The 57,671-nt window shown below is 68.1% G+C and carries 49 protein-coding genes and 11 pseudogenes (1 of these 60 running past the window's edge); 32 read left to right on the plus strand and 28 right to left on the minus strand.

Annotated features, from left to right (window positions below; translation table 11 throughout):
• Positions 1-9: 9 nt before the first annotated feature.
• Positions 10-516 (minus strand): annotated as a pseudogene (locus RM609_RS29025) (transposase); the annotation flags it as partial.
• Positions 517-633: 117 nt separating this feature from the next.
• Positions 634-1,044: a RidA family protein gene (locus RM609_RS29030; protein ID WP_311614686.1), complete on the minus strand. Its 411-nt coding sequence runs from the start codon at positions 1,042-1,044 to the stop codon at positions 634-636.
• Between the two features lie 112 nt (positions 1,045-1,156).
• On the opposite strand from RM609_RS29030, the gene RM609_RS29035 reads away from it, so the two are divergent.
• Positions 1,157-1,357 (plus strand): helix-turn-helix domain-containing protein, encoded by a 201-nt coding sequence (locus RM609_RS29035; protein ID WP_311614688.1) that lies wholly within the window; start codon positions 1,157-1,159, stop codon positions 1,355-1,357.
• A gap of 744 nt (positions 1,358-2,101) precedes the next feature.
• Here the strand turns inward: RM609_RS29035 and RM609_RS29040 are convergent.
• Complete coding sequence (locus tag RM609_RS29040; RefSeq protein WP_311614690.1) at positions 2,102-2,272, minus strand: hypothetical protein; 171 nt, start codon at positions 2,270-2,272, stop codon at positions 2,102-2,104.
• Positions 2,273-2,895: 623 nt separating this feature from the next.
• Here RM609_RS29040 and RM609_RS29045 point away from each other — a divergent pair.
• Complete coding sequence (locus RM609_RS29045; RefSeq protein ID WP_311614691.1) at positions 2,896-4,071, plus strand: metallophosphoesterase family protein; 1,176 nt, start codon at positions 2,896-2,898, stop codon at positions 4,069-4,071.
• 762 nt (positions 4,072-4,833) lie between these two features.
• On the opposite strand, the pseudogene RM609_RS29050 reads toward RM609_RS29045, so the two are convergent.
• The 5 genes and pseudogenes from RM609_RS29050 to RM609_RS29065 all read right to left on the minus strand — a co-directional run bounded on the left by RM609_RS29050 (position 4,834) and on the right by RM609_RS29065 (position 11,668).
• A pseudogene (locus tag RM609_RS29050) lies at positions 4,834-5,623 on the minus strand (IS5 family transposase).
• 314 nt (positions 5,624-5,937) lie between these two features.
• The gene (locus RM609_RS29055; protein ID WP_311614693.1) at positions 5,938-6,891 is read right to left on the minus strand and encodes an esterase/lipase family protein; all 954 of its coding nucleotides are present in this window, start codon (positions 6,889-6,891) and stop codon (positions 5,938-5,940) included.
• 401 nt (positions 6,892-7,292) lie between these two features.
• Positions 7,293-7,406: a SapB/AmfS family lanthipeptide gene (locus RM609_RS34560; RefSeq protein ID WP_369016251.1), complete on the minus strand. Its 114-nt coding sequence runs from the start codon at positions 7,404-7,406 to the stop codon at positions 7,293-7,295.
• 57 nt (positions 7,407-7,463) lie between these two features.
• Positions 7,464-10,127 carry a class III lanthionine synthetase LanKC gene (gene lanKC, locus RM609_RS29060; protein WP_311614695.1) on the minus strand — a complete coding sequence of 888 codons (2,664 nt, stop codon included), beginning with the start codon at positions 10,125-10,127 and terminating at the stop codon, positions 7,464-7,466.
• Positions 10,128-10,516: 389 nt separating this feature from the next.
• Positions 10,517-11,668, minus strand: a complete 1,152-nt coding sequence (locus RM609_RS29065) for a hypothetical protein (RefSeq protein ID WP_311614697.1) — start codon at positions 11,666-11,668, stop codon at positions 10,517-10,519.
• Positions 11,669-12,494: 826 nt separating this feature from the next.
• Here RM609_RS29065 and RM609_RS29070 point away from each other — a divergent pair.
• A complete protein-coding gene (locus RM609_RS29070) occupies positions 12,495-13,127 on the plus strand; it encodes a polysaccharide deacetylase family protein (protein WP_311614698.1) in 633 nt (210 codons plus the stop codon).
• A gap of 312 nt (positions 13,128-13,439) precedes the next feature.
• Here RM609_RS29070 and RM609_RS29075 read toward each other — a convergent pair whose 3' ends face one another.
• Positions 13,440-13,757 carry a cupin domain-containing protein gene (locus RM609_RS29075; RefSeq protein ID WP_311614701.1) on the minus strand — a complete coding sequence of 106 codons (318 nt, stop codon included), beginning with the start codon at positions 13,755-13,757 and terminating at the stop codon, positions 13,440-13,442.
• A gap of 180 nt (positions 13,758-13,937) precedes the next feature.
• On the opposite strand from RM609_RS29075, the pseudogene RM609_RS29080 reads away from it, so the two are divergent.
• Positions 13,938-14,875 (plus strand): annotated as a pseudogene (locus tag RM609_RS29080) (IS5 family transposase).
• Positions 14,876-15,750: 875 nt separating this feature from the next.
• The gene (locus RM609_RS29085; RefSeq protein ID WP_311614703.1) at positions 15,751-17,568 is read left to right on the plus strand and encodes a serine hydrolase; all 1,818 of its coding nucleotides are present in this window, start codon (positions 15,751-15,753) and stop codon (positions 17,566-17,568) included.
• A gap of 200 nt (positions 17,569-17,768) precedes the next feature.
• Here the strand turns inward: RM609_RS29085 and RM609_RS29090 are convergent.
• The 3 genes and pseudogenes from RM609_RS29090 to RM609_RS29100 all read right to left on the minus strand — a co-directional run.
• A pseudogene (locus RM609_RS29090) lies at positions 17,769-18,080 on the minus strand (ADP-ribosylglycohydrolase family protein); the annotation flags it as partial.
• 93 nt (positions 18,081-18,173) lie between these two features.
• Positions 18,174-18,467, minus strand: a complete 294-nt coding sequence (locus RM609_RS29095) for a hypothetical protein (RefSeq protein ID WP_311614705.1) — start codon at positions 18,465-18,467, stop codon at positions 18,174-18,176.
• 112 nt (positions 18,468-18,579) lie between these two features.
• Positions 18,580-19,107 (minus strand): annotated as a pseudogene (locus RM609_RS29100) (serine hydrolase domain-containing protein); the annotation flags it as partial.
• Between the two features lie 827 nt (positions 19,108-19,934).
• Here RM609_RS29100 and RM609_RS29105 point away from each other — a divergent pair.
• Positions 19,935-20,690: a hypothetical protein gene (locus tag RM609_RS29105; protein ID WP_311614707.1), complete on the plus strand. Its 756-nt coding sequence runs from the start codon at positions 19,935-19,937 to the stop codon at positions 20,688-20,690.
• A 27-nt stretch (positions 20,691-20,717) separates the two neighbouring features.
• On the plus strand, positions 20,718-21,338 hold the full coding sequence (locus RM609_RS29110) for a hypothetical protein (RefSeq protein ID WP_311614709.1): 621 nt from the start codon (positions 20,718-20,720) through the stop codon (positions 21,336-21,338).
• A 246-nt stretch (positions 21,339-21,584) separates the two neighbouring features.
• Here RM609_RS29110 and RM609_RS29115 read toward each other — a convergent pair whose 3' ends face one another.
• Positions 21,585-22,574 carry a LysR family transcriptional regulator gene (locus tag RM609_RS29115; protein ID WP_311614711.1) on the minus strand — a complete coding sequence of 330 codons (990 nt, stop codon included), beginning with the start codon at positions 22,572-22,574 and terminating at the stop codon, positions 21,585-21,587.
• 70 nt (positions 22,575-22,644) lie between these two features.
• Between RM609_RS29115 and RM609_RS29120 the strand changes: the two genes are divergently transcribed.
• The 4 genes and pseudogenes from RM609_RS29120 to RM609_RS29135 form a co-directional block, all read left to right on the plus strand.
• A complete protein-coding gene (locus RM609_RS29120) occupies positions 22,645-23,586 on the plus strand; it encodes an NAD-dependent epimerase/dehydratase family protein (RefSeq protein ID WP_311614712.1) in 942 nt (313 codons plus the stop codon).
• Between the two features lie 29 nt (positions 23,587-23,615).
• Positions 23,616-24,500 carry an aldo/keto reductase gene (locus RM609_RS29125; RefSeq protein ID WP_311614714.1) on the plus strand — a complete coding sequence of 295 codons (885 nt, stop codon included), beginning with the start codon at positions 23,616-23,618 and terminating at the stop codon, positions 24,498-24,500.
• Positions 24,501-25,090: 590 nt separating this feature from the next.
• Positions 25,091-25,681 carry a DinB family protein gene (locus RM609_RS29130; protein ID WP_311614716.1) on the plus strand — a complete coding sequence of 197 codons (591 nt, stop codon included), beginning with the start codon at positions 25,091-25,093 and terminating at the stop codon, positions 25,679-25,681.
• Positions 25,682-26,142: 461 nt separating this feature from the next.
• A pseudogene (locus RM609_RS29135) lies at positions 26,143-26,385 on the plus strand (SpoIIE family protein phosphatase); the annotation flags it as partial.
• Between the two features lie 209 nt (positions 26,386-26,594).
• Here RM609_RS29135 and RM609_RS29140 read toward each other — a convergent pair.
• The 5 genes and pseudogenes from RM609_RS29140 to RM609_RS29160 form a co-directional block, all read right to left on the minus strand.
• On the minus strand, positions 26,595-27,101 hold the full coding sequence (locus RM609_RS29140; protein ID WP_311614718.1) for a DUF1003 domain-containing protein: 507 nt from the start codon (positions 27,099-27,101) through the stop codon (positions 26,595-26,597).
• Between the two features lie 140 nt (positions 27,102-27,241).
• The gene (locus RM609_RS29145) at positions 27,242-28,450 is read right to left on the minus strand and encodes a cytochrome P450 (RefSeq protein ID WP_311614720.1); all 1,209 of its coding nucleotides are present in this window, start codon (positions 28,448-28,450) and stop codon (positions 27,242-27,244) included.
• Positions 28,451-28,489: 39 nt separating this feature from the next.
• Positions 28,490-29,884, minus strand: a complete 1,395-nt coding sequence (locus tag RM609_RS29150; protein WP_311614722.1) for an NAD(P)/FAD-dependent oxidoreductase — start codon at positions 29,882-29,884, stop codon at positions 28,490-28,492.
• On the minus strand, positions 29,868-30,101 hold the full coding sequence (locus RM609_RS29155; protein ID WP_311614724.1) for a ferredoxin: 234 nt from the start codon (positions 30,099-30,101) through the stop codon (positions 29,868-29,870). The genes RM609_RS29150 and RM609_RS29155 overlap by 17 nt, the downstream gene beginning before the upstream one ends.
• 669 nt (positions 30,102-30,770) lie before the next feature.
• Positions 30,771-31,239 (minus strand): annotated as a pseudogene (locus RM609_RS29160) (winged helix DNA-binding protein).
• Positions 31,240-31,444: 205 nt separating this feature from the next.
• Between RM609_RS29160 and RM609_RS29165 the strand changes: the two are divergent.
• The 3 genes and pseudogenes from RM609_RS29165 to RM609_RS29180 all read left to right on the plus strand — a co-directional run bounded on the left by RM609_RS29165 (position 31,445) and on the right by RM609_RS29180 (position 35,213).
• On the plus strand, positions 31,445-32,212 hold the full coding sequence (locus tag RM609_RS29165) for a transposase (protein ID WP_311614726.1): 768 nt from the start codon (positions 31,445-31,447) through the stop codon (positions 32,210-32,212).
• A gap of 658 nt (positions 32,213-32,870) precedes the next feature.
• Positions 32,871-34,025, plus strand: a complete 1,155-nt coding sequence (locus tag RM609_RS34655; protein ID WP_438828563.1) for a phage minor capsid protein — start codon at positions 32,871-32,873, stop codon at positions 34,023-34,025.
• 321 nt (positions 34,026-34,346) lie between these two features.
• A pseudogene (locus tag RM609_RS29180) lies at positions 34,347-35,213 on the plus strand (transposase).
• Between the two features lie 36 nt (positions 35,214-35,249).
• Here the strand turns inward: RM609_RS29180 and RM609_RS29185 are convergent.
• The 5 genes and pseudogenes from RM609_RS29185 to RM609_RS29205 all read right to left on the minus strand — a co-directional run bounded on the left by RM609_RS29185 (position 35,250) and on the right by RM609_RS29205 (position 38,748).
• The gene (locus RM609_RS29185) at positions 35,250-35,891 is read right to left on the minus strand and encodes a DUF6000 family protein (protein WP_311614729.1); all 642 of its coding nucleotides are present in this window, start codon (positions 35,889-35,891) and stop codon (positions 35,250-35,252) included.
• 497 nt (positions 35,892-36,388) lie between these two features.
• Positions 36,389-37,381, minus strand: coding sequence for a hypothetical protein (locus RM609_RS29190; protein WP_311614831.1), 993 nt, complete (start codon positions 37,379-37,381; stop codon positions 36,389-36,391).
• A gap of 327 nt (positions 37,382-37,708) precedes the next feature.
• A pseudogene (locus RM609_RS29195) lies at positions 37,709-37,858 on the minus strand (dCTP deaminase domain-containing protein); the annotation flags it as partial.
• A pseudogene (gene dcd, locus RM609_RS29200) lies at positions 37,855-38,401 on the minus strand (dCTP deaminase). The pseudogenes RM609_RS29195 and dcd, both read right to left, overlap by 4 nt.
• The gene (locus RM609_RS29205) at positions 38,398-38,748 is read right to left on the minus strand and encodes a hypothetical protein (protein ID WP_311614731.1); all 351 of its coding nucleotides are present in this window, start codon (positions 38,746-38,748) and stop codon (positions 38,398-38,400) included. Before RM609_RS29205 ends, dcd begins: the two are co-directional and overlap by 4 nt.
• Positions 38,749-39,311: 563 nt before the next feature.
• On the opposite strand from RM609_RS29205, the gene RM609_RS29210 reads away from it, so the two are divergent.
• The 13 genes from RM609_RS29210 (at position 39,312) to RM609_RS29270 (ending at position 49,805) form a co-directional block, all read left to right on the plus strand.
• The gene (locus RM609_RS29210) at positions 39,312-39,806 is read left to right on the plus strand and encodes an NUDIX hydrolase (protein WP_311614733.1); all 495 of its coding nucleotides are present in this window, start codon (positions 39,312-39,314) and stop codon (positions 39,804-39,806) included.
• A gap of 148 nt (positions 39,807-39,954) precedes the next feature.
• Positions 39,955-41,112 carry a protein-L-isoaspartate O-methyltransferase family protein gene (locus RM609_RS29215; RefSeq protein ID WP_438828564.1) on the plus strand — a complete coding sequence of 386 codons (1,158 nt, stop codon included), beginning with the start codon at positions 39,955-39,957 and terminating at the stop codon, positions 41,110-41,112.
• Positions 41,109-43,151, plus strand: coding sequence for an ABC transporter ATP-binding protein (locus RM609_RS29220; RefSeq protein ID WP_311614735.1), 2,043 nt, complete (start codon positions 41,109-41,111; stop codon positions 43,149-43,151). Before RM609_RS29215 ends, RM609_RS29220 begins: the two co-directional genes overlap by 4 nt.
• Positions 43,148-43,849, plus strand: a complete 702-nt coding sequence (locus RM609_RS29225; protein WP_311614736.1) for an MFS transporter — start codon at positions 43,148-43,150, stop codon at positions 43,847-43,849. Before RM609_RS29220 ends, RM609_RS29225 begins: the two co-directional genes overlap by 4 nt.
• Positions 43,850-43,852: 3 nt before the next feature.
• Positions 43,853-44,491, plus strand: coding sequence for an MFS transporter (locus RM609_RS29230; RefSeq protein WP_311614737.1), 639 nt, complete (start codon positions 43,853-43,855; stop codon positions 44,489-44,491).
• Complete coding sequence (hemC, locus tag RM609_RS29235; RefSeq protein ID WP_311614739.1) at positions 44,488-45,441, plus strand: hydroxymethylbilane synthase; 954 nt, start codon at positions 44,488-44,490, stop codon at positions 45,439-45,441. Before RM609_RS29230 ends, hemC begins: the two co-directional genes overlap by 4 nt.
• Before the next feature lie 51 nt (positions 45,442-45,492).
• Entirely contained in the window at positions 45,493-46,500 is a 1,008-nt protein-coding gene (locus RM609_RS29240; RefSeq protein ID WP_311614741.1) for an NUDIX hydrolase, read from the plus strand.
• 208 nt (positions 46,501-46,708) lie between these two features.
• Positions 46,709-47,047 (plus strand): MazG nucleotide pyrophosphohydrolase domain-containing protein, encoded by a 339-nt coding sequence (locus RM609_RS29245; RefSeq protein WP_311614743.1) that lies wholly within the window; start codon positions 46,709-46,711, stop codon positions 47,045-47,047.
• 55 nt (positions 47,048-47,102) lie between these two features.
• Entirely contained in the window at positions 47,103-47,591 is a 489-nt protein-coding gene (locus RM609_RS29250) for an NUDIX domain-containing protein (RefSeq protein ID WP_311614745.1), read from the plus strand.
• A gap of 28 nt (positions 47,592-47,619) precedes the next feature.
• Positions 47,620-48,111 carry an HIT family protein gene (locus RM609_RS29255; RefSeq protein ID WP_438828565.1) on the plus strand — a complete coding sequence of 164 codons (492 nt, stop codon included), beginning with the start codon at positions 47,620-47,622 and terminating at the stop codon, positions 48,109-48,111.
• A 133-nt stretch (positions 48,112-48,244) separates the two neighbouring features.
• Complete coding sequence (locus RM609_RS29260) at positions 48,245-48,898, plus strand: HAD family hydrolase (protein WP_311614747.1); 654 nt, start codon at positions 48,245-48,247, stop codon at positions 48,896-48,898.
• Positions 48,899-48,903: 5 nt separating this feature from the next.
• The gene (locus RM609_RS29265) at positions 48,904-49,470 is read left to right on the plus strand and encodes an AAA family ATPase (protein WP_311614749.1); all 567 of its coding nucleotides are present in this window, start codon (positions 48,904-48,906) and stop codon (positions 49,468-49,470) included.
• Positions 49,467-49,805 (plus strand): HIT family protein, encoded by a 339-nt coding sequence (locus tag RM609_RS29270; RefSeq protein ID WP_311614751.1) that lies wholly within the window; start codon positions 49,467-49,469, stop codon positions 49,803-49,805. The genes RM609_RS29265 and RM609_RS29270 overlap by 4 nt, the downstream gene beginning before the upstream one ends.
• Before the next feature lie 29 nt (positions 49,806-49,834).
• Here RM609_RS29270 and RM609_RS29275 read toward each other — a convergent pair whose 3' ends face one another.
• The 3 genes from RM609_RS29275 to RM609_RS29285 form a co-directional block, all read right to left on the minus strand.
• Entirely contained in the window at positions 49,835-50,887 is a 1,053-nt protein-coding gene (locus RM609_RS29275) for an NAD(P)H-dependent glycerol-3-phosphate dehydrogenase (RefSeq protein ID WP_311614753.1), read from the minus strand.
• Positions 50,888-50,897: 10 nt separating this feature from the next.
• Complete coding sequence (locus RM609_RS29280) at positions 50,898-51,617, minus strand: HAD family hydrolase (RefSeq protein WP_311614754.1); 720 nt, start codon at positions 51,615-51,617, stop codon at positions 50,898-50,900.
• A gap of 337 nt (positions 51,618-51,954) precedes the next feature.
• Positions 51,955-53,439: an MFS transporter gene (locus tag RM609_RS29285; protein WP_311614756.1), complete on the minus strand. Its 1,485-nt coding sequence runs from the start codon at positions 53,437-53,439 to the stop codon at positions 51,955-51,957.
• 94 nt (positions 53,440-53,533) lie between these two features.
• Between RM609_RS29285 and RM609_RS29290 the strand changes: the two genes are divergently transcribed.
• The 3 genes and pseudogenes from RM609_RS29290 (at position 53,534) to RM609_RS29300 (ending at position 55,964) form a co-directional block, all read left to right on the plus strand.
• On the plus strand, positions 53,534-54,523 hold the full coding sequence (locus RM609_RS29290; protein WP_311614758.1) for a helix-turn-helix transcriptional regulator: 990 nt from the start codon (positions 53,534-53,536) through the stop codon (positions 54,521-54,523).
• Positions 54,524-54,730: 207 nt separating this feature from the next.
• Positions 54,731-55,068 (plus strand): annotated as a pseudogene (locus RM609_RS29295) (transposase family protein); the annotation flags it as partial.
• A gap of 93 nt (positions 55,069-55,161) precedes the next feature.
• A protein-coding gene (locus RM609_RS29300) for an IS5 family transposase (RefSeq protein ID WP_438828566.1) occupies positions 55,162-55,964 on the plus strand; the annotation gives its coding sequence in 2 pieces (ribosomal slippage) (positions 55,162-55,510 and positions 55,510-55,964; 804 coding nt in all).
• Positions 55,965-55,973: 9 nt separating this feature from the next.
• Here the strand turns inward: RM609_RS29300 and RM609_RS29305 are convergent.
• Positions 55,974-56,324: a hypothetical protein gene (locus RM609_RS29305; RefSeq protein ID WP_311614760.1), complete on the minus strand. Its 351-nt coding sequence runs from the start codon at positions 56,322-56,324 to the stop codon at positions 55,974-55,976.
• A gap of 260 nt (positions 56,325-56,584) precedes the next feature.
• On the opposite strand from RM609_RS29305, the gene RM609_RS29310 reads away from it, so the two are divergent.
• Positions 56,585-56,854: a barstar family protein gene (locus RM609_RS29310; protein ID WP_311614839.1), complete on the plus strand. Its 270-nt coding sequence runs from the start codon at positions 56,585-56,587 to the stop codon at positions 56,852-56,854.
• 153 nt (positions 56,855-57,007) lie between these two features.
• Here RM609_RS29310 and RM609_RS29315 read toward each other — a convergent pair whose 3' ends face one another.
• Positions 57,008-57,247, minus strand: a complete 240-nt coding sequence (locus RM609_RS29315; protein WP_311614762.1) for a hypothetical protein — start codon at positions 57,245-57,247, stop codon at positions 57,008-57,010.
• Between the two features lie 240 nt (positions 57,248-57,487).
• Between RM609_RS29315 and RM609_RS29320 the strand changes: the two genes are divergently transcribed.
• Positions 57,488-57,671, plus strand: partial view of an HAD-IA family hydrolase gene (locus RM609_RS29320; protein WP_311614764.1) — the 5' end (the start) only. 455 nt of this gene lie beyond the right edge of the window; the window shows 184 of its 639 coding nt (coding positions 1-184); the start codon lies at positions 57,488-57,490; the stop codon falls past the right edge of the window.

Consider the following 57,671-nt stretch of genomic DNA (forward strand, 5'->3'; position numbering starts at 1 on the left):
TTAGCTCTGGTCGGGGCCCACCCGGCGGCGCTGGGAGACGGCGCCCAGGAGCCGGCACCAGGACGTCCGGCCCGATTCGAGGGCGGCGACGAACGAGTACGGCCAGCCGAGGATGAAGTGGTCCGAGGAGCGTCCGCTGCGGCCATAGACGTGGCAGAACAGGCGTTCCGCGCTGGTCGGCGCGTCAGGACGGAGCAAGTTGCTGACATCGACCGCGAGGACCAGGCGCCCGTCGGCGGCCCGTGGCACCGGCAGACCGGCCAGCACCTGCCGCATCCGGGGTACGTCCACGTTCCCGTGGTTCAACGCCTCGTACATCGCACCGTGCCCATGCCGGTGCTCGGCCACCAGCGTCAGATCCACCGGCGACGTCACCGGCCCGTCCGCGCACAGCAATACGTCCACGAGCTCGAACAGCTCGTCCCCGCGCACGGTCAGGCAGTCGAATAGGTCTTCCCGGAAGCGTGACGCCTGCGCGAACGCCTCCCCGGGACCGGCGTCAGGCAGCAGACTCATCTTCACGGCCTTCGCCTTGATCGGTGCACCTTGGTCGGAGCACATGATCAGACGAAGGCCGCCCCAACGTCCCGCGAATGCCCAGCTGGGCTACCCAGTTCGATGCGCCGTTCGAAGTCAGTGAGGCAGCGCCAGGGTGAGATCCACCTCGACGAGCTGTCCCGGAAAGCCCAGCTGGGCGACGCCCAAGAGCGTGCTGGCGGTGGTGAACGCCGGACCCAGGGCAGACTCGGTGAGCCGACGCCATGCTGCTCCGAGAATGTCCCTCTCATCGCTCCGCACGTAGATCACTGACCGCACCACATGTTCAGGCTGGGCACTCACCGCTGCCAGGGCAGCGAGCGCGTTCGCGACAACCTGGTCGACCTGCGTCGCGAGGGAACCGGAACCGACGAGGTCACCATTCCGATCAAGCGGGCACTGCCCCGCCAGATAGGCGGTACGGCCTGCCTCCACCACGGTGATGTGGTGGTAGCCGGGTGTCTCATGCAGCTGCTTGGGGTTGATGCGGGTGATTTTCTCAGTCATGTCAGCGAGTCTGACCAGCGCGGTGCCAGCACGCACCGCATTTTCTCCACCGGCAAGCATTCCGCAGTGGCATGAGGTTAAAGAACAAGCTGAGCGCCGAGGAAAACCAGTCGTGGACAAGGGCAAGCGGATCACCGGCGCTGCGCGGGAGGAGATCGCGGGCGTGATCAAAAACGAGTACGAAGGCGGCAAGACCATCCGGGCCGTCGCCGAAACACACGGCCGCAGTTACGGGTTCGTCCACAGCGTGCTCACCGCCTCCGGCGCCCACCTGCGCACCCGGAGTGGCTCCACCCGTCGCAAGAACAACTGATGTCACCCGCCCACGCTCCCACGCCGGGTGACGGCCGGACCGTCAGCTCCTACGAGCCTCAGCGGAGCAGGGCTGGCGGAGCGCTAGGGCCAGATGTCCCCCTACCGTGCGGCGCACGGTGGTGTGGCTGCCCATGCGGTAGGTGTGGGCGGCCCCGGTCTCCAGGCGCACCCGGCGGCCGGGACCGTGTCCTTCCACGCGAATCCACAGACCAGCGCCGGGAGGCGGAATCGAAGATCTGATCTCCGCGGCGGATCTCCTCCACCGCGACTAGCAGCAGACGGCGGGGACGGAGGGCGGGGCGAACGACACGCGCGGCAAGCGCACTCAAGCGGTACTCCGAAAAAAGGGCACTGGGCCGCCAGGACGATGGTAGAGCCGGACAATCAGCGCGAGGACCCCACCATCCCACCACCCGTCCGAGCTACCGCGCGCGCCCTGGGCACGGCCCGCGCCGACCGCAGCCGCGCACACGAACGCACCGGCGGCGCGCGGTAGCCTGGACATACGGCACATGTGTGGGGCAGATCTCGACCGCCGCGATCTCCACCCCGGCCGCACCCGAGAGGACCGGGCGCTCGACGGCGGCCGGGGCCTGCCCGTACCGGTATCGACGCCGCGACGTGCAGGTACGCGAGCGAGCCCGGTCGGCCGTGACGAGCTCACCGCCGCCGGGGTCCCCGTACCGCCAGGCGCGGAGCATGATGGAGACGTGACCGGCGCCGAGCTACCGCCTCAGCAGAGCTACCGCCTCAGCAGCTCGCCACCGACAAACTGCGCGCACTTGCTCAGCTCTCCGGCCGAGGCCCGCGCGAGGACGAATTCCGCCAAGAGGTCCTGCTCGAAGGCGGCGATCTCCTCGTTGGTCTCCAGCCGTAGCTCTGACCGCAGATCGCGGACGACAGCCAGTGCCATACCTTTCCTCCCCTTCAGCTATCCGGCCACTCCGCCATGACAGCCGAGGAGACTTCAGGATTCCCGAGAAACGAGCAGCAATTACCCGATCGTGTCAGAGAGGCTGGAATCCCCAGATCAGAAGGCCGTCGAGGCCAGAGGCAGGGACTGGAGGCTGCGGGAACCCACAGGAACATGGGCAGAAGGCGTGCAGCGCGGTCCACTTCGGGTTCTCCTCCCGCGACCGGCTACGGAAGATCACCTTGCGCACTGCCGGGGTGAGGTTGTCGTAGCGGACCTGCCCGGTCGGCACCCCGCCCGGCACGCTCAGAAGCAGCTTCTCGCCGTGGCGACCGCACCGCCGATGACCACCAGGACGGGGCTGCGGGTGAGCGGTCAGATTGCGGGCCGTCGTGGCGGGCGGGCCGGGTGCGGCGGCGCACGGGCTGAGGCTCGCACTACCTGGACTCCGGCGCGCCTGAAGGCCGGGCTGGCAGAGGCGTTGACGCATGCGATGCACCGCCCGGGGTTCCACCCAGCGCATGCGCGCGAATGCGGTGTGGTCCGGCGTGTTGCCACGGTGCACGGGCCGGGTTCGCCGTTAGCGTGCGATGCACAGCCGGAGCGGGTTGTAGGAGGCGGGCATGGCTGCAGGGATGGTCAAGGGTTCGGGTGGGCATATGTTCGCCCGGAAGCGGCCGAGCGCGGGGCTGCATATGGAGCCGCCGCGGGACACGCATTTCCGGCCGTTGCCGCCGCCGACGGGTGCCGCGCCGTTCCGGCTGGACCTGAAGGACGTGCTGGACGCTCGCACCTACGACGCCATCGCCAAGGCCGGGTCGTTGACATTTCACATGAACGGGGACATGGGCGGGATCGATTACGCAGTGCCACAGGAGCTGGTGGCCGCCGGGATGGAGGACGACCTAGCGGTCGGCACCGGCCCGGCCGGGAAGCCCGCGTTTCTTTACGTTGTGGGGGACTGCGTGTACTTCAACGGGGAAATCGCCAAGTACTACGCGCAATTTTACCAGCCGTACGAGTTTTACGGGGCGCCGATCTTCGCGGTGCCCGGTAATCACGATGGGGAGAACCTGCCCGGCGGATCGACGTTGGACGGGTTCGTGCGCAACTTCTGTGCCCCGGAGCCGGTGAAGATGCCGGAGGCGCAGGACTCGCATCGCAAGGCGATGGTGCAACCGAATGTGTACTGGACCTTGTTGACCCCGTGCGTGAACTTCATCGGCCTGTACTCGAATGTCCCCGCGGGCGGGGAGATCCAACCCGATCAGGCCGAGTGGCTGGCCGGGGAGCTGAAGGCTCTACCAGTGAGTGTGCCGATCATCTTGACGTTGCATCACCCGCCCTACTCCGCCGATGACCATCATTCGGGGTCGACGTACATGAAGACGGTGATCGAGGATGCCGCTGCGGCGGCGGGCCGGCACCCGGACATGATCGTGGCCGGGCACGTGCACGACTACCAGCGTCTGACGAAGACAACCACCGATGGGACCCAGTACCTGTACCTGGTCACCGGCGCGGGTGGCTACCATAACCTGCACGCGATCCGGAAGGTGGACGGGGAGAAGATGATCCCCCCAGTGACCTTCGCCGACACCGCCGGGGACCCGGTGACGTTGGACTCCTACTGCGACGACCAACACGGCTTTCTCCGTCTCAGTGTCGACCAGCAGAAGTTCACCGGCCGCTACTACCGGGTACCCCGGCCACAGGATCCTCGCTCTAAAGGCAGCCAACTCTTCGACTACTTCGAGTACGACTGGGTAAACCACAAGTTGCTGCCCAACCAGCAGTGACACGACTGGGTGCCCGGGGCATGCCCTGAGCCTTCGCCATCTTCGGGCGGCACCGATCTCGGCGGCCTCGGCTAAGCGGCCGACCGGTGCCGCCGGTCGCGTCAGCGGCCAGGACCGCCGGTGTCACCGATCAGGGGATAAGAAACAGGGGCTGGTGTCGTCCCCGGGCCCGGCCCGGACGACCTGACACCGGAGGTTGACACAGAACCTCGGGGGCGGAATGGACGCCGCAAGCGGCGCCGCTTCGCGGTCAAGTTCCTTTCCGCCCCCGGCTACCGCTGTGCGCCGCGCAAGCCCGGGTCCCTTCCGCCGCTCCGCAGGGGGCTGCCCCGGCGCAGGTGACTCGGCCGCGTAGAGGAGACTGGAGAGCCCCGGCGGTGCGCTGATGTCCGGCCGATGCTGCCCGCCGCCGGGGTTCTTCTCTCCTGCCGGGCACAGCCGACCGCGGCCGGCACAGGACTTCCGCGACGCGGTTTACATCTATCCAGGCCGCCGCGCCCGTGTGTAGTGCTGGCATAACCTCCGCCGCTCCCCCGGCGGTGACCCCTCGGTGCTCATGCCCCGCATCCCGAGCGCTGTCCTTATGCACGGCGTGTTCTCAACAGCATCCATACCCAGACCAGGGCTGCGGATGTGAGTGGGATGGCACCTGGCACATGGTCTGGGCACCCGAGACTGAGTCCGGCGCCGTACTGATCACCGCCTTGAGGCACCCGGCCGTATCGGCTACCGCCGCTGGCATCCTTAGAGCTCGTAACGAGATCATGATGCGGCGTTCTTGAGTCGCCGCAAGCAGATGAGGTTGCACCCCACCGAGATGAAGGCGTCGTGAAGTTCGAGGCGTCGTTCCCATCGGACAGCGAGGCGTTTGAACTGGTGGAGCAGGGCGAAGGTCTGCTCGACGACGTAGCGGAGCTTGCCCAGGCCCTTGATGTTCGGTGTGCCCTTGCGGGAGATCACCGGCATGATCCGGCGGCGCCGCAGTTCCAGGCGTACGGCCTTGGAGTCGTACGCCTTGTCGCCCAGGACGCAGTCGGGGCGCTGCCGCGGTCGGCCAGGCCGTCCCGCGATGGGCGCGATGCCGCCCACCAGGTTGAGGGTCTGGGTGATGTCGTTGATGTTGGCGGCGGTCGTGATGACGTGCAGTGGGGTGCCCTTGCCGTCGCAGAACAAGTGGTGCTTGCTGCCCGCCTTCCTCCGGTCGACCGGCGACGGACCGGTTGCGGCGCCCCCCTTTTCGCGTGGGCGTGGGAACCGTCCACGCACGCGCGGGACCAGTCGAGTTCGCCGGCCGCGTTCAGCCTGGCGAGCAGGATGCGATACGGCTTCTTGAAGACTCCGGCCTGCTGCCAGTGGTCCAGGCGCCGCCAGTACGTCTGTCCGGAGCCGAAGCCCAGCTCCAGAGGGAGGAGGTGCCATGCGATGCCGTTGTGGAGCACATACAAGATGCCCTGCGGGCACAGCCTGTCCGGCACCGGCTTGGCCCCGGCGACCGCTCCGGCCAGGGCGGCAGCAGCGGCTCGATCAGCAACCAGAAGTCATCGTCCACGATCCACGGGCGCGTCCTCACACCCCGCGAACGACCGGATCATCACACCGGCCCCGCCCGACCGGCACATCTCCACAAGATCGCGTGGCGAGCCCTTAACGACCAAGATCAAGTGCTTGGCGCCAACAGCTGTACCGCTGGTCTAACCAGGTGCGGTTGAGTTTCCTGGGGTGAACCAGGGCATTGAAGACCGTCCAGAACGGCGGCCGCCAGATCTTCACGGGACTGGAGGGCGGAGTCGGCCGCCTCGCCTTCCGGCAATCCTCCGGCGGCCGACCGACGATCGAGATCGGCCAAGGCGGACCTTCGGGCCGGAATCAGAAGGCGGGAGCCCTCGGCACACAAGGAGCAGCCGGCGCTGAGGGGTCCAGGGCCCGCTTGACCAATCCGATCGCACGTGGGCTGTACGACATGCTCAGATGGGCGGAGAAGTCGACGAAGCAGCCTTCCTGCAAGGTGATGTTCCGCACCGTTGCTCCGGGGCCCACTGTCATGAACGTGCTCTGCCAGGGGGTGGTGATCTCGTCGTACTTCGTGCCGATCACGGTGTACTCGATCCCGGGAACGGTGTCCCCGCCGGCGTTGAGCTCCTTGATGAAGTCGGATTTCTCGTACTGCTGAACGCCAGCCTTCCCGAGGGGCTTCGCCCCGGACTCCAGCATGTGGAGCTTGTCGGCGAGAGTCTCGATGCCGCTCATGGTGGTGCCGTGGTTGGTCGCGCCGAGCTGGACGACCTTCTTGACCTTGTTCTTCGAGGGGTCGGCCGGGTTCGCGCCTCCGTCGGCCTTGAGATACCAGCGGGACAGGGTCCCGCCCTGGGAGTGGCCGACAAGGTCCACCTGGCCGGATCCGCTGGCAGCGAGCACCTTGTCCACGAAGGCAGCCAGCTCCTTGGAGGACTGTCTGATGTCTCCGTAACCCTTGACGGTGGGAGCGAGAGCCACTCCGGCGTCGTCGGTGTCGCCGAAGTCGAGGGCGTAGACGCAGTAGCCCTGGGCCTTCAGCTCGGGTGACATCCCGGCCCAGTTGTTGTAGCGGTTCTCGTAGGTGCCGTGTACCAGGACGACCGGACGCGGGTGGGCGGCGCCGGGACGGCAGTTCCAGTCGTTGGCGCCCGGCGGATCGATGTCGAGGCGGAGAATGGAATAGACCATGGCGGGAAGGAAATTGCCCTGCGCCGGGCCGGTCTCCGCTGCCGCGGACGTGGAGGTGGCCAAGACCGTCGCCGCGGCGGCGGCACAGACGGCGGTGACGTATCTGGGTATGTGCAAGACGGCTCCTGAGTAGTGCGGAACTTCGGACCACGCACGATATTTCCCATGAGTGCCGCCCGAAGAGGATCCCGGACCGTCGGCCGCGTGTCCCCGGAGCGACCTCCGGTCCCTCGGTGTGCACATCGAGACGGGAGACTCTAAAGGGAGGGAAGCACAGGCGCGTACTCACACCCCACGAACAGCCGGATCATCACACCCAGCCATCGCATCTCTACAAGATCGTGTTACGAGCTCTTAACCCTGACCCACTGCAAGAGGACCGATATCGTCCTGGTCTTCGCCCGATCCGACGCTGCGTTTCTGCATGGTTCCTGCTTGACCTCGTTCGGCTGCCCAAGCCCATTGGGCCCGGGGTGGGCCAGCCGCATGGCGGCCGGCCCACCCCGTTGTTGCCTTTATCAGCATCCGCACAGGGAGCTGAGCCAGCTGTGGCACGAGTAGACACTGTAGTTGCTGTCAAAGCCCGTGGTTTCGATTTCGGAGTTCAGGTCCTGCAGGTCGAGGAGTGACATGGAGTTTTCCTTTCTCGATGTCTGCCTTGGGTGCAGAGGAACTTGTGGAGCGCAGCCTCACTGACGTGAGGCTGGTATTGAGGCGTCCCTGCTAGGCAGGAACGGGAGGTGCGCGGGGTGGTCCCCCAGCGCCGTGGCTAGGGCAAGCAGGCAGCCGGCGGTCCCAGTGGCCAGGTCCATCGACAACCGCATCATCTGGTGGCCCGGGAAGGCGATGTCGCCGCGATATGCCATGCGGTAGTAGCCGAGAGAAGCCGCCTGACGCCGGACCTCGTCCACAGGTACGCCCGGGGTGGTCGTGCGGTTGACGAACCACAGCAGCCCGGCACGCCCTTGGAACAACCCCGGCTGGGTATAGGAGCGGGACCGGGCGGCGAGCAGGATTCCCGTGCGGGCCTCGGCGAGTTCGGCGGCCTGCTCGGGCGCGTGGGCAAGGTAGTCGTCGAGGACTGCGCCGATGCCGACACTGCCGATGCCGAGGGACGGCGTGATGCGCCATCCCTCGTTCACTCCCAGTGCACCGCCGGTCATGGGTGCGCATTGCGCAAGATCCAGGTTCAAGGCGTCGCGAGCGAGGTCGAGTAGAGCAGATGTGCCGGTTCGTTCATGCAGCCGCAGGAAGAGCAGGGCGGGGCCAGTGGCGCCGTGCAGAAGTCCGGCACGCTGGTGTGCGGGACTGTGCTGTTCGCGGGCAGCCAGTCGGTCGGCGATGATCTGCGCGGCTTCGATGGCTCGCTCGTGGAAGGTTTGCTCGCCGGTGGCGTGGGCGAGGTGATCGAGGAGGAGGCCGATTCCGGCAAGGCCGCTGTTCAGGTCCGAAGGCAGGAGATGCCACTCATAGCCGATCAGGGACTCGGTGAGATCGAGGGCGACCTGGGTGTGGCCCAGGCGATTGAGGGTGAGGATGACGCCGGCCAGGCCGTTGTACAGGCCCACGGGCATGTTTGGCGGCAGCGGGTCGACGTGGTTGAGCAGCCATCGCTCCCCTTCCTCGTACCGCTCGGCACCGCTCTCGGCCAGCGCGTAGAGCACTCCCGCCGCACCGTGAGCCAGACCGAGCCCGCCGCCGTCGGAGAACTGGGCGATGTCACCAGGGAAGAGCCGGTCATCCCGGTCGGGAGTGGCAGAGGCCAGAATGGCGCGCACCATCGAGTCGCGACCGTGCGGCCAGTTCCCGGGTTCCGGCAAGTGCGGGGACCAGTGTTCAGAGCGCGAAACCAGACTCAGAGGGCTTGCTGAACGCGGTGCTGACCGGCTGCCGATGTCCGGTTCTGGGAGTGCTGAGGTGATCTCGGCGACGGCTTCCTGGAGAAACTCCCGCGGGACGTCGGGGAAGTGCTCGGTGACGATCTCAGCGAAATGGCTCGCCTTGATGCGATCGATGGCGAAGAGCGAGGTCAGAGGGATGAACAAAGCGAGCCGGAGACAGGCCAGGGCATACCGGTCCACCTCGGTGCCCGTGCGGCCGGGCGGTGCGATGAAGCCCGGATGGGCTGCGACCTGGCGGCCGGTCTCCGACGGCGGAGCAGATGCCTCGAAGTCGACGAGGGTAACGGACTGTTCGTCCGGTGACACCATGATGTTGGATGGATGCAGGTCGTTGAAGCACAAGCCCCTGCTGTGCATCGCCCACACCGCTTTTTCGACGGCCTGATAGATGCGCAGTGCCCACTCCGTGTACTCGGCGACGGCCTTGGGGTCAGGGTTGGCGGCCAGCAGGGGGTGCCGACGAGCGAAGAAGGAATTAAGGGCGCGGCCCTCGATGAAATCCATTACGAGGAAACGGTGGTCGCCGAGGTCGAACCAATCGCGCGCTGCCGGTGCGACCCCGAGACCGGCCAACATCTCCAAAGCGGCCTTCTCTCGCTCCAACCGTGTGATCGCATCGGAACCGTCGGTGGCGAGCCCGGCATGAGGGCGCCCTTCCTTGAGGATGACCGTCCGCCCATTGCGAGTGTCGGTGCCCCGATAGACGCCGCCACCGTTGGAGTAGTGCAAGGCGGCCTCGATCTGATATGGCAGCCCGGCGAGGGTCGTAGCGCTGCGAACGGCCAGGTGAGGTTCAAGGAAGGAGGGCATCTTCACCCACGTTGGGACATAGAACGCCGGCGCCCGATGGTCGGGGACGAGACGCCCCTGATCATCTTCCACTGCTGAGACGAACCTGCCTCGGTCGTCCACGCAGTCACGGCGGACGAAGGCGCCGTATCGCACATACAGCGGTCCCTCCGCCCAGCGCAGGTCGGTGAGGACGTAGGGCCCAGGGCGGCCACCGATGATCTCGTGCAACTCCTTGAGCACATTGTGCAGTTGTACGTCGTCGACCGGGTAGATGGTGATGAGCTTCCCGCTGCCATCGCGGGGCGCGTACTTGGCGTTCCGCAGTCGCCACAAGTGCGGTCCCCGCACGAATTTGAACGAGATCCCCTGCGGAACGCAGTAGTCCCAGACGTCGGCAGCGGTCTTTTCCGCGCCTTCCTCAGTGGCCGACACATGAATCTTCCACCCCTGTTTGGGGAACGCCGACTCATCTGCCAGTAACCAGTCCGGGAAGAGGTGCAGCCAGTCTCCGTGGTGGGCCGATCGCCATCCGTTGGGCAATGGGCGTCCAGCAGCCGTGAAGAGAGCGGCAGGCGCCGTATCGGTGCTGGTGGAGGCCAGATCTGACCGATCGTAGAAAGGTGTGCCCGGCACACAATGGGCCGCGTACTGGTGGTCCACCTCACGCTCCCTTCTTCGCACAGGACAGTGACCGGAGCCCCGGGCAGACGCCGCGTGCTCTGACACCTCCAGCGCACCACGGTCATCCCGTGTTGCCGTCCCGGTGCTGACCGTCACTCTGGCAGTGCCGAGTGAAATATCAGTGAAGTCGGGTGGAGGCGACGAGACCCTCCTGGGTGTCATATGTGCCGACTTGTCCACGACGCCCAGAGTGCAGAGATAGGCAGAGGTGCGGTTGGAGGCAGCGGAAGATCCATGCCTGACCCCACCAGCGGTGTGGCTCCTCGACGACCCGTGCGAGCGGTGCCCGGCCCTAGTCAGGGCTGGCCGCCCCCAGGTAAGCCGCCACAACAAAGAGCTTGCCCAGGGGTACCTTCGACTTGCCCTCGTCAGTCCCGCCGGCGGAACAGGCCGCGGCGAGGCTTGCCCGGCCCCTGGTCGCGGTCGTCCGGCTCCGGGGACACGGCAGCCTGGCGGCGGGCGGCTTCGGCGGCGGCCTTCTCGCGGGCGATGTCGTCGGCGCGGCAGCTCCCGCACACGGACAGGTCGCCGGCCTTCCACGCACCACCCCGCGCGGTGGTCTCCTCCCAGCGCTGTTCAGTGAACTTCGCCTCGCACCGTGAGCACACCGGCCGCCGCGCTTCCCTTTCAGCGAGCCGACGCCGCTCCTCCTCCACGTCGGCGCGGGCGACCTGGTGGCGGTAGAGGGCGTCACCGTCGGGGTTGTCGAGCGCGGCCGTAAGCGTCTGCTGGCCCGTCCGGCCCAGCCGCCGCCACACCGCCGCGCCCGCGCCGTGCTCCTGGAGCTGCTCCAGGGTGGTGACGAGGACGGGCACGGCCTGGCCGTAGTCCCGGGCGGTGATGCCCCGGTGGTAAGTGTCGTACCGGCGCGGCGCCCAGTAGCGGCGGCCGGACTCTTCCAGCACGGCGACGGTGTTAGCGGCCTTCGCGGCGGTGGTGTCCGCGAACACGAACGCGAGCGGCGGCAGGCCCTCCCGGCCGGTCGGCGGGTAGACCCGGCACCACAGCCGCTTGGTGTGGTCGACGCTCTCAATCGCGTCCGACCTGGACCGGGCCAGGCGCACCGTCTTCTCGTCCGCGTCCGACGGCAGCAGGCGGCCCCACTCCCAGTACCGGCGCAGCTTGTGCACGAGCTCGTGGGCGTCCTCGGTGGGGCGGTCGATCTCCAGCAGCATCACCGGCACCCCGAACGCCAGCGCCCGCACCACCAGGTCCGCCCGCTGCACGAAGCGGTTGCCCAGCCGGTGGGGGACCTCGGTGGCGAAGCCGAGGCGGTGCCCGATCCCGGCGCGGCGCATTTCGGCGGCCGTCGAGGTGACCGCCGCAGCGTGGTCGTCGTAGCCGGTCCCCAGGCGCTCCCCTGTGACCGGGTCGTACTCCTCCTTGCGCAGCGCGGAGACCCGTATGCCTTTCGGCTCCAGCAGCTTCTTCGCCTCGCGATGTCTTCGGGCAGTGAGCACCCACACCTGCCGCTGGTCGTCCCGGACCGACTCGATCCTCACCATCTGGTGGTCCTCCAAGTCCAGGAGGTTGTCCCGCGTCAGCCGGTCGTGCCGGTTCTCCGGACGGGTCAGCTTCCACAGCTGATCGGGCGTCGCCCTCTGAAAGATCCCCAGCGCTTGCAGCAGTTCCTTCCGTCGAGGCTCGGTCGAAGTCCTCCTGTGCTGAGGATGCCTTTGGACATGAGGGTTGTCGGACCTGCGACGACCCCCTGACCGCCGGGCCTGGCCTGCGGAAACGCCTTGTCCCGGGCGGTGGAGCGCGGAGGGGCCGATGGAGGGGGCTGCGGAGGGGGCAGGAACAGCGGCAGCGGGCGGCTCGTCAAGGTTGTCCGCGGCGGCCGGGCGGGGCTGCTCAGGCGGGGTGGTGGCGGTCATCAGATCCTCGAATTCCTCCGGCCGACGGCCGGATCGGTCAGCTGGACCGGCCCGCACGCCGTGGCGCACGGACCGGCGGCCACCGTGACGAGGCACCTCTTGACCAACGTCTGGTCCAACCCGCTAGCCCCACCCCAACACCGCCCCGCTACGCACCCTTTCACCCCTTGCACGGCTGGTTTGTCCGTGACCAGCAAGACAGCCCCACCGCAGGCCGACATCATCAGGCGGACCGGGCCCTGGGAGGGGAGAGCCCTCCCCTCCCAGGTGCGGCATCGGCCAGGCGAAACGCCTACCCAGGCAGTCGCCTGTGCACAATGAGTCTGTGCTGCCGACATATCGTCTGTTGTCCCGCCGTCGGCTCCTCACAGCCGGCGGCGCAGTGCTGCTCGGCCTGGGTACCCAGGCAGTGCCGACTGCTGCGAGTGAGTCCGTTCCCGTACCTGAGGACGTGGTCAACGCCGGCCCCATGGTCATGGCTCTCACCTTCGATGACGGGCCCAGCCCGCAGTACACCGTGCAGGTGCTGGACAGACTGCGGGACCATAGCGTGCGCGCGACGTTCTTCGTCTGCGGGGACAACGTCGTGCGTTACCCCGCCGTTGTCCGCCGGATCGTCAGGGAGGGACATGCGCTGGGCAACCACACATGGTCCCACCCCCGCCTCGACGGCCTGGACACCGCCAACGTCCGCGAACAGATCCAGCGCACCCAAACCGCCATCACACGCATCAGTGGCCACAGGCCCGTACTGTTCCGCGCCCCGTACGGCAGGTTCACCGACAGCTCCCTGGCCCTCTGCGACGAGCTCGGCCTACGCCCGATCTCCTGGTCAGTGGATCCCAAAGACTGGACCAACCCCGGCGCCGACGCCATCGCCGGGAGAGTCCTCGCCAGTGCGGCCAGCGGAGCCATCGTGCTGAACCACGACGGCGTCGAAGGCGGCGACGACAACCCTCAGCCCGGCAGCGGCGCCGACCGCTCCCAGACCGTGGCCGCCCTGAACACCTACCTGCCACGGCTGATCGCTGCCGGCTACCGCTTCACCACCCCCGACCGCCACCCACCAGCACAGAACCAGAAGGCCCCCTTCACAACCTGACCGCTCACCGGACAGCCACAGCAAAAACATCGCCAACGCGATCACCGCCTCGCCAAGCGGATACTCACCGAGGACCGAGAGAACGTCGTCGCCGATGTCCTGCGCCAGCTGAAGGCCATCGCCCTGGACCAGACCTCGAAGCACACCCCTCATCCGGTACGCACCCGGTGCGCATCACCGAGCCTCCGCCAACTTGAAGCATGGCTTCGGGCAGCGCAGGCCCCTGCCGAGAGCCTGGCAGGGGCCCGTGGTGCAGAGAGCCGAGAAGGGCCGGGACCTGTCCCTAGGGCCTGTCCGGGCGATCATGAGCGTTTAGTTCGGAGGGGCGTCTTCTCGGAGTTCCACGATCACGAGTGTGCCCCGGCTGCCAGGACGAACCGCGTGGGTTGTGCCTGCCGGAATCATGTAGAGCTCGCCCGCACCGACCAGGACAGGCTGACCGCTGACTTCAAGCTGGAGTTGCCCGTCGAGAACCAGAAGAGCCTCGGGGACATCGTGGCTCTCCGCCTCGACGGGCATCTCGTCCATCCTCAGCACCTTCACGCAGGCAGTGCCCACGTGCCCCAGCACCCGGGACCGCCACCCTTCCGGGAGGTCTACTGCGGTGTTCATCAGGTTGATCAAGCTCACGACGCACTTCTCCTACCGGCCCGGCGCAAAGCCCCGGGCCGCCGTCAACAGTGGATACCTGGACGCTATCTGACCTGCGCTGATGCTTGGTCGACCGAATGGCAAAGGGTGACAGTACGGAGCTGTGAATTCATGTGCCGCCCTAGTGTCGGCCCCGGCAGGGGGCTCGTTGTCCCGAGTATGAGGGGGCGGGCAGATCTCTCGGACGGGCAGTGGGAGCGGCTGGAGCCGTTGCTGCCGGTGAGTAACGGGCGGTGCGGGCGGTGGCGGGATCACCGGTAGGTGATCAATGGGATACTGCACCGGGGGCGGACCGGGGTGCCGTGGCGGGACCTGCCGGAACGATTCGGCCCCTGGAAGACCGCATATGAGCGCCATTGGTTGTGGTCGGCCGACGGCACCTGGGAGCGGCTGTTCCAGCAGGTGCAGGGTGCCGCCGACGCGGACGGCGCGATCGACTGGGACATCTCGGTGGACTCCACGGTGATGCGGGCTCACCAGCATGCTGCCGGGGCCCGTAGAACCCCGGCGCCGGCGTCAAGTTGTCCCAAGGGGGCCGACGTGGCAGAACGCCAGAGCGAAAGGCCCGGGTTGAGGCTGCCCGGCCGCCGGGTGGCGGCGGTGCGGCGGGCGAGGGTCTGGGCCGCTCCCGCGGCGGGTTCACCACCAAGGTCCACCTGAGCGCCGATGGCCGCTGCCGCCCGCTGTCCCTCGCAGTCACCCCCGGACAGCGGGCGGACTGCACTCAGTTCGAACCGGTCATGGACAAGATTCGCGTGTCCCGCGCCGGGCTCGGCCGCCCGCGCCGACGCCCGGACAGCCTCAGCGCGGACAAGGCGTACAGCAACCGCACCATCCGTGCCTACCTGCGACGATGCGGCATCTGCCACGTCATCCCGGAAAAGAAGGATCACAAGGTAGCCCGCCCGCGCCGGGGTTCGCATGGCGGCAGGCCGCCCGGCTTCAACAAGGAGCGGTACAAAAAGCGCAACACGGTCAAACGCGCCATCAATAAACTCAAGGCCCACCGGGCCGTCGCGACGCGCTATGACAAACGAGGCCATGTCTTCCTCGGCACCGTCACCGTTGCCGCGCTGGCCATCTGGCTCCGCTCATGATCGACCGGACAGGCCCTAGTCCTGCCCCGCTGCCTCGCCTCGAGACTGTATCAATCGTGTATCGGGGCCAGCCCGGCACAACGCGCCCACGACCAGCGAGCTCCGGCCACTCCTGACGGTGTACGACAAGGGGCTCTGCCGAGGCCATTGGTAGCGGCGATGCGTTCGCGCTGTGTCTGGCAGCGCGCTTCTCCAGTTGACCGAGCCCGCCGCTGTCCGGCCGGCCATCTGACGGCCGTCAACGAACCGTCTCCGGGCCGCGAGCCTCCACGAGCAGCGTGGTCCCTATGACGCGTAGGGGTGGCGGCCCCATGCAGCGTGCGATCGAGCACGGGTTTTCCTGACCGGGCTTGCTCTGTTCACCGTCGCCTCGGAGGCCTGCGGCATGGCGCCCTCCATCTGGGTGCTCGTCGGCCCCCGCATCTCTTACGAGGTGTGGATCTGTCTCTGGAACGCGTGCGCCAATACCACCGGGACGCCTTTCTTCTGCGCCCAGTCTGGCAAGGCCCCACTGGTGACCGTAGACGCCGGACCGCCGGTCATCGTGCACTAGCACTACATGTTGGTTCGGCCTCTCCGTCAAGCCTTAGCCTCGATCTTGCGTGAGGAGCCGTCAGCTGGTTAGTCGTCCCTTTGCGATTGGTTCACATGTTCTCATTTCGCCTAGAGAGATGAAGTTTTCCAGCCCACAGTCAGGCCGCTTGTCGTGCCTTTCGATGTATCGAACCGGTTATGTGCAAACTGAACGGACCGCATATTTTGCGGCGTACGTGGGCTGATTCCTTGGTTGATACGGGGACAGAGGTTCGCGGGTGGCTGTGCTCTCTGCGGCCCTCGCTCAGCACCCGAGGCGACCTGAGCGCTGGAGTTGACTGGTGATTGTGACCGACTGGCAAGCGCGTCACGGCCTCACTGCAGCGGATCATCAGGCCGAGTTCGATCGGCTCACCAGTAACGGCTATCGACTCCTCAAGATCGCTGGCTACGAATTCGGCGGCGCCCCGCGGTTCGCCAGTATCTGGGCGGTCCAAGGTGGCAGTGGCTGGCAAGCGCGTCACGGCATCTCGGCCGACGACTACCAAGCCGCAGTCACTGCGCTGAGTCGCGACGGGTTCCGGCCGGTCGACCTGTCAGTATTCCGTTCGGGTAACGACGTTCTGTTCAGCGCGATCTGGGAACAGGAAGAGGGCCTGGAGTGGACCGCCCACCACGCGCTGACCGGGGACGAGTACCAGGCCCTGTTCAACGATCTGTCGAGTCAGGGATTTCGTTTGCGCTGCGTGTCGCCCTATGAGGACCAGAACGGTGAGCGCTTCGCCTGTGTCTGGGACCGTTATGCCGGCCCGGCCTGGGAGGCCCGACACGGTCTGACGGCGCAGGAATACCAAGACGAGTTCGACGCGCAGAACCAGCACGGTTTCCGTCTCGTGCGGGTGGTCGGCTACTCGATCGGCGGCCAGATCCGGTACGCGGGCATCTGGGAGCAGTCGCCCGGGCACCCTGGGAAGGCGGCCCACGGCGTCGCGCACGACGACTACCAGGGCCAGTTCGACGCCAATGTGGCAGCAGGGCTACGGCTGGTCGATGTGAGCGGCTCCATGGACGGCGGCTCGGCACGGTACACCACGATCTGGGAGTCCACGCCGGAGACCGACTTCAGCGCGACCCCCGCGGCAAGTCTGGTGGTGCCCTTCATGCAGAAGTGGGCCGTGCCGGGATTCTCCTTCGCGATCGCCCGCAACGGCACGAACCGGGCCACCGGCGCCTTCGGCTACGCCAACCGCATCACCCGCGAGATCGCCACGCCGGACCACCGCTTCCGCATCGCGAGCGTCACCAAGCCCATCACCTCCACCGCTGTACACCTGCTCATCGAGCAGGGCCAACTCGCGCTGACGGACCCGGTGTTCGGCACGGGGGCGCTGCTGGGAACCACCTACGGGACGCAGGGCTACAGCGCCCGGGTACTCACCGTGCAACTACAGCACCTGCTGGAGCACTCCGCCGGCGGCTGGACCAATGACAGCAACGACCCGATGTTCCAGCAGACACAGCTGGAGCAGGACGCGCTCATCTCCTGGACGCTCGACAACCGCCCACTCACCGCGGACCCCGGCACCACCTACGGCTACTCGAACTTCGGCTACTGCCTGCTCGGCCGGATCATCGAACGAGTCAGCGGCTTGTCGTACGCACAGTTCGTCCACCGCTTCGTGCTGGACCCGAGCAACGCGGGCCAGTCCGTCCTGGCCGGCACCACCGCCGCGGGCCGGCAAGGTCAGGAGGCCATGTACTTCGGCCTGGATCGCGACGCGCCCTACGAGATCCGGGTTGATCGGATGGACTCCCATGGCGGCTGGGTCATGACGCCGGCCGGCATGCTCCGCTTTCTCTTCTCCGTCGACGGCCTGCCATCGTCCCCCGACCTGCTGCGGCCAGCGACACTCACCGCGATGACCACCGCATCCGCGGTCCGCCCGGTCACCCCCACCCATCCGGGCTACGCCCGGGGGTGGGCGGTCAACAGCGCTGGGACGATCTGGCACGACGGCACCCTGCCCGGCACGCAGTCGATCCTGGTCCGCCCCTCCGACGGCCGCGCCTGGAGCGCAGTCTGCAACACCGGACGTCCGAACACCCCGCTAGATCAAGAGTTCGATGACCTGATGTGGCAGGTGCAACAGGTCGTCTGAGCGGCCATCGATCTTCCATCGGTAGTCAAGTCGGTGGTTGGCCGGATGTATTCGGGGAAGCTGCGATCTCCAACACCGAAGCTCGGGCTCGGTCGGCATGTCCGGCTGCGTGCCGCCCGGCAGATGCCGGTCCCGGCGACGGTGGTGGGATGTCGTCGACCGGCCCGAGGGGTCGGGCCGACACTGTTTCACCTGAGAAGGAGTACGTCCTCCGTCTGAAGCCCTATGTCCTTGGGGCCTGCAACCGCCCACCGCTGAAATCGCCGGAAAATATCGACGGGGTCCAATCCGCCACGCTCCAGTAGTGATTCACCGACATGCACGGCCATCTGCGTGTCGTCGGTGGCCTCACCGGCATCCCACCCGCCGCCACCCGACATCTCTCCTCCACACCCAGGCGCCGGAAAGCGCGAGGAGAATACTCCCGGAAGCCCGAACTCAAAAGGAGCCCGGAGCGCATCTCCCACAGCCGACCCGACAACCGCCCCCACGGCGCGCTCCACAGGACTCATCCGTCCAGTGTAATGACCAGTCCGCGGATGCCATCTGCCGATGGTCTCCGACGGCGGCCGTCACACGATCCTGGAGGCCAACCCGATGTCCGGCTACGACGGGTACGACCGCCGCTTGGGCCCGTGCATCTCCCGTTCTCTCACGGTGGATGAGGCGTCCTTGGCGAGTTGCTGTCGTAGGGCCTCGTTGTCATGGAAGAGGGCGGCGATCGCTGTCTGGGCGGCCTTCAGTTTCTTCTCCAGGAGCGTGCACTCCTGGGTCTTCGCGGTCAGGCGCTTCTTGATGTCGGCGATGGCGGCATCGCGTCTCGCCTCACCAGGGGTGGCCTTGCCGTGGGCCGCAATGTGGGCGTCCCACTCGGCTGGAACGGCCTGAGCCCGGTTCATGGTCGCGCGGCTGACCTGGGCTTCTTTGTAGAGATTCTCCTTGGTGAGGCGACCATCGGTCCGCTGCGGCCGCCCCTCGAAGAGGTGAGTCATCGCGGCTCGCAGGGCCGCGGCGGTCTTGGGGCTGACCGTGTCCACTGGAGCGTCGGCGGGTCGGCTCACCGGGGATCGCCACGGCCCGGTCGGTGTACTCGACGGCCTCGCCCGGCGGCCGGTTGAGGACTTCGTGCAGGACGCCTGTGCGGATGGCGGCGGGGTCGGTGCCGTAGAGGTTCTTCAGCTGGGCGCGCAGTGACAGGCCGGCGGTGTGGGTGAGCAGTTGGCGGGCGGTGACCTGTCCGAGCGGGTGCCCGGCGACCTCGGGCCAGAATCCGGCGAGGGGTTCGTCGAGGGGGAGGGTGCCGTCTTCCCATAGGGCGCCGATGGTGGACCACACGGCGAGGATCTTGGTGAGGCTGGCGGCGTCGAAGACGGTGTCCGGCCGCATCGGGGCGTCGGGTTCGGTGGGGTCGAGGAGGCCAGCGGTGCCTCCTGCGGTCATGCCGGTGGCGTTGCCGGTGGCCCAGACCGCGCCGGGGTAGACCCGCGTGTGGACGCCCTCCGCGATGAGCTGGGTGATCTTCTCGGTGCTGTCTGCCATGAGCATCTCCAAAAGGTGCGCGGTACGGGCCGGCTCGTCAGCGTAGTGACGGCACCGGCCCGCGGCCGGGAACGTGGCGGTCAGGTCAGCTGATCCGGTGGCTCAGTTCGGCCAGCGCGGCGGCGGTGGCACTGAGCCGGTAGCGGCCAGCACCCAGCTCGACAGCGCTTCTCCCCGTCGGGGAACAGGGACCGCCGGCAAGCGACCCGGCCTGAATCCTCTCCTCATGCCCCTCCCACAGCGCTCAGAGAACGACCAGCGTAGGGCCCTGCCGATGCCTCCCACCTGCGGATACTGCGGGACGAAATCTTCAGCACGCAGACGAAAGACTGACGAAATCTTCGCCGCGCCAACGAAATCTTCAGCCCGGCCCGACAAGGCCGTCCGTACGGCGCAGCGAGCCGAAAAGGGAAGCAACTGGCATATGCACATCACGGAAGCCCAGAGGGAATCCACCGCTTACGCCCTCTGGCTGGAGGCTCGCGCGCACAGCGTCTGACCGGCCCACCACTTCGCCAGCGAGCACAACGCGATGTACGCGTTTCCCGGTCCATACGTGGACCGTTCGGCCTCCGTGGGAGCTCGCTCTGGAGGTGGTTACTGCCTGGCTGTGTCCGAAACTTTTCGGTCACACTGCAGGCCCTCACCTACTGAAAATGGAACTTGCCCCCGCCGCGCGGCCCCAAGCTCGTGAGCTGTGTGGCCCACAACCTCCTTGTTGCAAATGGTGATTGCCGTCAACAGCAATGAGGGTTGGCCGATTCGCCCCCGCAGGGGTCGACGCGTCACGCGTGGTCTCTCTAGCTTGCTGGTGGCCGGATCGCATCATGAGGGTCCGGTATCGGAAGTACACAGCAGTCACCTCAAGGGGGACCATGCGTAGGGTGAATGCACGTCGGTACGCCACCGCCTCGGCGGCCCTCGGGCTCGCGGCAGGGCTGTTCGCAGCGGCGCCGGCGTCCGCAATGGGAGCAGCACCGTCCGCTCAGCGCTCGTCCGGAGAGGTCGAGTTCTCCGTCTTCGACAACGGATCCGGAATTCCGAGAAATTCGTCGTTCCGGTTGGCCGACCTCGGCCAGCACGGGATTCCGGATGCTGCAGTGAAGCAGCTCGGCGCAGGGAAGGCGCCCCGTACCGCCGGAGCGGAGAGCGCAACTCTCAGCGGCCCCGACGATCTGGTGGGGCAGTGGAAGGACCGTGACGGCTGGACCGTCTACATGCGGCGGGGGTACTACGACCCCGTCAGGGACAAGGGCTTCGGGCTCACCAAAATAGAACAGAAGCACAACCTCACCATGAAGGCCGTCGAAGCCACCACGAAGTACCCGCGCCCGGGAGCCGCAGGAAAACAGAAGTTCGCCGGGTATCCGGACACCTGGAACTACTTCACCGACGTGCTGCACGTGAAGTGCAGCGGCTGGTGGATCTTCAGGACCTGCCGCGTCGACAAGGTCCAGGCCGTCCGTGCGGGGGTAGACTTCAGCGCCAAAATCCCGATGCTGCCCAAGGGCGTCATCACCGCCTACTGTGAGGGCGTTCAGGGGCGTTGCCCCGACTGGGTCAAGAACGCCATCAACATCTGATCCACCCACGCCAGGAGGGTCCTCCCGATGAGCCGACATCCGGTCCGGCCGTCCCGTACTCTGCCTGCGGCCGAATGGTGGGCGCCGTTACTCGTCGATCTGGGTGCCGTTCAGCGCGGGAGTGCCGAACTCGGCCTGTGCGTCCGGAACGTCGACCTGGCCTCCGGCCATGCACGGGTGACCGTGCAATGGCCCGGCATCCCCGCCACGACCCTCCTGCCCGACCCCGAGGCCGGCCGCGATGCGCTCCTGCAGTCGATCGCCGCGGCCGGCCCCGCCCTGCTTGCCGACGACGAGCCAGCAGACTCCACGTCCTCAACGCTTGCAAGCCACGGCTGGCTGCTCGACGAACTCGGGCGGCGCAGCGACGCCTGGTACGCGTACCTCGCCGAACCGATCGAGCTGCTCCGGGTGAAGACCGACGGCCGCCGGGCCACGGATGTCGTCGTGGGGCGCACCTCGCGCGGCGACGTGGTGGAGGTGCACGTTCCCCTGGCCGGACTGGGGGCTGACGGCATGGACGTCGGTCTCACTTACACCATCGTCGAGCGCGCCGTGACCGTCGCAGCACACGACCTCAGACCGGCCGACTCGGTGCAGGGCCGACCCGCCTTCTCCACCGACCTTCCGGGCGAAGGCCCGGGCTAGGTTGTGTCCGGTGGGTTACATCGAGGCCCCCGGGCGAGGTTCATCGCAGGTGGGAGCCATCCCCGCGTGCACGGGGATCGGACTGCCTGACCTGCAGGTCTATCGGCACGCGAGCCAGAAATTAAGCACTTCCACCGATACAGACATTCCGGAACAATCGCCAGCAGCTTGGATCCAGCATGCGCCGGGTCGTGGAAGGCCGCTCGGTCAGCAGGTGCCAGCGTGTCGACCACGCTGACGGACGATCTACTTTGGAGACTGGCGCCTATGACCAGCGTGAGGCTCCATCTCTGAATTGTCGCCAACGCGGCGTCTTGCGGTCGGCAGGCATCGTTCAACGGCCGCTGCCGCCTGCTCGTGAAGGGCCTGGATCAGTGTTGCCACCAAGTGGTGGCCGCGGCGGCGCAGTACAGCAACGCCGACGTGCCGGGTCGGGGCCGGCGGATTGATCGGAACGGTCCGCAGAGCCGGCAATTCCGGGATCAGTGCGATGGAGGGGATCAGTGAGATTCCCACGCCCGCTGCGACGAGCGAGCGGGCGAAAAAGTAGTCGGTCGTCGTGCCGCGTACCTCCGGGGTAAAACCGGAGCGCTCGGCGTAACGCGACAGGTAGGCCTCGGTCTTGCGGCAGCCGAGCACCCAGGGTTCGTCCGCCAGTTCGGCGATGTCGAGCGCCTGACGGTCGGCCAAAGGGTGTGCCTCGGGGAGGACGACGTGCAGGGGGTCTTCCATCAGCATGGTCCACTCCACGTCGGAGCTCCTGCCCGGCCAGGCAGGTAGGGGTCCGTCGAAGTGGTAGGCGAGCGCGGCATCCACGGCACCTTGGCGAACCAGGGGCACGCTGTCCTCGGGCTCGGCCTCCCTGACGTGGATCACGATGTCGGGATGGGAGGCCGTCATACGGGTGAGGGCGCCGGGCAGCAGGAGCCGACCGCCGCTGGTGAACGTGGCGAGGGTGAACTGGGTACGGCCGGTGCCCAGCCGGTCGACCTGCTGCTTGGCGTGCGTGAGCTCCGCGGTGACCGACTCTGCGGCTCCCACCATGATCCGGCCGGCCTGGGTGAGGGTCACCCCTCGGGTACTGCGTTCCACGACCCGCGCGCCGAGGCTGCGCTCCAGGGCCGCGACGTGCTGGGACACGGCCGAGGGGGTGAGGCGCAGGGCAGCCGCCGCCTGGTTGAAACTGCCGTGCTCCGCCACCGTCCGCAGGACGCGGAGCCGCTGCACATCGATCAACAGTTTTCCTTAATGCGTTTCCACCAAGTCGGCACTTCTGCTGGCGACTGTAGATGCCCAGGATGAAGCCATGCAAAGCATCTGCGTCATCGGCGGAAACAGGTACTTCGGCAGGCTCCTCGTCCAGCGCCTGCAGGCCGCCGGACACCACGTCACTGTGATCAACCGCGGCTCGACCCCGCCGCCCGACGGCGTCGAGCACCTCGTCGTCGACCGCGACGACGAGGCCGCCCTCACCTCCGCACTCGCCTCTCGCACCTTCGATGTTGTCGTTGACCAGGTCTGCTACACCCCGGTGCAGGCCGAGATCGCCGCCCGCGCTTTCCAAGGCCGCACTCGCCGGTACGTCATGACGTCCACCATCGAGGTCTACGACCCGTCGACCGCCGCGCTGCGTTTCGTCCCGCCTGGCACACCGGTGCCGGAAGAGATCGTGGACACCGCCATGTGGCGAGTGAGCACGGATCTGCCTTGGTCCGACGACGCCTACCTGGAAGCGCACTACGCCGAGGGCAAGCGCCAGGCGGAGGCCGCCTTCACTCAGCATGGCGGGTTCGCGTTCGCCGCTGTGCGCAGCGCCCACGTGCTCGGCGGCGGCGCACAGGAGTTCACCGGCCGGCTGGCACACTATGTCGAGCATATCTCCCAGGGCATACCGCTCACCGTGCATCCCACGGTGCTGCCCACCGTCTTCATCCACTATGAGGAGCTGGCCGATCTGCTGCTATGGGCAGCCACGGCTACCGATTTCACCGGTCCGGTGAACGCCTGCTCGGACGGCCTGTTCGATGTACGCGATCTGAGTGCCGTGATTGCCGCCCAGACTGGCCGGGAGCCGGTGTACCGAGCCGTCGCCCCAGGCGAGGCGGCTTCGCCGTTCTCCTTCGACCGCCACTACGCCATGAGCAACGCCCGCGCGAAGCATCTGGGCTTCGCCTTCTCCCGCACCGCCGACTGGCTCCCCGGCGCCGTGGCCGAAGCCCTCGCCGCATCCGCCGCCCCGGCACTCTGAGCAACACGGACACTGGAGAACAGACGCACATGAAGTACCGCCCCTTGGGAAGCACCACGGTCAGCGCGATCGGCTTGGGCGCCATGCCCCTGTCCATCGAGAACCGCCCGGACGAGAAACGGTCCGTCGCAACCGTCCATGCCGCCCTCGACGCCGATATCACGCTCATCGACACCGCCGACAGCTACCACTGGCACGCCGACGAACGCGGCCACAACGAACTCCTCATCGCCCGCGCCCTGGCCCGCTACGGTGGCGACACCTCCAACGTCCTCGTAGCCACCAAGGGGGGCCGTGGCCGCCCTGGCGACGGCAGCTGGACCGTCACCGGCTCCCCCGCTCATCTCAAGCACGCCGCCGAGGCCTCCCTCAAGCGCCTGGGGGTGGAAGCCATCGGTCTGTACCAGCTACACAAACCCGACCCCGACGTGCCCTGGGCGGAATCGGTCGGCGCGCTGCGCGAACTACTCGACGCCGGCACCATCCGCGCCGCTGGGATCTCCAATGTGACCACCGACCAGATCCGTGAAGCCCACGCCATCCTCGGCGACGCGCTCGTCTCCGTGCAGAACCAGTACTCCCCCGCCATTCGGGACACCGAGCCCGAACTGGAGCTGAGCACCCGACTCGGCCTCGCCTTCCTCCCCTGGAGCCCGCTGGGCGGCATCTCGCGCAGCTCCCTGGACGGCCCGTCCGGCCCAGCCTCTGCAGGCACCACCTTCCATCGCATCGCGGCCGAGCGTGGCGTCAGCCCGCAGCAGATCGCCCTGGCCTGGCTGCTGGCCCGCTCCCCGATGGTCATCCCGGTACCGGGAGCCAGCCGTCCGGCTTCGATCCAGGACTCGGCCAAGGCCACAGAGGTCGAGCTCGAGGCGGCGGAACTGGCAGAGCTGGAGGCCGTACTGCCGAACTGAGAGGCTGACGCCTTTCTGACGGGTTTTTGACGTGCTCCCTGGCCTACTGAGGTTTTCGATAGTTCTGTGATTGTTGGGGGTGAATCGATAGTCCGGTGTGGGTGAGGAAGGACCAGGAGGAGTTACTCGTTGGAGCAGATGCGGTGGATGCCGCGTTCGGCGGCGTCGGCGACATCGGCGAGGTGGTCACCGGCGAGGTTGGCCAGCCGCTCGTACCCGCTGTGGACGCGTCCTGACCAGCTACCGCAGCTCGGACACTCCGCCCCCGGCGCCCGCCCCCGGGCATGCACCCCGTACCGACCGGCCGAGCGGCCTGATCAGGTCCACGCTCAGCAGCGCGAACTGGGGGAACAAGACGGCCAGAAGATCAGCGACAGACACCCGTCATGATCGGCAACTTTCAAGATCCACGGGCGGCTGTCGCGGAACTCACGCCAGAGCCGGTATCAGAACTGTCCGAATACCTGCTGCATCAAGACTCCCGGGACGGCCGGTCCACGGCATGGACAGCCCAGTCGTTGGCTGATGCTTTGTGCTCGACCGGGAAATCCATACGACCGCTGTCGGCAGGCGGTGCGAGACTCAGCCTCATGAAGCCCAATGACCCTAAAGACGACCTGCACCGCTACCTCAAGGCAGCCCGCGAAGCCGTCGTCTGGAAGCTGGACGGACTATCCGAGTATGACGCCCGTCGCCCCCTGACACCGACTGGCACCAACCTGCTCGGCCTGGCCAAGCACCTTGCCAGCGTCGAGTTCGGATACTTCGGCCCGACCTTCGGCCGCCCGCACAACGAATCTCTCCCCTGGCACGAGGAGGAGGCCGAGCCCAACTCGGACATGTGGGCAACCGCCGACGAGTCGCGCGAGGATATTCTCAGCCTCTACCACCGCGCCTGGGCGCACGCGGATGCGACGATCGAGGCGCTACCACTCGATGCGGCAGGCCATGTCGCGTGGTGGGGCGACAACGGCGATGTGACGCTTCAGCGGATCATGCTGCATATGACGGCCGAGACGAACCGACACGCTGGCCACGCCGACATTGCCCGCGAGCTCATCGACGGCAAGGTCGGTCTACGAGAGACCAACAGCAACATGGCCGGCGACGAAGCGTGGTACCAGGAGTACTGGAACAGGCTGGAGGCGTCTGCCAAGCAGGCCCAGGCCAAGCTGAGCTGAACTCGTTCGGGGAGGTGAGGCTCGCCTTGGCAGCTCGCGTTGGTCTCTACCTCCCCAACCCATCGCATGGTGGTGTCACCCGTCCTACACGCCGATGACGAAAGGCGATATCTCAAGACGGCGCAATCCCCGCCTGTCGCCGATCGTCGCGGCTTGCGACGGCGGCCGCATAGGCACCCCAGTCACCGGCGGCGGCCTACTGCCATTTGACGACGACGGTGATATCGATGCCGAAGGTGCGGGCGAAGATCGCGGTCAGCAGTTCGATGACGAGCTGGAACCGGCCGGTCGAGCAGGCTTCCACGAGCCAGATGCTGCAGCCACTGCCCGCCCGCAGCGGCCGCGCCTTCCGCGCAGCCGCCCATCAGCAGGCCACCCTGCCCCGCCTCGCCGTCCACCTGGACGCCGCGTTCCGCTAGGACACCAGCCAGTGGCGGCCACAGGCAGAGCAGGACACCAGCGAGGACTTCGCCACTGCCATCCTGCTCGACATCCCCGACCACGATCCGGTCGTCCACCTCATCGATTGCGGCCACCCGCCGCCGCTACTTCTGCGCGGGAATCACATCACCCCACTCGTGCCCGAGGCGAGCCACCTTCCGATCGGACTCGGCGGTCCCTTCGGTATTGCCGCCTACGACGTCCAGAGGCTCCCGTTCCAAGTCGGCGACGCCGTAGTCGTCGTCCGACGCCTGGCAGTCTGATCCCTGGCCACCGGAAAGCTCCTGCCGCACCGTCGCCGAAAGGGCGAGGAGTTGCCCACCTGGAAAGTCGCGCACAAAGGGCCCCGGAGCAAGATCGGCCCATGCGCCCTCCTCCCATCGGGAAGGAGCTTGCAGGCGAAGCCGTCACACGCGCTGGCGGTCTTCTCTGGCCGACTGCCAGGTGACCTTCAGTTGTGCCCGAAGGCCGGTCACCCGGAGGACTGGCCGGAGCCCGTCAAGCGGGCGCGGTTCTCCGCGAGGACGTCCTGCACCTTGCGTTCGACCTCCGCCGGGTCGACGCCCAGGGCGCGGCCCATGTGGATCGACCACACCTCAGAACGCACATTGGTCTCGAAGTCGAGATCGGCGCGGATGTTCTCGCGAGCGGCCTGGCGGTTCTGGCTCACCATGACGAAGGTAGAGAGGAAGATCGCCTCCAGGCTGACGATCATCGTGAGCAGCCCGAAGGGAAACGGATCCCAGACAGCCCCCTGACCGAACACGCCTTCGTTGCACACGATCCAGACCGTGAACCACGCCGCGTGGAGGTAGACGAACTGCATGGTGCCGGCGAAGGCGGTGATCGCGTCCGCGATCCGGTCCTCGGTCCCACGCATCCGCGCGAGCACGTCTTGCTCGTGCCGCAGCCGCACAGCCAGGCTGCCCGGCCCCCTCGGACGGCCCTGACCACCGGGGCCGCTCGCCGCACCGTCCATGCCCACTCCCGACCACCGTCCATGTGCACCGGCCGACAGCGTAGGGGCCGGCGGGTGCGAACGTCGCGACGACCGTCCCTGGACACTTTCGAATACTTCGCATGGTCGAAAGGCACCGGGTCGGCGGAGGACGGCGGTGTTCAGGCTGTGAGTCCTTCGATGGCGACGGGGAGGTGGCGCGGGCCGCGCAGGACCGCGTTGGCGCGGTAGGGCGGCGGGTCCTCGAGGAGCCGGGAGAACTTGACCCGGCGGAACAGTTCTGGCACCGCGGCATGGAGTTCGATGCGGGCGAGGGGTGCGCCGAAGCAGTAGTGGATGCCGGTGTAGAAGCCCAGGTGCTCGTTGTCCTTGCGGTCGGGATCGAACCGGTCGGGGTCCTCGAAGCGTTGGGGGTCGCGGTTGGCCGCTGCCAGCATGAGCCAGACCGGCGAGCCCTTGGGGATGGTGGTGCCGGCGACGTCGATGTCGGCCAGGGCGGTGGTCCACGGGACGAACTGGACCGGGGGCTCGTAGCGCAGTACCTCCTCGATGAGCGGGACGGCCAGGTCCGGGTCCTTCTGGAACCGGTCGAGGATGTCGGGGTGGCGCAGCAGGGTGAGGGTCGTGTTGGTGATGGCGTTGACGGTGGTCTCGTGGCCGGCGACCAGGAGCAGCACGGCGGTGGCCTCCAGGTCTGCCGGTGCCATTTCGGGGGCGAGCGCGCTGAGGATCCCGGGGCCGGGGTGGCGGCGTTTGGCCTCGATCAGGTCGGACAGGTAGACGCCCAGGTCCCGGCGTGCCCGCTGGCCCTTCTCCTGGGCGCTGTCGTCGCCGGGCCGGGGATCGAGTGACGAGGCCAGGGCGTCGGCCCAGGCGTGGAAGCGCGGTTCGTCCTCGCGTGGCACACCGAGGACCTTGCAGATAGCGGTGACGGGGAGGGGGTAGGAGAAGTCCTCGACGATGTCGACCTGGTCCTTGCCCTCGAAGGCGTCGAGCAGCTCGGTGACGACCTTGGCCAGCTCTCCGCGGAGGCCGTCGAGGAATCGGGGGCTGTGCGGGGGGCCGAACGGCCGGTTGACGGTGTCGCGCAGCCGGTCGTGCAGGGGTGGATCGGTGAAGATGAAGCTGGGCGGCAGGCCGCTCTCCGGGGGCGGTTGCCCGGGGCGGGTGGCGCCGGACGGACGGTTGCTCGTGTCGTTGCTCAGCCGCGGGTCGTTGGCCAGGCTGCGCACCTCGTAGTAGGTGCTGACCAGGTAGGAGCCGTCGTCCTCCCGCCTGACCGGTTGCTTGCGCAGTTCCGCGTAGAGCGGGTACGGATCGGCCCGATTGGCGTAGTCGGTGATCTGCGCGACGATGCTGCCGGACGTCATGGTGACTCCTGAGGGCTCCGGGCGGTACAGGGCCGGTGATCAGGCATGTGCCGGAACGAACGAGACACGCCGCTCGCTCGGCGAGTAGCCCGTCAGCGTGACCGTGGCCCCGTGGGTGGGCAGATGGGGGTTGGGGAAGGCCGGGTCGATCGGCTGCAGTGTCTCGGTCCGGCGGTCGACTGTGCGGTAGTCCGGCGGGAACGGCGCGCCGGACGCGATCTGGTGCTCGTAGAACCCCATCCACTTGGCTCCGTCGAATGCGGCCGCCGCGATGACGCGGCCCCGGTAGCCGTACACCGTAACGAACCGATCCTCGTCGAGCGTCCCCTGGGCGACGACCAGCTGGTCGCCCAGCGAGGGAACACCCACCGACTTGATGTTGACACCGAACTGGGTGGACCAGAACATCGGCAGCCACAGGTGCGGGCGGCGGTCCGGACCCGCGCAGATCATGTTGTGGGCGGCGATCCCGGCCTGTTCGACCGCGTTGCCCCAGTGCTCCAGCGCCAGGAACTGGTAGTCGAACAGCGGGTGGGGGCTGCGGGCGACGTCACCGGCGGCGTAGATGTCGTCGGTGACGATGCCGTTGACGTCGAACACCCGGCACCCGGCGTCGCACGCCACCCCCCGGGGTCCCGCGGCGACCCCCGAGCCGGCGAGCCATTCCGTGTTGCGCAGGGCACCGAGCGAGACGACCGCCACCTCCACGTCGATCGCCGAGCCGTCGGACAGATGGGCTTGTCTCAGCCGTCCCACGTCGTCGCCCTCGAGGGCGACGACGCTGACGCCGCAGCGCAGGTCGACTCCGTGCTTCCGCTGCAGCCGGTCCGCGACCGCGCCGATCACTCCGCCGAGCGCGCCCGCCAGCGGTGCCGGGCCGCGTTCAGCGACCGTGACCTGAAGCCCCAGCTCCCGGCAGGCGGAGGCGACCTCGGAGCCAGTGAAGCCGGCGCCGATCACCAGCACCCGCGACACGCCACCGGTCAGCTTCCGGCGCAGGCGTGCGGAGTCGTCGCGCGTCCGCAGCACGAACACCCCGTCCAGCGCGGCCTCTTCCGGGTGGAACCAGGGCCGCGCCCTGGTCCCGGTGGCGATCAGCAGGCGATCGTAGGGGACGGTATCGCCGTTCGTCAGGCGTACCTGTTTGGCGCCCCTGTCGAGGCTCTCGGCGGCGACGCCCAGCCGCCATTCGGCGTCGATGTGGCGCCGCCTCGGTAGAGCGGTGTCCTCGGGCCGTGCCCTCCCGAGCAGTGCCTGCTTCGACAGCGGCGGACGGTCGTAGGGCTCGTACGGCTCGTCGCCGATCATGGTCAGGGATCCGGTGAAGCCCTGCTCGCGCAGGGTCTCCGCCGCGCGCAGACCGGCCAGCGAGGCACCGACCACGACAATGCGGCCCTGGCGCCGCAGCACCTCGACGTCAGTGTCGGCCGACATGGGGCTCGACCCGCACCGTCGGCTCGTCGGAGTAGTCGACGAGGATGGCCTGGACCGGGCAGGCGGCAGCTGCCTGCTCCACCCGGTCACGCTGTGCCTCGTCGAAGCGAGGGGAGAACAGCAGTGCTTCCTCGCCGTGGAGCGAGAAGACGTCCGGGGCGAGAAAGACGCACTGTGCGAATCCCTGGCACCGGTTGAGATCGACGACAAGCCTCATCTGGATCACGCTCTCTGCCGGGCCGCGGTCACCGTCGGCTCCGCAGTCCTTGCGCTCGGCTCACAGGATTGGTGGCATGCCTCATCTTCAGGATCGCCCCCTCTAAGGCCGACCTGCAAGGCGAGGGGTCCAGGGCGAGCCTCGGCCGGTCAACCGCCCGGTGCCCGCTCATTGTGACCGGGGCGCCGCGTGAGTGAGTGGCTCCGTTACCGGGACGACGTCACGGCAGCAGATCTGAGAGACCTCCGCAGCAACGGCCTCCTCTGGGAGTGTCACCCCATGCTTGGAGCAGAGACGACGAGCACACCTTGCGCGAACCCAGGCGTACGACGCCGCCACCCCGCTCGGCGACCTGCACACCCGCGCCCCACCAGTCCGCGGACCGACCCCGTGCTCGTCCCGCGCGGATCCGAACTGGATCCCCTGCGGATGACACCGCAGCTCAACAAGCCCGCCGTCGCATAGCATCACTCTGCGCACCGTCGTACCGACGCCCGAGTCGACTAAAGGCTGTCCCGCAAAGATCAGTTTGCGTATCCGGATGTGGCCACCGTGCTTGGCGTATCAGGGTCGGTTGGACAGCGGGGTGCCCCCGTTGCTCGACCACGACGTTCGACCTGCCACGAACTCACCAGGGCCTGGGGAGCTTCGCCCCGGACTCGCGGCCTGTCAGGCAACAGGACCGCCCGCGTTGCTGATCAGCCGCTGGAGCACCTTTACCGTGGTGACGTAATCCTTGTCGTCGATGCCCTCGTGGAGGGCGGCGCGGATCGCGGGGGCGTTGCGCGCGAGGTCGACGCGGGCCTGTTCTCCCCGCCCGGTGAGCCACAGCCGGTCCTCGGCATCGCGGGTCAGCCAGCCGCGCTCCAGGAGCACTTCGGCCTCCACCGCCAGGTCGTCTTCGGGCCGGATGTAGGAGGCCATAGCCTCCCGCAGCTCGGGCAGGCTCATCCCCCTCGCCGTCGGGCGAGATGTCGTTCACCGACAGGTTGCGCAGCAGCCAGAATTGGGGCTGGGTGTAGCCCTTTTCGGCCTGCTGGGCCCGGGTGTACGCGATGAGCGCCTCGTAGGCGACACCGGTCCAGTACGCGGCGGGCTGTCCGGCGAGTTCGACGTCGGAGATCTGCTGGGTCGTCATGAGATATTCCCTCCGGGCACTTCATTGTGGAGCCCGCATATCGTGCGGGTCATGCGGAGACCGTATGACCTCAAGTGCGGTTGAGGGCAAGCAGGTGATCTTCACAACGACCGTCGGCACGGCAACGAGGCACTCTGCCTCTGGTCCTCATGGGGTTACTGGAGGTCTTCCCGTAACGCATGGTCGCAGGCGCGATGATCTTGCGATGGCTGGCGTGATCACGGCATCGGAACCGTTCTGGACAGCCCCATTTGCCGGGCTGAGTCCGCACCGCTTCGGCAAGTTGGTGACTGCCGTGCGCCGCCAGAGCGTGGCCGACGGACATCGTGGCCGGCCGTGGAGCCTGTCGCTGGAGGACCGGGTCCTGCTGGTCGTTGTGTACTGGCGCACGAACTTGACGATGCGCCAACTCGCTCCGTTGTTTGGGGACTCCAAGTCGGCGGCCGACCGGATCATCAACCGTCTCGGCCCGCGTCTCGCGCTCCAACCGCGTCAGCGGTTCGCGAAGGACGCCGTACTCATTGTGGACGGCACCCTGGTGCCCACCCGTGACCGCACGATCGCCGAGCAGTCGAAGAACTACCGCTACTCCACGGCCCACCAGGTCGTCATCGACGCCGACACCCGCCTGGTCGTCGTGGTCGGCCGGCCCTTGCCGGGCAACCGGCACGACTCCCGCGGCTGGGAGGAGTCCGGCGCCAAGGACGCCGTCGGCCAGACGATGACCATCGCGGACGGCGGCTATCAAGGCACCGGCCTGGTCATCCCGCACCGCCGGACCAAGGGCCAGGATCTCCCGGCCTGGAAGGAGGAACACAACCGCTCCCACAAACGAGTGCGCGCCCGTGTCGAGCACACCTTCGCCCGCATGAAGAGCTGGAAGATCCTGCGCGACTGCCGTCTCAAGGGCGACGGCGTCCACCATGCCATGCTCGGCATCGCCCGCCTACACAACCTCAACCTCACTGGATGAGAGGCGAGTTCGCACCGCAGCCGTCCGTATCGACGCCAACACTAAGATCACTTACGGGACAGCCTTTAGTATCGACATGTCAATTACCGCCAGGGAAATCCTGCCCCCAAGCACGCCTTTCGGCATCCCAGAACCATTCGCTAACAACACCCCCTTGGACGCCATTAACATTCCACCGCGCATTTCTCCATGAGATTCTAGGGGTCGGATTCGATTCAACGTTCGGCAGTAGGGAGTTTTCCAGCTCCATCAACTGCTCGAATGCTTCTATAGGCATCTCCGTGGTTACAACAATGAGCCAGTTGCGCCCAGTTCGGAGCTCGACGGATAAAGGCCCATCCGGCCGGGAAGACGCAAGACGGAGGAAGCGCCGAACAAGCGCTCGCGCTGACACGTCTATAGCGTCTCCCACCTTTCCGCCCAAATTCGAGGCCACCGCCTGCACGAATGGACCAGCAGCCAACGCCGCCGCAACGGCGTAGAACCCATCAATGGAGTCCGTTGGGGTAGACGAAGACCCTCCGGCTGATCCAATTTGCGCATCACGCCTGCCCGAATAGAGATCATCTGAATCGGCACTCACTGCGACTCCCCCCTCTGTCCTGATCGGAAGATCCGGACAATGCGCAATACAGACAGGACGATAGGGGGAAGTGTCATGCCAGTCCACCCCGGGCTGGTCGAGGATCTTTCCGCAGGCGTCCGGGACCGGATCGCCGAGAGCACCCCCAACACAAGGGCCGTCGACCGCCTCACGCACGAGACCGTCGACCGCGTGGAGCAGACCCACCGGGGGATTCTCCGCGGCATCGAGGACGGGTACCGGCAGGTTGTCGCCGAGATCGCCGGAACACCGCTGCTTGGCATCGACACCCGCAGGCAGGCAACACAGGCCGCCATGGCGCGCTTCGCCGACCGCGGCCTGAAGACCTTCGTGGACCGGGCCGGCCGGTCGTGGTCCATGACGTCGTACGCCGAGATGGACGTGCGTACCGCCGTGGGGCGGGCCGCAGTCGCGGCGCACGGCGACCGGCTACGCGCCGCCGGCCTCGACCTGGTCATCGTCTCCAACGCCCCGCACGAGTGCCCTCTGCGGAAGCCCTTCGAGGGCAAGGTGTTGTCCCTCGAAGGGGCCGACGGCGCCCGGACGGTCGAGGCCGAGCACGCGACCAAGGACGGCCGCACGATCGAGGTACAGATCGCGGGCAGCGTCGACGAGGCGCGGCGCACTGGACTTCAACACCCCAATTGCCGACACTCCCTGTCGGCCTACCTGCCGGGAGTGACCCGGGCGCCGGTCGAGCACTCCACGGACCCGGACGGCTACGCCGCATCGCAGCGGCAACGCGCCATCCGAACGCGGCATCCCGCGCAGGACGGTGGCAGCCTCCGGCCCGTTCCACCCCTGGACACCGATCCGGCCAAGGCCGCGCCGTTCGATGCACACCCACGTGTGCCGGTCGGTCCCGGCCCCGACCGACCGGCGCTTGCGTACCAGCGGCTGCCGGTCGAGGACCGTCTGCAACGACCGCTCCACGCGCCCCAGAAATTCGTCCACCGGCTCCTGGCGGAGATCGGCCGGGCGCGGCCCAGACAGCGTCATAGCCGGACAGTAGCAACTGCGTGCCCGCGCGGTCGACGTCGCCTCCTACATGGCCTGTGCGCTCCTGCTCGGCAGCATCCGCACCCCCGAACCATCCTCCGACCGGTCCACGCGGAAAGGCTCGCTGCGCACCGAGATCGCGGAGGGCCTGAAGTACGTGGTGCGGCACCCCACGATCCGGTGGATTCGCACCATAGACCCACCCACTGACATTGACCCAGGACCGCTCGCCCAGACCTTCAAGTCTGCTAAATGAGAACTGGCCCCATTGGGGGCATCAGCGCAGGTCAAGAAGGGTCGTCCCCGCACCTGCGGGGGTAGCTCCAGTCATTCGATGTGGATGCGGATCCGTTGATCGTCGTCCCCGCACCTGCGGGGTAGCTCGCCACACGATCTCGACTTCGACACGGTCGGTCTGGCGGGCGCGAGGGAGAGGAGGGCTGTAAGAGCGTCCGCCAGTAGGTTAGGTGTTGGGGAGGCCATAGCAGTGCAGGCACGGTCGCCCGATCATGGAGTTCTCTACGCTTCGTGATCACCGGAGGATCCGTTCCTGCCATCCCATCATGCATTCTCGACTCGGTCCGCGACCATTTCCTCGCCCTGCTGCCCGTACATGAGGACCGTCATCCGTGGGGCTGCCACAACCCGCGCATCAGCGACGCCGTGGTCTTTGACCGGCTGGTCCAGGTCCTGGTCTTCGGCTGCGGGTACGAGCGCGCGGCCGACAGCGCCTGCTCCGCCACCACTCTGCGGCGCCGCCGCGACGAGTGAATCGCCGCTGGAGTGATGGAGACGCTGAGACTGCTCGTTCTCGCCGCCTACGACCGCATGATCGGCCTCGAACTCGACCAGCTGTCCGCCGACGGCTGTATCAGCAAGGCGCCCTCCGGCGGAGATTGCGCGGGCAAGAGCCCCGTCGACCGGGCCAAACAAGGCATCAAGCGCTCGCAGTTAACAGATAGGCAGGGAATACCTCTGGTCACCAATCCCGCACCGGCCAACACCCGCGACCACACCCTGCTGCCCGCCACCCTTGACCGCTTCGCCGGCCTTCAAGCGTCCCTGGGACCACTGCCCGAGCACCTGCGGCTGAGCCCGGACGCCGGATTCGACTACAGCATGGTCCACCAGGACCTGACGGCGAGAGGGATCAACGGCCAGATCGCCAAGCAAGGCGCGAAGACTCCCATCCAGGCCGACGGGCGCTGGGTGGTAGAGCGCACGAACTCGTGGATGAACAACTTCGGCAAGCTCCGCCGCTGCACCGAGCGACGAAAAGCTCCGGTCGAGTTCTTTATCGCTCTGGCCAGCACCATCATCACCGTCCGCTGCCTCATCCGACGCGCCTGGCCCCTCTACCGCTGGGACACCCGCCCCAGAAACCCCCGCATCCGGTGACCTACAGCCGGGGCCCATCGAGTCGCTCGAAGATATTCATCGCGCCTGCGCTCTGACCAGAGGATCCTTTCCGGCAGCGAAGGCCACCAACTGTGCAACGTTCTCCCGCACCGTTTCCAGGGAGTCCGTGCCCTCATCGCCGGACCACCGCTCCCACAAGCCGCCCGGCGCGAGCAACGGCTGTGCATAGCTGGTGCCGAGCACACCGTCGAGATACAGAAGCGTCCCCATGGCATGGCGCTGGCATTGCCAGTCGTCGCTCTCGTCCACGGGACATGGAAGAAGCAGGGCCTGGTCCAGGTAACGGCGCAACAGGCCCGCATCCTGGTCTGTGCCGAGTCGGGCCAGAGCGGTGCAGTAATCCCAGCCATATCCGCATGGGGCATCGCCCAGCAGCTCCTGGGCAATCCGGTCGCGCAGGTCGGCGCGACGGCCGACCGCAATGAGCCACGAGGCGGCCAAATGCTCGCGCCAGCCGCTGTCCAGAAGCGTCGTCAGGTCTCCCGTGGTGGCCCTGCGCGCGGACCAGCGCAGCCGGTACTGGAAGAGCCACTGTCGGGATCGCGGCCAGGCCAGCACCCCGCCGCGAAGGTGCAGGTAGCGTCCGCCCAGGCCGACGTAACGCCGGATCAACCGGGCCTGGTAACGGTCCTCGCGGCTGCCGATCCTGCCGCGCATGAAGCTCGCCGTGTAATTCCACAGCCCCGACAGATCTACCCGGACCATCCAGGCCGCCGCCCACAGTCGCGACCCTGGGGACCGCCCAAGCTTTTCCCTCAAGGAACCCCCATACCGCTTACCGACCATCACAGCGCCCCTCCCCGCTCTACAACCCCGCCCATTGACCAATCATCGCGGATACTGGGCGCGGCCCGGTCCTCCCAGCATGATGCTCAAGCCCCTACTGGCGGAGCCTCTAACTGAGGTCATCCTGATGTGCGATTCACGGGTTGCAGCGGCATCCACCCGCGAGTGCAATGTGTGGCTCGTGGACGTGTGCCACAGCCGTCTGCTGGTTGACCGTAGCCGGCAGGACTGAGGGATCGTTTGCGTGTGGGAAGGCGTCCCTGGCTGTCTCCTCGCCGCGCAGGCCACGCTCTCCGATGTGTGGGGGTGCGGCTTCTGCTGGTCGAGGGCTACCGGTCGCTGGTCCTACAGAAGCAGTGCTTTGAGCGCTAGGCCGGGGGGAGTTGCTTGAACGTATGGGTGCGGTGCCACTGGTAGTACGGTTCGCGCTGAGGGTTCCACCACGTGACCGTGCGGTCGGCAAGCCGTTGCTGTATGAGGGCGCCGACCTCGGGTATGGCTTGCGCGAGGGGGCTGATCTGTATGGCTCCGCCTTCGGCGACTGTTATGTATCCGTGTTCGTACAGCGAGTCGCATCCGAAGGTGCAGGCAAGCATGGCGATATTGGCGAGGTCACGCTTCTCGCTGTCAGTGCACATCGCCCGCTTTTTAATGTGCGCTCCTATCAGGAACGTGCCGGGCAGCTCGCGACCGCAGAGGGCGCACTCTCCCGTGCTGCCGGGCAGAAGGCGCCGCTTGAGGGCTGCCTGCTCCCCTCGCTGGGCACGGTGGGCCTTGCGCTCAAGCTCACCGTCGAAGGCGGCGATCGCCTTCTCCTCCTGCTCAGGATCCACGGCCAGGGTGGCTGCTGGAGAAGGGTCGAGGGTGAGGTAAGTCTGCAGGGCCTCACTTTCATCCTCATTGAGGACGGAGATCCCCATGACGTTCCGCTGAGGGTTCCAGCTCAGGAGCTCGCGGATCTCGCTGATGGGGATGTCGAAGCCTCGGGTGCCGGACAGGGCGTACATGTACTCCCAGGTGCTGCCTCCAGCATCAGTGCCCCACAGCTCCTCGGCCAGGGGCTGGCTGCGCCACATCAGCGCGATGGTGCCGCCGAAGTAGAGCTTCTTGTCGCCGGAGAAGAACACCCAGTCGCCAGGGCTCATCTTCTTGATGCGGGAGACATTAACGTTCTGCTTGCCCGGGACTACGCCCCACATCTGTGCCTTGCCGGATGGGAACAGCTCCTTGAGCTGGTCGACGACCGCAGGCTCGAGGTGATGGGCGTGGTGCTCGAAGTCGACCGGGCTTGTGATGGTGTCTTCGTAGTGCTTGTTGACGACCTTCTCGGATCGCCGTGCCGGCTGCATCACGATGCGCATCGGATGAGTCAACCCCCCAGTTTTGGTGAACTTACGCCCGACTTCGACCACTCTCAACCGGATACTTGCAGGCGCTGACCTCAATCTTCTCAAGTGGGGCCCGTCGCAGGTCAACACCGGGGACGTCGGGCAGCCTCGGAAGAGGCTCGAGGACATACGCCATCCCCTCTCGAACACGCCCTGCAGGGCTGTCATCGGCGGCCCTGGAGTAGGCCAGGGGGCCGGGATGGTGGCCCGTGGCAAAGCCGACTGTCGCTTTGACGGCGGATGGCTCCACCATGAGGGCACGGGGACACGTACGGCTGATCCTTGCGGACACTGAAATGGGGCGGCGTCGAGGTGGCCGTTGCAGATCCGCAAGGTCTCGCCCAGGCGCCAGTCGTAGGCGTTGGGGGAGATACGGGCGGGGTCGAAGGGGTCGATGAGGATCTCGCCGGCGTGGACGGCGGCGGCGATGGCCGCGGCGGTGAGAATCACGACGCCACCACCGGCATGGGAGCCGGCGGGCGGGGGTCCTGCCAGGCACGGGAGGGCTGCGGCCCCTGGCTGCCCTGGTACTTGCCCGCGTAGAGGTCGACGGGGCCGGTGGCCATGAAGAACATGATCTGCCCGATCTCCATGCCGGCGTACACGCGCAGGGGCCGGACAGGGGTGAGCTGGAGGGTCCATTGGCCGTGGAAGCCGATGTCGCCGATGGGAGCGGTGATCTCGACGAACAGGCCGAGCCGACCCACCGAGGACCGGCCGAACAGCAGCGCACGAACCGGTCGGAACCGACCTGCTCGAAGGTGTGCCCGAGGTAGAGCTCCCCGGGCTCGAGCACCAGGCGTCGTCGCCGATCGTCACGGTGGTGGTGGGGTTGGGCCGGTGTGCGTCGATCACCGGCGAGGTGTAGAGGGCCAGGTGGGTGCCGAGGCGGACGTTGCAGCTGTTGGGGTTGACCTGTTCGGGGTCGAAGGGGTCGATCTGCAGCCGCCCGTCGCACGCGGCGGCGGTGATCTCGGGGCCGGTCAGGATCATCGCGGGAACCTTCCTTCACTGGTAGGCGCATCGGTCAGGACGTGACGGATGGCCTGGCCGAGGAACAGCCCGGCCCGGCGGGCCGGGCCGCCGAGGAGGCTGGCGGCGAGGAAGTCGGTGGTCACAACGCCGCGCACGCCGTCCGGCAGCGGGTCGGGGGCGGTGGCCAGCGGGCCCACACGTCTGCTGAGGTCGGCGAGCAGGCGGGTGGGGGTGTCCCGGTGGGTGTCGGGGATGCGGGCGTGGACAAGCTGGTTGGCGAACGGTTCCAGTGCCAGCAGGTCACCGAAGGCGCGCAGGGCGTCCTGCCCGCGTTCGAGGAGGCCGTTCCGACGACCCTCGCCCACGCGCGGCTCTTGATGCCGCATGGGGGGGAGGCGACCTACGGCGGTGTCCGGCGCCAGCATGGCAAGGGGCAGGGATGCGATCAGATGCGCGAACCCTGCAATACCCCGAAAGAGTGGGCCACCTCGAGCGAGTGATTCGAAAACACCGGCACGCCATCGGAGGTCAAGCACACCTTGAGGCGCACACCATCGCCGAACATTTGTTCCAGCCTTCGCCCGGGCGTACCCGTGACGAGCTCGTGATCAGCAGCGTTGTTCCGGACGTCCGCCTCGACAACTCCTTCACGGAGGCCCCGTGAACCCCGTACTCGAAACCGCCTCGCCGCGCGCCACATTCGAACTTCCCCTCACCAGCGGTCAGCCGGGGGCGGCGAGGGAGGTTGACGGATTCTTCGCCCGTGCATTCGATGCGTCACGGCGGGCACCAAGACGGCGGGCGCGACTGCCGGTCCTCCATGACTCCGGTGGCCGCGCCCGCCGCGATCGGCCGGTGAACGCCCCCGTGTCATGTCAATGCATCTGCGTGGCCGCCAGGCCGCGCCCGCCGAAGGAGAGGGAAGTCCGTGTCGTTCCTGCCGAACATCGTTGGCGCGCACCTGTTGTTCGAGCGAAGAGGTCATGTCCTCTTGGGGCTTCGTCCACCGGATGCCCTGCTCGCAGCGAATGTCTGGCATGTTCCGGCGGGGCATGTGGAGCGGGAGAGCGTGCGGGCCTGCGCGGTGCGGGAGGCCGGCGAGGAGCTCGGCGTCATCGTCGATGAACCCGACCTCGAGCTCGTGCACACCGTGCACCTGCTCGACGCCGACGCCGACGCCGAGGACACCGTGCCGCGGTTGCAGCTGTTCTTCCGTGCTCACCGGTGGCGAGGTGAGCCGCGGGTGATGGAGCCGGACCGGTGCGTGGAGTGGCGGTGGTGGCCGTTGCACGCGCTACCTGATCCGACCGTGGAGTACACCGTCGCGGCGCTGGAGGGGATAGCGAGCGGCTGGTCGTACACGGCCATGGGCTGGCCCGCTGTTCCCGGCGCGATCGGCGGCCGTCCGCCCCGGGGCAGGTGAGGCCCCTGGCGCAGACCGGCACCTGGCTCGACCGCTTCGACGACTTTCGCTGGAGGCTGCTGTGTCCCATCCCCTGTCCCCCAGTACCCCGGCCTCGGCCGTGGTCCAAGTGGCCGCCGCACAAGCGCAGCAGGCCATGGTGCGCCGCTTGGAAGAACAGGGGGACTTAACCGACCCCCTACTGCGTGAGGCCCTGTTGCGCGTGCGGCGCGAGGTGCTGCTGCCGCGCGCCTACGTCCGGCGCGACGCCGGGCATCCCGAACCGATGGAGCTCCAACTGCTCGACGGCGCGGACCCGGAGGACCGCGAGGAATGGCTCGAGGTCATCTACGGCGGCGCCTCCGTGCTGGCGCAGCGTAACGGGGAGGCGCTCGAGGAACAGGCGCGCGGGCGGGTGAGGGGCGGGCGGATCACGTCGGCGGCGAGCGTGGTGTCGATGACCGTGCGGATGCTGCACGACCTGGAGCTGCGTCCTGGCCTTTCGTATCTGGAGCTGGGGGCGGGTCCGGGGTACTCCGCGGCCGTGGCCTCCTATGTTCTCGGTGCCGGCCGCGTCACGGCCGTCGAGCGCGACGCGCACATGGCGGCCGCGGCCGCGCGCCGGCTCGCCACGCTCGGCCTGGAGGTGGACGTCGTGGCCGGGGACGGGCTCGACGGCCACCGGGAGCGGGCGCCCTTCGAGCGGATCGCGTTCGCTTTCTCGGTTCCGTACCTGCCGCAGAGGGTCGTGGGGCAGCTCGCCGGGGGCGGGCTGATGCTCACGCATCTGACTGCCGATTCCCCCAGCTGGCCCGCTCTGATCAGCGTGCGCAAGCCCGGCGGCCGTCTGGAGGCGACGGTGCGCGGGTCGTTGCTGGGGCATGTGCCGGTGCACGGCTACGAGTGGGTGTCGTTGCACCGGCACAAGCACCGCATCGGTGCCGAGCCTGGCCGTCACCGCGCTGGAGCCGTGCCTCCGCCGCCGGATGCGGCGCGCGGCTTATGGCTCGCGCTGGCCCACCTGGTTCCGGGGCTGGTCCGGGACTTCTCGGCGGAGCGCCTGGCGCTGGTCGCGCCACGGGAGGATTCCTGGGCTGTCGTCGGCCCGGACGGGGATGTCGAGGAGACGGGTTCGCGGCCGGTGTGGGACGAGGTGTGCGCGGTGTGGGAGCGCTGGGAGCGCGCTGGGCGGCCGGAGGCCTACCGGCTGGAGCTGGCCGCTGATGGCCGGCAATACGTCTCCTCCGGTCAGGGCGCGGCCGCCCTTGTGTGGGAGCTGCCGGCACCGGCTGGGGCGGTCGATGAACGCGAGGGGGAGCGTCGGTGAGTGTCGAGGACAGCAACGGGTCGAAGAGCCACCCTGGGTCGCAGGTGCCGGGCCCCCGCCAGGCTGTGCGGTTGCCGCTGCCTCCGGCGCGGGCTGCGGCGGCGCCGGAGGGCGAGGAGGTCGGCGACGAGCTGAAGAACGCGTACTGGATGCAGTGGGAGGGGGAGGCCGCCCGGACCAGTGTGTGGCGGATTCTGGGCCGGCTGCCGGGGATCAGCCGCAGGGTGCTCGCTCTGGCTTATCGGGCCGATGCGCGGGCCGCGGTCCTGGTCGTGGTGTTCCAGATCGTCTCGTCGCTGATGAGCGCCTTCGGGCTGCTGGCCTCGGTGCGCGTGCTCTCGGCCCTCTTCTCCCAGGGCGCGACCTCCGAGCGCATCCACCATGCTCTTCCCTCGCTCGCGCTGGTCGCCGGCCTGATGGCGGCGCAGGGCCTGCTCGACTTCGGTGTCGCGCGCGGGCAGGCGGCGCTGACTCCGAAGGTCCGGCGTGCGGTGGAGCAGGAGTTCTTGCGGCTGAGCTGCCATGTGCGGTTGGAGGCGGTGGACGACGCCGCGTTCGCTGACGAGGCGAACAAGGCCAACGACCGGGGCCTGTACTACATGCGCCAGTCCGTGCCGCAGATGGTCCAGCTCGCGCATGCCGTACTCGGCCTGACCGGGGCCGCCAGCGTCCTGGCCGTCCTGCACCCGCTGCTGCTCCCCCTTCTGCTGCTCTCCGTCGTCCCACAGGGGTACGCGGCGGTGCGCTCGGCGCGGGCGCAGTTCCTTTCCCACAGCCGGTACAGCACCCTCCAACGTCGTATCCGTCTGTTCACCTGGCTCCTCCTCGACCGTGACTCCGCGGCGGAGGTGCGCGCCTCCACCGCGCAGCAGGCGTTGCTGGAGGAGCATGAGCGCTTCGCCCGGAGGATCGAGGCGGAGGATGCGCGGCTGGGGCGGCAGGAGGCGAACGTCGCGCTGTGGGGACGTGCGGTGGGTGGTCTGGCGGTCGGTGCCACGTATGCGGTGCTGGGGTGGATGACAGCATCGGGGTGGCTGCCGCTGGCGGCGGGAGGTGGCGCGTTCCTGGCGATCCGCTCCAGCCGGGGCACGCTGGTGAGTGTCGTGCTGGCCATGCACCAGATCTACGAGCACGCCTTGTGGATCGATGACCTGGAGCGGCACCTGGAGCGCTGCCGCGACCTGCAGCCGCACCGTACGGGGCGACGTCTTGCCGACGGGGTGAAGACCATCAGCGTCACCGACGTCCACTACACCTATCCCGAGGCCGGCCGGGACGCGCTTCGGGGCGTGTCGATGACGCTGGCTGCGGGCTCGACGGTGGCGTTCGTCGGGGCGAACGGGTCCGGCAAGTCGACGATGGCCAAGCTCCTGGCCGGGCTGTACACACCAAGTAAGGGCAGCATCTGCTGGGACGGTGTGGAGGTGCGGGAGGTCGACGCCGAGAGCATCCAGTCCCAGGTCGCCATGGTTCTACAGGACCCGGTCGCGTGGCCGCTGTCGGCCTTGGCGAATGTCACGATCGGTGCGGGGAGCATCACCGAGGCCGATCCGCAGCGGGCTCTGGCGGCCGTGACGGAGTCGGGTGCGGACCGCGTCATCGTCGGCCTGACCCAGCAGTGGGCCACCCCGCTGTCCAAGCGCTTCAAGAACGGACAAGAACTCTCCGGCGGGAACTGGTCCAAGGTGGCCGTGGCCCGGGGCCTGTACCAAGATGCCGCCGTGCTGCTGTTGGATGAGCCGACAGCCAGCATGGACGCCCGCGCCGAGCACGCCGTCTACGAGGCTGTCCTGCACGGCGGCTACGGTGAGCGCCGCCGGGACCGGATCACCATCCTGATCTCCCACCGCCTGAGCAGCGTCACCAGTTGCGACATGATCTACGTTTTCCGCGACGGACGCATCATCGAATCCGGCACCCACCAGGACCTGATGAACCACACCACCGCCGACGGCCAACCCGGGGAATACCGCGAGATGTTCACCCTTCAGGCCTCCGCCTACCAGGCAGCGGGCTCGCCAGGAGAGGGGGCTGGGTGACGGCCGTCCCGTCCACGGCCGTGGGCGGGTGGCGGTCCCGCGCCAGCGCCGCTTCGGCTCCCTGGCGCGAACGCGACTACCGGACCTTCCTGACCGCGCGGGTGCTGTCCGCGGCCGGGGCGGCCATCGCGCCGGTCGCCCTGGCATTCGCCGCCCTGGACGTCGGCGGCACGGCGGCCGCGCTGGGCTGGATCCTGGCGGCCGGGTGCCTGCCGCAGCTCCTGGTCGCGCTGATCGGCGGCATCGCCATCGACCGCTATCCGCGCGCCCGGATCCTGCCGGCCGGGAACCTTGCCCTCGCGGCCTTGCAAACCGCCGCCGCCGTGCTGCTCCTGACCGGATACGCCAAAGTCCCCGCCCTCGCCGGGCTGTCTGCGGCGAGCGGTACGGTCACCGCGTTCCTCGACCCGGCCACGAAGAAGACCCTGCCCTCCCTGGTGGCGCCCGCTCTGCTGCAGCAGGCGAACGCGCTCGCGCAGACGGCGTTTAACGGCATCAAGATTCTCGTCCCCGTCATCGGTGGGCCGCTCGTCGCCTACGCCGGGCCGGGCTACGCGGTGGCGTTCGACGCGGTGACGTTCTCCGTCGCCGCCGTGCTCCTGGCCCGGCTGCCGGAAACCGGGACGGCCCAGGCTGAACAATCCACGGCGTGGGCGCAGTTCCAGGACGGCTGGCGGGAGTTCCGCGCACGCGGGTAGCTGATGCTGTGGTCGTTCCAGGGCTGCGTCACCGTGCCGTTGTGGCTGGTCGGCTATGTCCTCCTCGGCCCCGCCTACGCCAGGGCCTATCTGGGCGGGGCGGCCGGGTATGGGCTGATGGCGGCTGCATGGACGGGCGGACTGGTGCTCGGCGCCGTGGCCTGCATGGTGTGGTCCCCGCGCCGGCTCTACCCGGTCGCCGCCGCCGTCTCAGCAGCCATGGCCCTGCCCATGGCTGCTATGGCCGCCACCGCACCCCTGTCCGTCCTGCTCACCGCGATCGTCATTGCCGGCGCCGCTCTGAACATCTCGGCCGTCTCGTTCAACACGCTACTCCCCCGCGTCATCGAGCAGCACAGCCTCGGCCGCGTCCTGTCCCTGAACACAGCCGTCCAGTTGGTCTTCCTGCCGCCCGCCTACCTCCTGGCCGGTCAGGCCGCGACCCGGTTCGGGCTGACCACCACGTTCACCGGTATCGCCGTGGTCCTGCTGCTGTGCGCCGTGCTGCCCCCGTGCCGCGCGGACTTCCGCGCGCTCACCCTCGACTCCCACTCGCCATCACCCAAGGAGATCCCCGTGCCCCATCCCTCGTTGCCGCCCGGCACCACGACGCCGACTCTTGCCGCCGGGGAGGAAGCGTGAAGACTACGCCCGATGTGCGGGTGGGTAGCCGTAACAGCCCCATGGCCCGGTGGCAGACCGACTGGTGTGTCGAGCTGCTGTCCAAGGCCCGCCCCGACACTCGCTTCGAGATCACCACGATGGCCTCGCACGGCGACCGCTACCAAGGCCCCTTGTCGCGCATCGGCGGGAAGGGCGCCTTCGTCAAGGCCCTCGATCGCGCCCTGTTGGACGGGGAGGTGGACGTCACGGTCTCGTGCGTGAAGGACCTGCCCAGCCCTCACGACCGGCAGCCGGGCGTGAGCATCGGCGCGGTCCTCGAGCGCGGTGACGTCCGCGACGCCCTCGTCCTCCCCGCCGGCCGGCCGCCCCTGCCGCTCGCCGAGCTGCCGCGCGGTGCCCGGGTCGGCACGAGCGCCCCGCGCCGCATCGCCCAGCTCCGCCAGCGCCACCCGTACCTGGAGCCGGTGCTCGTCCGCGGCAACGCCGACACCCGCATCGCACGCCTGGACGACGGCAGCCGCGGACTCGACGCACTGCTGGTCGCCTACGCCGGGCTGCACCGCCTCGGCCAGGCCCACCGCGCCACGGAGATCCTCGACCCGGTGCTGTGGCTCCCGGCCTCGGGCGCCGGCATGGTCGTCGCCGAGTACCGCACCGGCGACACGGCGATCCGCGACCTCCTCACAGCCATCACGCACCCGGCCACGGCCACCGCGCTCGCCGCAGAACGGGCCACCCTGGCAACGCTGCACGGCAACTGTACGACTGCGGCCTCCGTCCACGCCACCCTCACCAGCACCACCATCACCGTTGACGCCGCCGTGTTCGCCCCGGACGGCCACACTGCCGTACGCACCCACACCAGCGGACCACTCCAGCAGCCCGAGGAGGTCGGCCGCCGCGCCGGCGAGCAGCTCCTGCGCGACGGCGCGGCCGCGCTCCTGCACGCCCTCCCCCACACCCCCTAAGCCCGACCATCCTGTCGGACGAGACACCATAGGACCGAAGGGACACCGCCCATGGCGCTGCACCATCCGGATTCCCGCAAGAAACCGCCGACGCCCAAAATGACCGACGCGCAGTACGTGGCCAGCCGCCGCCCGCTGTGGTGCGGCGTGGCGGCTCTGTTCACCGACGGCCGTGGCCGCGTCGTCCTCGAGGACGTCGACTACCGCCCCACATGCCTGCTCCCCGGCGGAGGCATCGACGCAGGCGAAGCGCCTTCACGGGCCATCGCGCGCGAGGTCCACGAGGAACTCGGCCTCACACGCCGCTTCTCCAGCGTCCTGGCCGTCGACTGGATCCCCCCGGGCACGCCCGGCTACCCGCCGGGGTTCCCCGGTGAGGCGATATACGTGTTCGACGGCGGCACGCTCACCGAGGACGACTTCGCCCAACTACGCCTGCCGGGCCGTGAGATCACGGGCGTCCGTCGCGTCGAACCGGCGCTCCTGCCACGTCACATGGACCCCGCGAACGCCCGGCGCGCGCTGGCCGCGCTCCGCGCGCGGATCAACGGCGCCGGTCCCGCGATCCTCGAAGACGGCTGCCCCCTGGTCCCTACCTGTCTGGACGACCTCCAGGTGCTGCGCACTCCCCGCAAACCGCAGCTGTGGCCCTGGCACACGTCTCTTCCGGTGCCGGTGGAGCTTCCGGTCAGGCAGGCCTGGGGCTGGCTGTTCGCCGAAGACGGGCGGGTGCTCCTCCTCATCGGCCAGGACACCGGCTCCGCCTGCCTGCCCGGCGGCACGGTCGAGCCGGCCGACCACGGCGCCCTTGAGCGGACGCTCCGCAGGGAGGCATGGGAGGAGGCGCGGGTGCGCATCAGCGATCCGCTCCCCCTGGGCTACCTCCACGATGAAGCCGACGGCCTGCCGTGCGCCCGGGCCCGGTACGCGGCCCGGATCACGGGATGGGATCCGCCGTGCTGCGACGAGGCAACCGGTCAGACCTACACCCGGCTCCTGGCCACGCCCGAGCAACAGCACAGCTCTTCGACTGGGGGGACGAGGCGGCCGCCCAGCTAGCCGCCGTTCACACCGCTCGGGGGGAACTCGGCCTGCCGGCTGCCATCCGGCAGCCGATCAGTGAACTCCCTTCTGGCCAGTTCATCGAAAGCCCCGGAGCTCCATAGAAGGGCGTGACCAGAACGCGCACCACCGCATGCTTGCCGCGCAACTGTCCGGTCAGGGCTCGCGTCGGTTCCACAGTCGGCAGAACCAGGGGAAGACAGCAATGAACCTTGAGGAGATGCAGCAGCGGGCGATCGAGATTCACGGCCTGTACGACGAGCTGAACCGTCGCGACCGTCGTGTCTGGCGCACGGACGAGTTCATGCTCGGCTTCATGGGAGACGTCGGCGACCTGGCCAAACTCGTCATGGCAGAGGAAGGGGCCCGCGAGAACCCAGGAGGGCGGCCGGCCTTGGAGCACGAGCTGGCCGACTGTCTGTGGTCGGTGCTGATCCTCGCCCACCTGTACCACGTCGACCTGGCCGAAGCATTCGATCGCACGATGGCCGAGCTGGAAACCTCCATCTCGGCCCAGCTGGCCGCCCCGGGTAAGCCGACGTGACCTTCGGGCCAATCGGAAGGCAGAGCTCAGGACTCGGATGAAAGGGATGAGAGCGGTGACGGATCAGGGACGGATCAGGAACGCAGCGAGCGGCCTGGTCGTACGGGACGAGCAGGTGCTTCTGGTGCGTGGGGACTGGCCGCGCCCGGGAACCTGGTGGCTGCCGGGCGGGGGCCAGCAGGCGGGGGAAACCCTGGCCGCCTGCGTGGAGCGGGAGGTCTTCGAGGAGACAGGCGTGCGGGTGAAGGCCGAGAACCTGGTGGTGGTGCGGGAGTACATCCAGGCCAACCACCCGGAAGGACACCAGATGCCCTCCGGAGCCGGGCACCGGGTCGACGCCATGTTCCGCTGCCGCATCCTCCAGGAACCCCCTGTGCTCGGTGGGCCCCTGGAGGACTCCGTACAGCTCGGAGTCGAGTGGGTTCCCCTGGACAAGCTCCCCGGGCTGCGCACGCTGCCACCGTGCCTGCCGACCGTCATCACCAACGCCATGGCCGCCGACCCCGCCCGGGGCGCGGTCTACCTCGGGGACGCTTATGCGTGACCCCTCCCCCCGACACGAGCTCGAGCCTGTGCGGGAGCCGATCGACCTCGGTGCCTACGCCGAGCGCGCTCGCACGGGGCCGTGCTTCATCTGCGCGTGCCTCTCCGGGCGCCCCGGCTACGAGCACCATCTGGTCGCCGACGACGGGGAGCATGTGGCCTTCCTCGACCGGTGGCCCACCGTTCCCGGGAAGGTCCTCGTGGCCCCCAAGCGCCACCTCGAGCACGTCGTCCGGGGCCTGGACGAGCCCGCGTACGTGCGGCTGATGCTATTCGTCCGCCGCGTCGCGCTCGCCATGGAAGAGGTCTGCCGGCCGGAGCGGACGTACCTCTACTCGCTCGGCAGCCAGCAAGGCAACGCCCACGTGCACTGGCACATCGCAGGGCTCCCTTCTGACACTCCCTATGAGCGCCAGCAGTTCCACGCCCTCATGGCGGAGCACGGCGTCATCAAGGCGCCGCCGGAGCACATGGACGCCCTCGCCGAGCGGCTTCGCCAAGCCCTGACCCACCAGCCGTGAACCCCATGAAGGAGTCGTCTATGACCCCACCAGCGACCGCCGGCTGGCGCAGTGACCGGATCGGCAGTGCGCTGCGGGGCGCGATCGGGACGGAGCTCGACCACCTGGCGGCTTCTGCGAGCGGCGGGGCCCGGTGACCGATCAGACGCGGGTTGGACTGTTCGACCTCGACGACAGCCTCGTCGACCGGGCCGGCACGTACGCGCGATGGGCTGCGGAGTTCTCCGCCGAGCACGACGTGCCCCTCGGCTGGCTGCTGCGGACGGACCCGGCGTATTCCTCCCGCAGGATCGCCTTCTTCGAACTGGTGAAGACCACATTCGACGTTCCCGGCACCGTCACCGAGCTGCACACCCAGTACCGGCGCCGCATGCCCGAGCTCATCCAGCCCGACCCCGCGGTGTGCGCAGCGCTCACAGCTCTGCGAGCGGCTGGATGGCGCCTCGGCGTTGTCACCAACGGAATGACCGACAACCAGACCGCCAAGCTCCGCCAGGCCGGCTTATACGATCTCGTGGACGCCGTCGTGATCTCCGAGAGCATCGGCGTGCGCAAGCCGGACCCGCAGATCTTCCGCCACGCCCTCGCGCCCCTCGATGCCGAGCCGAGCCCGCACGTCGTCATGTTCGGCGACTCCCTCACCGCGGACGTCGGCGGGGCACTGGAAGCCGGGCTGTCCGCCCTGTGGATCTCCCACGGACGCCCGCTACCGCAGGACGGGCCGCAGCCGCATCAGACGGCCGCCACCTTCCGCGACGCCGCGCAACTGCTGCTGAAGGAGGCCTGAGCGCCGTGCAAAGGCCCTTGGGATCGGCGGACACGCGGTTGATGGTGCTGCGCGGCAACTCCGGATCCGGCAAGACCACCACCCGTGCCGTCCGCGCGCGCTACGGCAGCGGCCTGGCCATCGTGAGCCAGGACACGGTGCGGCGGGAGATCCTGTGTGAGGCGCACGGACCGGTGGGGGCAACACCGGGGCTGATCGACGTCATCACGCGCCGGTGCCTGGACGAAGGCTTCCACGTGGTCCTCGAAGGGATCTTCTCCACCGCCCGGTGGGGTGATCTCCTGCGTCAGCTGGCCACCGACCATCGGGGTGCGAGCAGGTTCTTCTACTTCGACCTCTCCTTTCCCGAGATGCTGCGCCGGCATGCCGCACGGCCGGAAGCCTCGGAGTTCGGCGAGAGCAGCATGCGGGAGTGGTATCGGCCGGTCGATCTTCTCGGCGGCATGTGCGAGACGCTGATCAGGCAGAACAGCACGTTGGAGGAGACCGTCCGCATGGTCATGAGCGAGGCGGGGCTGGAGCCGAAGCCGGCAGGTGAAGCGGATCGACCGAGCCATACGGAGGCGTGGTGAACGACTTCTACTGCGCCGAGGCGATCAGCGGGCGGACACCTGTGATGGTGGTGGCCAAGACTGACACGGTGCTCGCGTTCGAGCACACCCGCCCGTCGTACCCGGTGCACATCGTCGTAGTGCCCAAGCAGCACGTGCCGTCGCTGATCGACCTCGGCGACCACGGCGAGAAGGTGCTCGGCGAGGTGCTGGCGGTGGTGCGTGAGGTGGCGGCCCGGGTGTGCGAGGAGCACGGCGCGGCCACGGTGGTGACGAACCTGGGGAGCTACCAGGACTCACCGCACCTTCATGTCCACGTGGCGTACCGGGGAGATCCGGGCGAGGGCCGCCTGTGACCGCATTGTGTCGGCGTTCGGCTGGAGAGTCAGCGGCGGGGGCAGTGCTCGGGCTTAGGAGGTCGCTGCAGGAGCAAGGTGGCGGCTTTGTCGAGGGTGATCTTCTCGTGCAGCAGTGCGGTGACGACGTTCGTAATGGGCATGTCGACGTCGTGGTCGTGGGCGAGGTCGAGGATCGCCTGAGCGCTCTTGACGCCTTCGGTGGTCTGCCGGGTGATGGCGGTGGCCTGGGCGACGGTCAGGCCGCGGCCGAGGTGGGTGCCGAAGGTGCGGTTGCGGGAGAGAGGGGAGGAGCAGGTGGCCGCCAGGTCGCCCAGGCCGGACAGCCCGGCGAGGGTGGCCGGGTGGGCGCCCAGGGCGGTGGCCAGGCGGGTGGTCTCCGCCAGGCCCCGGGTGATGATCGTGGCTGTCGTGTTGTGGCCCAGGCCCATGCCGGTGGCGATGCCGACGGCGAGGGCGATGACGTTCTTCACGGCGCCGCCCAGTTCGCAGCCGGTGACGTCGGTGCTGGTGTAGGGCCGGAAGTAGGGGGTGTGGCAGGCGGCTTGGAAGCGGCGGGCGGCCTCTTGGTCGGGGCAGGCGATGGTGGCGGCGGCGGGCTGGCCGGTGATGACCTCGCGGGCGAGGTTCGGGCCCGACAACACCGCGATGCGACCAGCGGGCACGCCGGTGGCTTCGCTGATGACCTTGCTCGCGCGCTTGCCGGTGCCCTGTTCGATGCCCTTCATCAGGGACACCACTACGGTGTTCGGGCCGATGTGCGGCGCCCAGGTGGTGAGGTTGGCCCGCAGGGACTGGGCGGGGATGGAGAGCACGAGGTAGTCCGCCCCGTCCAGCGCGGCAGCCGGATCGCTTGTCGCCGTCAGGGCCGACGGCAGCTGGACGTCCGGGAAGTAGGCCGGGTTGCGACGGTGGGTGTTGATCCCGTCGGCGATCTCGCCCCGGCGGGCGTACAGGACGGCATCGCTGCCAGCGTCTGCCAGCACCTTGCCGAGCGCGGTCCCCCAGGACCCGGCCGAGAACACCGCTGCACGGGCGGGGCACTGCCAGCTGGTTGTGGTGGGCGACGGGGTGTACCTCATATCTTCGTCCTCACCGCGACCGAGCCCCGGATTCTGTGTGCGCTCGGGTGAGGTGATCGAGCGCTTCGGTCACATCGTCAACGATGTGGTCCGGGGGCGGCAGGTCTCGGGTCCATGTGCGTCCCCGGCGGATCCAGATGGTGTGCAGGCCGGCCTTCTTGGCTCCACCGATGTCGGCTTCGATGGAGTCTCCGATCATCCAGCCGCCGTCGGAAATGTCGCGGCCGCAGCGAGTGGCCGTGCGGGCGAAGAGTTCGGCGTCCGGCTTGCGGACTCCCTCAGTCTCCGAGATGCACCAGCCGTCAAGGTACTGGATCAGGCCCGTGTGTTCGAGTACCGCGCCTTGTGTGCGTGTCAGCCCGTTGGTGACCACGCCGATCTTCCATCCGCGGGTGCGCAGCTTGGCGAGGTGGTCCAGGACCTCCGGGCAGCAGTGCATGTGCCGCGGGTATCGATCTTGGTAGGCGCGGTGCAGTTCCTCTGGTGTGGGCTTGAGACTGAAGCGGTTCCGCACTTCAGCGAAGAAGCGTTCACGGGGGGTGAGGCCGTCGTTGTCGATGGTGATCAGCCGTGCGACGGCGCTCGTATCGAGGCGGTGTTCGAGGGCGAAGTCCTGCGCCCAGCGAGTGACCGCTGATTCGCGGCTGACGGCGGTGTTGTCCAGGTCCAGCAGGAGCAGGCATTGCGGTGGCGCCGGGCGGTAGGCGGCATGTCCCCTCGGTGGATGCACGAGGGGAACTTAGCGGCTGTCGCTCGCTTCCGCGGCCGGCTCAGGGGCGATTGGGTCAGTTCGTGTGACTGGCCCACCGGCGCGGCGCGTGGCCGAGGACGGCCTTGCCGAAGGTGACCACTGAAGGCGTGCGCACTGACGCCCATGGAGGTCTTGTCCCTGGCCTCGGCTCGTGGGGTGTCGGGCAGCCGCGGTGCATCGCCTGGAGGTCGTGCAGCGTCGGCGTTCCCGCCGTCGTCCGCCGTGCCGCCCCAGGTCCAGGTCCAGGTCCAGGTCCAGGTCCAGGTCCAGGTCCAGGTCCAGGTCCAGGATCGCCGACAGCCAGGATGAAAGAGGCTCAGTGTCCTGCGACCCGCTCCCCCACACTGGTGTCCGTACCGCTGCCCTCGGGGGCCGGGCCCGTGGTCGGTTTGGGCAGCGCCTGCACGAGCAGGGCGGCGACGACCGGGAAGACGACGATGAGCGCGATGCTGAGGTAGAAGGCTCGCGGGTAGTCCTGCGTCACCGGCGAGTCGCTGAGGGCGCCGAAGAAGACCAGGCCGACGAGGGAGGTGCCCAGGGCCGCGCCGCCCTCCATCGCGGTGGACAGCACACCGGAAGCCGCTGAGGCGTGCTGGGGGTCGACGTCCGCCATGGCCGCGGCCGGCAGCGGCGCGGCGACCAGGCCCATGCCGAAACCGGCGATCAGCAGGCCGGGGGCGACCCAGCCGGGTGCACCGGCGGTACCGAGCTGTGCGACGATCACCGCCACCACCGCGTATCCGATGGCGACCAGCCCGGCGCCCAAGGCGATGACCTGGTTGCCGATCCGGGCGGCGATCCGCGTGGCGAGGAACGAAGAGCCGAAGAACCCGACGCTCATGGTGGTGAAGAGCAGGCCCGAAGCCAGGGCGCCCAGGCCCTTGCCCTCCTGCATGTAGATCGCGAAGAGCAGGAAGAACGAGCCCATGGACATGAAGTAGACGCAGTAGGCGGTGACGCCGAAGGTGAAGCCTCGGCTGCGGAACATCCCGGGGTTGATCAGCGGCGCGGCGTCCCGCGCGGCCAGCCGCCGCTGGTGCGTGATGAACAGCGCGAACAGCGGTACGGCCGCGATCAGCGACACCCACGCCCACAGCGGCCAGCCCTGCTCCCGGCCCTCCAGCAGCGGCAGCATCACCGCGGCCAGGCTCACCGTGCCCAGCGCGGCGCCGGCCAGGTCGAGCCGGGCACCGGCACCCGGGCGGATGTCGGGGATCGTCTTCGGCGTCAGTACGAGGATGACCGCGCCGATCGGAAGGTTGATCAGGAAGATGGCCCGCCAGTCCAGCCCGCCGACGTTTAGTGCGATCAGCACGCCGCCGATGAGCTGTCCGCATAAGCCGGACAGGCCCAGCATCAGCCCGTAGGCCCCGAAGGCGCGGGCCCGGGCCGCACCGGTGTAGACGTGGCCCACGATGGCGAGCACCTGCGGCGCCAGCAGGGCCGAGGCAAGCCCCTGGACGATGCGGGCGCCTACGAGCACCCAGATGGAGGGCGCCATCCCGCAGGCCGCCGAGGCGACGGTGAACAGGGCGAGCCCGGTCAGGAACATCCGGCGGGGGCCGAAGAGGTCGCCCATCCGCCCGCCGGTGATGAGCCCCACGCACAGGGCCGCACCGTAACCCACCATGACCAGCTGTGTCTCCGGCACGCCGGCGCCCAGGTCGTGCTGAATGGAGGGGATGGCGACATTGACGATGAAGAAGTCCAGGAAGGCGACGAAGCCGCCGGTCAGCACGACGGCCAACGGCACCCAAGAGGGCCGGTCAACTGCCCGGACAACAGCCTGAGGACTGGTCATGACGAGGTCTTCCATCCTTAGTCGAGTGAACCGGAGTGAGGCTAGAGCCGGTTCACTGACATCCAGTGTCAGTGAACCGGCATAGGCTGCAAACATGCGGGCGAGTCGACTGGTGAGCATCCTGTTGCTGCTGCAGACACGCGGGCGGATGACCGCGCAGGAGCTGGCGGAGACCCTGGAGGTGTCCGTCCGTACCGTCTACCGGGACATGGAGTCGCTGAGCGCCTCGGGCATCCCGCTGTACGGAGAAGCCGGCCGCGAGGGCGGCTACCAGCTCCTGGAGGGATACCGCACCCGGCTCACCGGCCTCACCGCCGACGAGGCCCGCGCGCTGTTCCTGACCGGACTGCCCGCAGCCGCAGCGGCCCTGGGACTCGGCCCCGTGGCGGCCGACGCGCGGCTGAAGGTGAGCGCCGCCCTGCCACCGGAGATGCGCGAGCGCGCCGAGCAGTCCCGGCAGCGGGTCCACGTCGACATCCCCGGCTGGTACCAGGACTCCGACGACGCGCCCCAACTGGCCGCGGTGGCCAACGCGGTGTGGAACCAGCAGACCGTACGCATCCGGTACGAGCGCTGGGCCGCGCCGCACGAGGTGCTGCGCACCGTCTGCCCGTACGGGGTCGTGCTCAAGGCGGGCCGCTGGTACCTGGTGGCCGGGTCCGGCCATGGAATCCGCACGTACAGGGTGTCCAGGATCCTGGAATTGGAGCTGCTCGACGAGACGTTCGAGCGCCCTGAGGGCTTCGACCTGGCCGGTCACTGGCACGAGTACCTGGCCACCTTCGACGCGCGCCGGTTCCGGGAGAAGGCGGTCCTACGGCTCTCGCCCGCCGCGCTGCGGGACATCGAACAGCTGCTGGAGCCGGCGGCCGCCCGCGCGGCCGAACTCTCGGCGGGCCCGCTGGACGCGGAAGGCTGGACGAGGGTGACCGTGCCCATAGAGTCCGCCGAAAGGGCGCTCCCCGCCCTGCTGTCGATGGGGGTGGAGGCCGAGGTGGTCGGCCCGCCGGAGCTCCGCGACCGGGTCCGGCGGACGCTCGCGGTGATGGCCGCGCGGTACGGGGACGGGGCGACGCCGGCATGAGCGGTCGCCCCGTCGCCGGGGCGGGGGCTCAGCGTGCCACGAAGCCCGGGGTGAACCGTACAGGCAGGTTCCGCACCCCTCGCATGACCACTCCCCGCCCCCCACCACAGGTCGCTCTCCTTCTCGGCGAGAGCCGGATCTGGCAGCCGCCGCAGCACGCGAGGCGGCCGGCAGCGGGACCCGAGTTGAGGGAAGCTGGCCGTCATGCCACTGGCCGGGAACCGCAAAAGACTGCAAGGTATGGGAGGAGCCCGGCGCCAAGGACACCGTCGGCAAGACCCTCACCATCGCCGACGGCGGCTACCCGGATACCGGACTCGTCATTCCGCACCGCCGCGAGCGCGGGCCGGACCGAGCTTCCGGACTGGAAAGTGGAACACAACAAGTCCCACAAGCAGGTCCGCGCCCGGGAGCACGCCTTCGCCCGCATGAAGACCTGGAAGATCCTCCGCGACTGCCGCCTCAAAAGCGACGGCGTTCACCACGCCAAGCTCGGCATCGCCCGGATGCGCAACCTCACCCTCGCCGGCCAGGCCGGTAGGTAGTACGGCGGCCCGCTACGCCCACAACAGCTCCAAGAACTTTGCGGGACAGCCCTTAGACCGTGTCTTGATTGGCGGTAGTTCGTTGGAATCGCCATGGGGATAGTTGAGCGGCTGGTGCCGGACGGGCTGTGGGAGCTGTTTCAGGACGTGGCACCGTCGGCACCACAGCGTCCGCAGGGCGGGGGTCGGCGTCGGTGCGATGACCGTGCAGTGCTGGCCGCGATCGTGTTCGTGGCCACCTCGGGCTGCACCTGGCGGCAGTTGCCACCGGTCTTCGGTGCCTCCTGGCAGACGGTTCACCGACGCTTCACCGACTGGTCTGCGGGCCGGGTATGGGCCAAGCTGCACCGCGTGCTGCTAGACCAGCTCGGTTCCAACGGCGAGGTGGACTGGTCGCGTTGCGCAATCGACTCGATCAGCATCCGCGCGGTCAAAGGGGGCCTTTGACGGGACCGAATCCGACCGACCGCGGCAAGAAAGGGTCGAAGATCCACGTCATCTGTGACCGTAGCGGTCTGCCCATCTCGGTGGGCATCTCCGCTGCCAACCTGCACGACAGCCAGGCCCTCGTGCCGCTGATGCGTGGCATACCTCCGATCCGCTCGCGCCGCGGTCCCCGGCGCCGTCGCCCGGCCAGGCTCTGCGCAGACAAGGGATACGACTTCGACCACCTGCGGAACTGGCTACGGCGGCGGCAGATCGTGCCTCGTATCGCCCGGCGCGGCGTGGAGACCTCCGGCCGACTTGGCCGGCACCGCTGGGTGGTCGAGCGAACACTGTCGTGGCTCGGCGGCTGCCGCCGCCTGCACCGCCGCTACGAGCGCAAAGCCGAACACTTTCTTGCCTTCGTCGGTATCGCCAGCGCCCTCATCTGCTACCGGCGCACCACCAACTGAGACGACCTCTTAGCCGCAGTCGCCGCCGCCCCAGATACCGGCAGGCCTGTGGGCCAGCAGGAGGACCAGCAGCTCGAGCGGGATGGCCGCGATGTTGAGCCACACACTCACGTACGCGAGCAGGCCCGGCTTCGTCGCCCACAGGCCTGTCGCGCAGCGTCGGCGAATGCTGCATGCTGCCAGGACGCATGCCGCAACGGCTGTCACGCCGAGGGCCAGACCGGCCCACGCCGCGACATACTCGGTCAGCGCAACGGGCGCCCGGACGGCTTTGCAGGGCACGGACTGGTCCATGCGATGCCCCTCCACCATCAGCGCGTACCCGGCGACGAGCACTCCCAGGACAGTGGAGACCGGCACCAACAGGGCCTGGCGCGTCACGCTGGGAGGGACGGGACGTGGCGAGGTACCCACATCACGGGCGGCGTCAAAGGAAGGGGCAGTCGGCATCTGGTAAGCCTAGGCCTTCGCTGTGGATCTAGAATTTGCAGCCCTGCCGCCAGGGCTGGCGGCAGTCAATGGCCGGGTTCATGGGAGGTACGGCGGCGGTGCGTATCATGCCCTGGCTGCATGTGGTTTCGGAGCAAGGCGTCCTTCCTGTCGATTTACTGCTTCCCGTGATGGGTCGGACGTATGTGGCGCGCCTCGACGGCCGTGAGATGCGTGACACGGACGCCGTCTTCCAGCAGTTCTACGACTGTCTGCGGCTGCCCGATTACTTCGGCTGGAACTGGAACGCCCTCTCCGACTGCCTGGGCGTTTTGAAGTGGCTGTCCGCGGATCATCACGTACTGATCATCGAGGCTGCTGACGAGGTGCTGCCCAGCGATGCCTCCGAGCGGCAACTGCTCTTCAAGAGCCTGCTGCGGGCCGGACAGCGATGGGCCTAGACACGCAAGCCCGACGGCTCCGAACTCGGCAAACTCGTGGTGGTCATGTCGTGCGATGCCTCATCCGTCGCCTCGGTGAGTTTGGCTTTTAGCCGTCTGGCCCGTGATGCCGCCGGTTGCTGAAACTGTCCGTCGTCTCCGGGCTGGGCGAAGTCACCAGCCCATGTCCCTGGCGACCTCATCCTGAGCGGCGGCAATCTCCTCAGCGGTGACATGTGTCAGGTCCGTGTCGGTGTCCCACTCCAGTCGTGACAGCAGGTCGGCCAGTGCCTGCTTCTGAGCGGGATGCGTGACCGGCACTGCGTTGAGGTCGGTGCTCATGAGCCAGTCGAAGAGCACGACGGCGTCGGCATGCCACAGGCGCACGGTTACGGTGGGCTGCTCATCTGTCATGGGCACATGATGTCTGGCCTGGGAATTTCGTCAACGTCCGGTCGCGGGCTCACAGATCGCCACGGGTGCTGAGGGCTGCGGCTTGGCCGGGACGGGGCATCAGGCCGTGAAAGGGCTGTCACAGACTTCCGGGATTACTTGGCCTTGCCCGGGAGTGAAGGACGACAGTGTCTCCACCCGGCACGGGAGCGGCACCGGGTACTCGCGCTGGTCAGTCCAGAGCGAAGAGGGGGAGTCCGTATGACTACGACCTGCATCATTTTCGATATCGGGGGCGTGCTGGAGATCACGCCCGAAACTGGGTGGGTGCAACGGTGGGAAGAGCTGCTGGAGCTGCCGCCAGGCACTGTGAATGAGCGGATGCGCGATGTGTGGCGAGCCGGAAGCGTCGGGAGTATCAGCGAAGCAGAGGTGTACAAGCAGG

The sequence above is a fragment of the Streptomyces hesseae genome (assembly GCF_031845785.1).
In the GTDB taxonomy this organism is placed as follows: Bacteria; Actinomycetota; Actinomycetes; order Streptomycetales; family Streptomycetaceae; genus Streptomyces; species Streptomyces hesseae.

Coding starts and splice junctions, on each gene's coding strand:
- RM609_RS29030 (WP_311614686.1), bottom strand. CDS start 1,044: ATGACTGAGAAAATCACCCGCATCAACCCCAAGCAGCTGCATGAGACA.
- RM609_RS29040 (WP_311614690.1), bottom strand. CDS start 2,272: ATGGCACTGGCTGTCGTCCGCGATCTGCGGTCAGAGCTACGGCTGGAG.
- RM609_RS29045 (WP_311614691.1), top strand. CDS start 2,896: ATGGCTGCAGGGATGGTCAAGGGTTCGGGTGGGCATATGTTCGCCCGG.
- RM609_RS34560 (WP_369016251.1), bottom strand. CDS start 7,406: ATGTCACTCCTCGACCTGCAGGACCTGAACTCCGAAATCGAAACCACG.
- RM609_RS29070 (WP_311614698.1), top strand. CDS start 12,495: ATGGTCATGGCTCTCACCTTCGATGACGGGCCCAGCCCGCAGTACACC.
- RM609_RS29095 (WP_311614705.1), bottom strand. CDS start 18,467: ATGAACCGGGCTCAGGCCGTTCCAGCCGAGTGGGACGCCCACATTGCG.
- RM609_RS29105 (WP_311614707.1), top strand. CDS start 19,935: ATGAGGGTCCGGTATCGGAAGTACACAGCAGTCACCTCAAGGGGGACC.
- RM609_RS29110 (WP_311614709.1), top strand. CDS start 20,718: ATGAGCCGACATCCGGTCCGGCCGTCCCGTACTCTGCCTGCGGCCGAA.
- RM609_RS29120 (WP_311614712.1), top strand. CDS start 22,645: ATGCAAAGCATCTGCGTCATCGGCGGAAACAGGTACTTCGGCAGGCTC.
- RM609_RS29125 (WP_311614714.1), top strand. CDS start 23,616: ATGAAGTACCGCCCCTTGGGAAGCACCACGGTCAGCGCGATCGGCTTG.
- RM609_RS29130 (WP_311614716.1), top strand. CDS start 25,091: ATGAAGCCCAATGACCCTAAAGACGACCTGCACCGCTACCTCAAGGCA.
- RM609_RS29140 (WP_311614718.1), bottom strand. CDS start 27,101: ATGGACGGTGCGGCGAGCGGCCCCGGTGGTCAGGGCCGTCCGAGGGGG.
- RM609_RS29145 (WP_311614720.1), bottom strand. CDS start 28,450: ATGACGTCCGGCAGCATCGTCGCGCAGATCACCGACTACGCCAATCGG.
- RM609_RS29150 (WP_311614722.1), bottom strand. CDS start 29,884: ATGTCGGCCGACACTGACGTCGAGGTGCTGCGGCGCCAGGGCCGCATT.
- RM609_RS29155 (WP_311614724.1), bottom strand. CDS start 30,101: ATGAGGCTTGTCGTCGATCTCAACCGGTGCCAGGGATTCGCACAGTGC.
- RM609_RS29165 (WP_311614726.1), top strand. CDS start 31,445: ATGGCTGGCGTGATCACGGCATCGGAACCGTTCTGGACAGCCCCATTT.
- RM609_RS34655 (WP_438828563.1), top strand. CDS start 32,871: ATGCCAGTCCACCCCGGGCTGGTCGAGGATCTTTCCGCAGGCGTCCGG.
- RM609_RS29185 (WP_311614729.1), bottom strand. CDS start 35,891: ATGCGCGGCAGGATCGGCAGCCGCGAGGACCGTTACCAGGCCCGGTTG.
- RM609_RS29190 (WP_311614831.1), bottom strand. CDS start 37,381: ATGCGCATCGTGATGCAGCCGGCACGGCGATCCGAGAAGGTCGTCAAC.
- RM609_RS29230 (WP_311614737.1), top strand. CDS start 43,853: ATGCTGTGGTCGTTCCAGGGCTGCGTCACCGTGCCGTTGTGGCTGGTC.
- RM609_RS29240 (WP_311614741.1), top strand. CDS start 45,493: ATGGCGCTGCACCATCCGGATTCCCGCAAGAAACCGCCGACGCCCAAA.
- RM609_RS29245 (WP_311614743.1), top strand. CDS start 46,709: ATGAACCTTGAGGAGATGCAGCAGCGGGCGATCGAGATTCACGGCCTG.
- RM609_RS29275 (WP_311614753.1), bottom strand. CDS start 50,887: ATGAGGTACACCCCGTCGCCCACCACAACCAGCTGGCAGTGCCCCGCC.
- RM609_RS29285 (WP_311614756.1), bottom strand. CDS start 53,439: ATGACCAGTCCTCAGGCTGTTGTCCGGGCAGTTGACCGGCCCTCTTGG.
- RM609_RS29290 (WP_311614758.1), top strand. CDS start 53,534: ATGCGGGCGAGTCGACTGGTGAGCATCCTGTTGCTGCTGCAGACACGC.
- RM609_RS29310 (WP_311614839.1), top strand. CDS start 56,585: ATGGGTCGGACGTATGTGGCGCGCCTCGACGGCCGTGAGATGCGTGAC.
- RM609_RS29315 (WP_311614762.1), bottom strand. CDS start 57,247: ATGACAGATGAGCAGCCCACCGTAACCGTGCGCCTGTGGCATGCCGAC.